Origin of the sequence: Kitasatospora sp. NPDC058190 (assembly GCF_042883685.1) — a bacterium.
Classification (GTDB): Bacteria; Actinomycetota; Actinomycetes; order Streptomycetales; family Streptomycetaceae; genus Kitasatospora.
The window spans coordinates 1-56,379 of record NZ_JBHVVI010000014.1 but is presented as its reverse complement, the minus strand read 5'-3'; the positions used below and the strand labels follow the sequence as shown (position 1 = coordinate 56,379).

Annotated in this window: 50 protein-coding genes, 1 pseudogene and 1 riboswitch; of the genes and pseudogenes, 23 read left to right on the top strand and 28 right to left on the bottom strand. The window is 73.5% G+C overall.

Annotated features, from left to right (window positions below):
• The first annotated feature begins 258 nt into the window (after positions 1 to 258).
• Positions 259 to 633 carry an RNA polymerase-binding protein RbpA gene (locus ACFVWU_RS09175; RefSeq protein WP_355365562.1) on the top strand — a complete coding sequence of 125 codons (375 nt, stop codon included), beginning with the start codon at positions 259 to 261 and terminating at the stop codon, positions 631 to 633.
• A 204-nt stretch (positions 634 to 837) separates the two neighbouring features.
• On the opposite strand, the gene fxsA is transcribed toward ACFVWU_RS09175, so the two are convergent.
• The 5 genes from fxsA to ACFVWU_RS09150 form a co-directional block, all read right to left on the bottom strand.
• The gene (gene fxsA, locus ACFVWU_RS09170) at positions 838 to 1,416 is read right to left on the bottom strand and encodes an FxsA family membrane protein (RefSeq protein WP_387617355.1); all 579 of its coding nucleotides are present in this window, start codon (positions 1,414 to 1,416) and stop codon (positions 838 to 840) included.
• A 55-nt stretch (positions 1,417 to 1,471) separates the two neighbouring features.
• Entirely contained in the window at positions 1,472 to 3,121 is a 1,650-nt protein-coding gene (lnt, locus tag ACFVWU_RS09165) for an apolipoprotein N-acyltransferase (protein WP_387617353.1), read from the bottom strand.
• 166 nt (positions 3,122 to 3,287) lie between these two features.
• Complete coding sequence (locus ACFVWU_RS09160) at positions 3,288 to 3,746, bottom strand: N-acetyltransferase (protein WP_387617351.1); 459 nt, start codon at positions 3,744 to 3,746, stop codon at positions 3,288 to 3,290.
• Positions 3,747 to 3,788: 42 nt separating this feature from the next.
• Entirely contained in the window at positions 3,789 to 5,396 is a 1,608-nt protein-coding gene (locus tag ACFVWU_RS09155; protein ID WP_387617349.1) for an amidohydrolase, read from the bottom strand.
• A gap of 31 nt (positions 5,397 to 5,427) precedes the next feature.
• Positions 5,428 to 5,868 (bottom strand): Lrp/AsnC family transcriptional regulator, encoded by a 441-nt coding sequence (locus ACFVWU_RS09150; protein ID WP_045694655.1) that lies wholly within the window; start codon positions 5,866 to 5,868, stop codon positions 5,428 to 5,430.
• A gap of 396 nt (positions 5,869 to 6,264) precedes the next feature.
• Here ACFVWU_RS09150 and ACFVWU_RS09145 point away from each other — a divergent pair, with 396 nt between their 5' ends.
• The gene (locus ACFVWU_RS09145) at positions 6,265 to 6,738 is read left to right on the top strand and encodes a hypothetical protein (protein ID WP_387617347.1); all 474 of its coding nucleotides are present in this window, start codon (positions 6,265 to 6,267) and stop codon (positions 6,736 to 6,738) included.
• A gap of 101 nt (positions 6,739 to 6,839) precedes the next feature.
• Here the strand turns inward: ACFVWU_RS09145 and ACFVWU_RS09140 are convergent, their stop codons facing one another.
• A complete protein-coding gene (locus ACFVWU_RS09140) occupies positions 6,840 to 8,003 on the bottom strand; it encodes an acyl-CoA dehydrogenase family protein (protein WP_387617345.1) in 1,164 nt (387 codons plus the stop codon).
• A 212-nt stretch (positions 8,004 to 8,215) separates the two neighbouring features.
• Here ACFVWU_RS09140 and ACFVWU_RS09135 point away from each other — a divergent pair, with 212 nt between their 5' ends.
• Positions 8,216 to 8,848: a uridine kinase gene (locus ACFVWU_RS09135; RefSeq protein WP_387617343.1), complete on the top strand. Its 633-nt coding sequence runs from the start codon at positions 8,216 to 8,218 to the stop codon at positions 8,846 to 8,848.
• A gap of 421 nt (positions 8,849 to 9,269) precedes the next feature.
• Positions 9,270 to 11,198: an AAA family ATPase gene (locus ACFVWU_RS09130; RefSeq protein WP_387617490.1), complete on the top strand. Its 1,929-nt coding sequence runs from the start codon at positions 9,270 to 9,272 to the stop codon at positions 11,196 to 11,198.
• A 36-nt stretch (positions 11,199 to 11,234) separates the two neighbouring features.
• On the opposite strand, the gene ACFVWU_RS09125 is transcribed toward ACFVWU_RS09130, so the two are convergent.
• From ACFVWU_RS09125 to ACFVWU_RS09075, 11 genes are all read right to left on the bottom strand, one after another.
• Positions 11,235 to 12,221, bottom strand: coding sequence for an NAD-dependent epimerase/dehydratase family protein (locus tag ACFVWU_RS09125; protein ID WP_387617341.1), 987 nt, complete (start codon positions 12,219 to 12,221; stop codon positions 11,235 to 11,237).
• 98 nt (positions 12,222 to 12,319) lie between these two features.
• The gene (locus ACFVWU_RS09120) at positions 12,320 to 13,366 is read right to left on the bottom strand and encodes a hemolysin family protein (protein ID WP_387617339.1); all 1,047 of its coding nucleotides are present in this window, start codon (positions 13,364 to 13,366) and stop codon (positions 12,320 to 12,322) included.
• Positions 13,363 to 14,706, bottom strand: a complete 1,344-nt coding sequence (locus ACFVWU_RS09115) for a hemolysin family protein (protein ID WP_387617337.1) — start codon at positions 14,704 to 14,706, stop codon at positions 13,363 to 13,365. Before ACFVWU_RS09115 ends, ACFVWU_RS09120 begins: the two co-directional genes overlap by 4 nt.
• Positions 14,707 to 14,913: 207 nt before the next feature.
• Positions 14,914 to 15,354 (bottom strand): PH domain-containing protein, encoded by a 441-nt coding sequence (locus ACFVWU_RS09110; protein WP_387617335.1) that lies wholly within the window; start codon positions 15,352 to 15,354, stop codon positions 14,914 to 14,916.
• Positions 15,355 to 15,570: 216 nt separating this feature from the next.
• The gene (gene hisG / locus ACFVWU_RS09105; RefSeq protein WP_380611313.1) at positions 15,571 to 16,419 is read right to left on the bottom strand and encodes an ATP phosphoribosyltransferase; all 849 of its coding nucleotides are present in this window, start codon (positions 16,417 to 16,419) and stop codon (positions 15,571 to 15,573) included.
• Between the two features lie 60 nt (positions 16,420 to 16,479).
• Complete coding sequence (locus ACFVWU_RS09100; protein WP_030306151.1) at positions 16,480 to 16,752, bottom strand: phosphoribosyl-ATP diphosphatase; 273 nt, start codon at positions 16,750 to 16,752, stop codon at positions 16,480 to 16,482.
• Between the two features lie 102 nt (positions 16,753 to 16,854).
• Positions 16,855 to 17,328: a 6,7-dimethyl-8-ribityllumazine synthase gene (gene ribH / locus ACFVWU_RS09095; RefSeq protein ID WP_380611312.1), complete on the bottom strand. Its 474-nt coding sequence runs from the start codon at positions 17,326 to 17,328 to the stop codon at positions 16,855 to 16,857.
• Between the two features lie 85 nt (positions 17,329 to 17,413).
• The gene (locus tag ACFVWU_RS09090; RefSeq protein ID WP_387617332.1) at positions 17,414 to 18,685 is read right to left on the bottom strand and encodes a bifunctional 3,4-dihydroxy-2-butanone-4-phosphate synthase/GTP cyclohydrolase II; all 1,272 of its coding nucleotides are present in this window, start codon (positions 18,683 to 18,685) and stop codon (positions 17,414 to 17,416) included.
• Entirely contained in the window at positions 18,682 to 19,329 is a 648-nt protein-coding gene (locus tag ACFVWU_RS09085) for a nicotinamide riboside transporter PnuC (RefSeq protein WP_387617330.1), read from the bottom strand. The genes ACFVWU_RS09090 and ACFVWU_RS09085 overlap by 4 nt, the downstream gene beginning before the upstream one ends.
• The gene (locus ACFVWU_RS09080) at positions 19,326 to 20,003 is read right to left on the bottom strand and encodes a riboflavin synthase (RefSeq protein WP_380611309.1); all 678 of its coding nucleotides are present in this window, start codon (positions 20,001 to 20,003) and stop codon (positions 19,326 to 19,328) included. Before ACFVWU_RS09080 ends, ACFVWU_RS09085 begins: the two co-directional genes overlap by 4 nt.
• Before the next feature lie 225 nt (positions 20,004 to 20,228).
• Positions 20,229 to 20,356, bottom strand: a riboswitch (FMN riboswitch).
• 293 nt (positions 20,357 to 20,649) lie between these two features.
• Positions 20,650 to 20,964 (bottom strand): antibiotic biosynthesis monooxygenase family protein, encoded by a 315-nt coding sequence (locus ACFVWU_RS09075; RefSeq protein WP_387617328.1) that lies wholly within the window; start codon positions 20,962 to 20,964, stop codon positions 20,650 to 20,652.
• Between the two features lie 212 nt (positions 20,965 to 21,176).
• Between ACFVWU_RS09075 and ACFVWU_RS09070 the strand changes: the two genes are divergently transcribed.
• The 6 genes from ACFVWU_RS09070 (at position 21,177) to ACFVWU_RS09045 (ending at position 27,246) form a co-directional block, all read left to right on the top strand.
• A complete protein-coding gene (locus tag ACFVWU_RS09070; RefSeq protein ID WP_387617326.1) occupies positions 21,177 to 21,872 on the top strand; it encodes an MSMEG_1061 family FMN-dependent PPOX-type flavoprotein in 696 nt (231 codons plus the stop codon).
• A gap of 171 nt (positions 21,873 to 22,043) precedes the next feature.
• Positions 22,044 to 22,460 carry an HIT family protein gene (locus ACFVWU_RS09065; RefSeq protein ID WP_387617324.1) on the top strand — a complete coding sequence of 139 codons (417 nt, stop codon included), beginning with the start codon at positions 22,044 to 22,046 and terminating at the stop codon, positions 22,458 to 22,460.
• Positions 22,461 to 22,602: 142 nt separating this feature from the next.
• Entirely contained in the window at positions 22,603 to 23,646 is a 1,044-nt protein-coding gene (locus ACFVWU_RS09060; RefSeq protein ID WP_387617322.1) for a serine hydrolase domain-containing protein, read from the top strand.
• A gap of 215 nt (positions 23,647 to 23,861) precedes the next feature.
• The gene (locus ACFVWU_RS09055) at positions 23,862 to 24,662 is read left to right on the top strand and encodes a hypothetical protein (protein ID WP_387617320.1); all 801 of its coding nucleotides are present in this window, start codon (positions 23,862 to 23,864) and stop codon (positions 24,660 to 24,662) included.
• A gap of 101 nt (positions 24,663 to 24,763) precedes the next feature.
• A complete protein-coding gene (locus tag ACFVWU_RS09050; RefSeq protein ID WP_387617318.1) occupies positions 24,764 to 25,948 on the top strand; it encodes a thiolase family protein in 1,185 nt (394 codons plus the stop codon).
• 101 nt (positions 25,949 to 26,049) lie between these two features.
• Positions 26,050 to 27,246, top strand: coding sequence for an alpha/beta hydrolase family protein (locus ACFVWU_RS09045; protein WP_387617316.1), 1,197 nt, complete (start codon positions 26,050 to 26,052; stop codon positions 27,244 to 27,246).
• 110 nt (positions 27,247 to 27,356) lie between these two features.
• Here ACFVWU_RS09045 and ACFVWU_RS09040 read toward each other — a convergent pair whose 3' ends face one another.
• Positions 27,357 to 27,899: a winged helix-turn-helix transcriptional regulator gene (locus tag ACFVWU_RS09040; RefSeq protein ID WP_387617314.1), complete on the bottom strand. Its 543-nt coding sequence runs from the start codon at positions 27,897 to 27,899 to the stop codon at positions 27,357 to 27,359.
• Positions 27,900 to 28,019: 120 nt separating this feature from the next.
• Between ACFVWU_RS09040 and ACFVWU_RS09035 the strand changes: the two genes are divergently transcribed.
• From ACFVWU_RS09035 to ACFVWU_RS09025, 3 genes are all read left to right on the top strand, one after another.
• Positions 28,020 to 29,501 (top strand): MFS transporter, encoded by a 1,482-nt coding sequence (locus ACFVWU_RS09035; RefSeq protein ID WP_387617312.1) that lies wholly within the window; start codon positions 28,020 to 28,022, stop codon positions 29,499 to 29,501.
• A 319-nt stretch (positions 29,502 to 29,820) separates the two neighbouring features.
• Positions 29,821 to 33,444: a SpoIIE family protein phosphatase gene (locus ACFVWU_RS09030; protein ID WP_387617310.1), complete on the top strand. Its 3,624-nt coding sequence runs from the start codon at positions 29,821 to 29,823 to the stop codon at positions 33,442 to 33,444.
• 123 nt (positions 33,445 to 33,567) lie between these two features.
• Positions 33,568 to 33,972, top strand: a complete 405-nt coding sequence (locus ACFVWU_RS09025) for a nuclear transport factor 2 family protein (protein WP_387617308.1) — start codon at positions 33,568 to 33,570, stop codon at positions 33,970 to 33,972.
• A 155-nt stretch (positions 33,973 to 34,127) separates the two neighbouring features.
• Here the strand turns inward: ACFVWU_RS09025 and ACFVWU_RS09020 are convergent, their stop codons facing one another.
• Positions 34,128 to 35,195 (bottom strand): S-adenosylmethionine:tRNA ribosyltransferase-isomerase, encoded by a 1,068-nt coding sequence (locus tag ACFVWU_RS09020; protein ID WP_387617306.1) that lies wholly within the window; start codon positions 35,193 to 35,195, stop codon positions 34,128 to 34,130.
• Complete coding sequence (locus ACFVWU_RS09015; RefSeq protein ID WP_387617304.1) at positions 35,192 to 35,947, bottom strand: SDR family oxidoreductase; 756 nt, start codon at positions 35,945 to 35,947, stop codon at positions 35,192 to 35,194. The genes ACFVWU_RS09020 and ACFVWU_RS09015 overlap by 4 nt, the downstream gene beginning before the upstream one ends.
• A gap of 389 nt (positions 35,948 to 36,336) precedes the next feature.
• On the opposite strand from ACFVWU_RS09015, the gene ACFVWU_RS09010 reads away from it, so the two are divergent.
• From ACFVWU_RS09010 to ACFVWU_RS08995, 4 genes are all read left to right on the top strand, one after another.
• Positions 36,337 to 37,542, top strand: a complete 1,206-nt coding sequence (locus ACFVWU_RS09010) for a cytochrome P450 (protein WP_387617302.1) — start codon at positions 36,337 to 36,339, stop codon at positions 37,540 to 37,542.
• A gap of 349 nt (positions 37,543 to 37,891) precedes the next feature.
• Positions 37,892 to 38,947, top strand: a complete 1,056-nt coding sequence (locus ACFVWU_RS09005) for a type III polyketide synthase (protein ID WP_387617300.1) — start codon at positions 37,892 to 37,894, stop codon at positions 38,945 to 38,947.
• Between the two features lie 334 nt (positions 38,948 to 39,281).
• Positions 39,282 to 40,139, top strand: a complete 858-nt coding sequence (locus ACFVWU_RS09000; RefSeq protein ID WP_387617298.1) for a DUF1259 domain-containing protein — start codon at positions 39,282 to 39,284, stop codon at positions 40,137 to 40,139.
• 617 nt (positions 40,140 to 40,756) lie between these two features.
• The gene (locus ACFVWU_RS08995) at positions 40,757 to 42,172 is read left to right on the top strand and encodes a multicopper oxidase family protein (protein ID WP_387617296.1); all 1,416 of its coding nucleotides are present in this window, start codon (positions 40,757 to 40,759) and stop codon (positions 42,170 to 42,172) included.
• Between the two features lie 192 nt (positions 42,173 to 42,364).
• Here the strand turns inward: ACFVWU_RS08995 and ACFVWU_RS08990 are convergent, their stop codons facing one another.
• On the bottom strand, positions 42,365 to 43,327 hold the full coding sequence (locus ACFVWU_RS08990) for a pseudouridine synthase (RefSeq protein WP_387617294.1): 963 nt from the start codon (positions 43,325 to 43,327) through the stop codon (positions 42,365 to 42,367).
• 116 nt (positions 43,328 to 43,443) lie between these two features.
• Between ACFVWU_RS08990 and ACFVWU_RS08985 the strand changes: the two genes are divergently transcribed.
• From ACFVWU_RS08985 to ACFVWU_RS08975, 3 genes are all read left to right on the top strand, one after another.
• Entirely contained in the window at positions 43,444 to 44,535 is a 1,092-nt protein-coding gene (locus tag ACFVWU_RS08985) for a PP2C family protein-serine/threonine phosphatase (RefSeq protein ID WP_387617292.1), read from the top strand.
• A gap of 118 nt (positions 44,536 to 44,653) precedes the next feature.
• Entirely contained in the window at positions 44,654 to 45,043 is a 390-nt protein-coding gene (locus tag ACFVWU_RS08980) for a DUF3224 domain-containing protein (RefSeq protein WP_387617290.1), read from the top strand.
• A gap of 247 nt (positions 45,044 to 45,290) precedes the next feature.
• Positions 45,291 to 46,244: a DUF5995 family protein gene (locus ACFVWU_RS08975; protein WP_387617288.1), complete on the top strand. Its 954-nt coding sequence runs from the start codon at positions 45,291 to 45,293 to the stop codon at positions 46,242 to 46,244.
• On the opposite strand, the gene ACFVWU_RS08970 is transcribed toward ACFVWU_RS08975, so the two are convergent.
• A complete protein-coding gene (locus tag ACFVWU_RS08970) occupies positions 46,205 to 47,644 on the bottom strand; it encodes a GuaB1 family IMP dehydrogenase-related protein (protein WP_387617286.1) in 1,440 nt (479 codons plus the stop codon). The genes ACFVWU_RS08975 and ACFVWU_RS08970 overlap by 40 nt on opposite strands.
• Before the next feature lie 362 nt (positions 47,645 to 48,006).
• Between ACFVWU_RS08970 and ACFVWU_RS08965 the strand changes: the two genes are divergently transcribed.
• Positions 48,007 to 49,458, top strand: coding sequence for an SDR family NAD(P)-dependent oxidoreductase (locus tag ACFVWU_RS08965; protein WP_387617488.1), 1,452 nt, complete (start codon positions 48,007 to 48,009; stop codon positions 49,456 to 49,458).
• Positions 49,459 to 49,479: 21 nt separating this feature from the next.
• Complete coding sequence (locus ACFVWU_RS08960; protein WP_387617284.1) at positions 49,480 to 49,944, top strand: NUDIX hydrolase; 465 nt, start codon at positions 49,480 to 49,482, stop codon at positions 49,942 to 49,944.
• Between the two features lie 63 nt (positions 49,945 to 50,007).
• Here the strand turns inward: ACFVWU_RS08960 and ACFVWU_RS08955 are convergent, their stop codons facing one another.
• The 3 genes from ACFVWU_RS08955 to ACFVWU_RS08945 are packed head-to-tail and all read right to left on the bottom strand — an operon-like array spanning position 50,008 to position 53,446.
• Entirely contained in the window at positions 50,008 to 52,242 is a 2,235-nt protein-coding gene (locus tag ACFVWU_RS08955; protein ID WP_387617282.1) for an FtsX-like permease family protein, read from the bottom strand.
• Positions 52,239 to 52,925 carry an ABC transporter ATP-binding protein gene (locus ACFVWU_RS08950; RefSeq protein ID WP_387617280.1) on the bottom strand — a complete coding sequence of 229 codons (687 nt, stop codon included), beginning with the start codon at positions 52,923 to 52,925 and terminating at the stop codon, positions 52,239 to 52,241. The genes ACFVWU_RS08955 and ACFVWU_RS08950 overlap by 4 nt, the downstream gene beginning before the upstream one ends.
• Complete coding sequence (locus tag ACFVWU_RS08945) at positions 52,922 to 53,446, bottom strand: PadR family transcriptional regulator (protein ID WP_380611276.1); 525 nt, start codon at positions 53,444 to 53,446, stop codon at positions 52,922 to 52,924. Before ACFVWU_RS08945 ends, ACFVWU_RS08950 begins: the two co-directional genes overlap by 4 nt.
• Before the next feature lie 362 nt (positions 53,447 to 53,808).
• Between ACFVWU_RS08945 and ACFVWU_RS08940 the strand changes: the two genes are divergently transcribed.
• A complete protein-coding gene (locus tag ACFVWU_RS08940; protein WP_387617278.1) occupies positions 53,809 to 54,465 on the top strand; it encodes a hypothetical protein in 657 nt (218 codons plus the stop codon).
• A 70-nt stretch (positions 54,466 to 54,535) separates the two neighbouring features.
• Here the strand turns inward: ACFVWU_RS08940 and ACFVWU_RS08935 are convergent, their stop codons facing one another.
• The 3 genes and pseudogenes from ACFVWU_RS08935 to ACFVWU_RS08925 form a co-directional block, all read right to left on the bottom strand.
• The gene (locus tag ACFVWU_RS08935; protein ID WP_387617276.1) at positions 54,536 to 55,213 is read right to left on the bottom strand and encodes a YoaK family protein; all 678 of its coding nucleotides are present in this window, start codon (positions 55,211 to 55,213) and stop codon (positions 54,536 to 54,538) included.
• Between the two features lie 46 nt (positions 55,214 to 55,259).
• Positions 55,260 to 55,994 (bottom strand): MgtC/SapB family protein, encoded by a 735-nt coding sequence (locus tag ACFVWU_RS08930; RefSeq protein WP_387617274.1) that lies wholly within the window; start codon positions 55,992 to 55,994, stop codon positions 55,260 to 55,262.
• Between the two features lie 103 nt (positions 55,995 to 56,097).
• Positions 56,098 to 56,379: pseudogene (locus ACFVWU_RS08925) on the bottom strand (manganese transporter); the annotation flags it as partial.

The window sequence follows — 56,379 nt, the reverse complement described above, 5'->3', positions numbered from 1 at the left end:
GGCGACGGCCGTCGAATCCCGTCCCGGTACGCTCGACACGGAAAGGCCGACCGATCACCAGATGTGAAATAGGTGACACCTGGGGTGATATCACCGGCCAGATGTGACAAATCGGGCGCTGGTGGGTACAAACAGGGGCGGCACGACAGACGACGCATGTCCCGGGACGGGAATCTTCGTCGGAAGCCGAGCGTTGACCGAACGACGAAGAACAGCGACCACTAGTCCTGTGGGCCATAAGCCCGGGAGGCACGATTCATGAGCGAGCGAGCTCTCCGCGGCACGCGACTCGGGGCCACTAGCTACGAGACCGACCGTGGTATCGATCTGGCTCCCCGCCAGACCGTCGAGTACGCATGTCAGAACGGACACCGTTTCGAGGTTCCTTTCTCGGTCGAGGCGGAGATCCCCGCGACCTGGGAATGCCGCTTCTGTGGGCAGGAGGCGGCACTTCTCGACGGTGACGAGCCGGAGGAGAAGAAGGTCAAGCCCACGCGCACCCATTGGGACATGCTGATGGAGCGCCGGACGCGCGAGGAGCTGGAGGAGGTGCTGGCCGAGCGGCTGGCCGTGCTCCGCTCCGGCGGGATGAACCTCGCGGTGCACCCGCGGGACACCCGTAAGAGCGCCTGACACACCTCTCTCCCGCCGCTGGGCGGGAGGACGCGAAAAGGGACCCTGGTCACCAGGGTCCCTTTCGCGTTGTCCCGCGTTGTCCGGAGCGGTACTGCCCTGGAACCGGTACTGCCCTGGAACGGTACGGGCCCGGAACGGCAACGGGCCGCCCGGTCGGGCGGCCCGTGTCGATCCCGTGCGGCTCGGCCGGCTCGGGCCGGCTCAGCCGGTGATCGGCGGGCGGTAGGTGGTGTCCGGGCCCTGCGGGCCGCGCGGGCCGGCGTCCGGCTCGACCACCTCGCCCTGGATCACCTTGCCGTCCGGGCGGTGGATGCGCATCTGCTCCTGCAGCCGCATCGCGTCCGCGAACGGGTCGGCGCCGACGGTGGAGGTGCTGCGCAGCGCCTTGTCCGCGATCCGGCGCCCGGCGGCCCGCCACAGCGCCCGGGTGGGCGGGAACAGCAGGGTCAGGGCGATCAGGTCCGACAGGAAGCCGGGGATGATCAGCAGCAGCCCGGCCAGCACGGTCATGCTGGTCCCGGTCTGCGGCTGCTGGGACTGCGGGTTCTTGCTCTGTTCGATGGCCGCCGACAGCGCCTTCACCCCGGCCCGCTTGATCAGCGAGCCGCCGATCACCCCGCCGGCGATGAGCAGCAGCAGGACGGCGAAGCCGCCCAGCCACGAGCCCACCAGGACCAGCAGCCAGATCTCCAGCACCAGCCAGGCGGTGATCAGCAGCGGCAGCACCCGTCGGAGCCTGCTCCGCGGGGCCGGACGCGTGGGGGTAGCTTGCTGGGTCACGGTACGAATCCACTCCAAGCGGTGCGCTGCGCGCCGCACGGGGGGTCCGGACCGGCTACGGCACCACCCGGTCCAACGATTCCCCGGCGGCGGGTGTTCCGGCGCCGGCCTTCTTGCGGCGGCCGACCAGCACGGCGGCGCCGCAGGCCAGCAGGCCGCCGATCGCCAGCGTCCACTCCGGGGCGGCGCCGACCTCGTCGGCCACCGTGGTGCCGTCGCGCAGCGGGACGGTCGCGGACAGCTCGGCCGGGGTCAGCTCCTGGGTGCGCTGCTCGACCGTGCCGTCCGGGGCGATCACCGCGCTGATGCCGCTGGTGGCGGCGATCAGGACGGCCCGGCCGTGCTCGACCGCGCGCAGCCGGCTCATCGCGAGCTGCTGCTCGGGCTGGCCGGTCTCGGCGTAGGTCGCGTTGTTGGTCTGCACCACCAGGACGCGGGCGCCGCTGTCCACGGTGTCCCGGACGATCTCGTCGTAGGCCACCTCGAAGCAGATCACGTCGCCGATCTTCGCCGGGCCGAGCTGCATCACGCCGTTGTGGTCGCCCGGGTAGAAGTCGCGGGCGACCCGCTGGAGGCGGGTGATCACCTTCATCAACTGGGCGCGGAACGGCACGTACTCGCCGAAGGGGACGGGGTGCTGCTTGGTGTAGGAGGCGCCGGGGCCGGTGACCGGGTCCCAGACGATGCCCTCGTTCTGGACGTGCTGGGCGTCCGGGCCGTCCACCAGGGTGCCGACCAGGGTGGGCACTCCGACGGCCTGGACCGCCTCGTCGATGCGCTGGCGGGCCAGCGGGTCGCTGAACGGGTCCAGGTCGGAGGAGTTCTCCGGCCAGATCACGACGTCGGGGCGCGGGAGCTTGCCGGCCTGGATGTCGGCGGCCAGGCGCTCGGTGGCCGAGGCGTGGTTGTTGAGGACCATCATCGGGCGCCCGAGGAAGTCCATGCCCGGGTTGGGCACGTTGCCCTGGACGATGGCGACCTTGACGGTGTCGTTCGCGGCGGTCGGCACCGGCACGAGGTAGCCGGCCAGCAGCGCGGCCACCGCGCCGAGCGCCGCCAGCGCGGCCGCCCTGGGGGCCTTGCGCGGCCCGCGCAGGCGCAGCGCGGCCCAGGCCAGCAGGGCGCCGGAGAGGGCGACGGCGAAGGTCACCAGCGGCGCGCCGCCGAGCGCCGCCAGCGGGGTGTACGGGGTGGCGGTGTTGGCGAAGGCGAGCCGGCCCCAGGGGAAGCCGCCGAGCGGCAGCCGGTCGCGCGCCCACTCCTGGGTGATCCACAGGCAGGCCGCCCAGAGGGGCCAGCCGGGCAGCCGGGAGGTGAGTGCCAGCGCGCCGCCGAGCAGGGCCAGGAACAGCGCCTCGACGACGGACAGGCCGACCGTGGCGTCCCAGCCGACCACCCGCAGCCAGCTGAGCAGCATCAGGAAGAACGGCAGGCCGAAGGCGAAGCCCGTCCACAGGCCCTGGCGGAAGGTGCGGCCGCGGGTGAGCAGCGAGAGCGCGGCGACGCCGAGCAGCGACAGCGGCCAGAGGTCGTAGGGCGGGAAGGCCAGCGCGAGCAGCAGGCCGGCCAGTGCGGCGAGGCCGGTCCGGGGCAGCCCGGCGCGGACCTTGGCGAGCGCGCGGGCGGCGCGGCCGGGCTTGCCGGGTGTGGCGGCCTGGTCCTGCGGCTCCGGAGCGGTCCCGGACCGCTCCTGGGTGACGGGCATGGCCACCGGCGCACCATCTTCCTGGGGCTTGCTGTTCGGACGCTGTCCGAAGAAGGTACCCCGGAAGGTCTGTGTCGCGTGAGGTCAGGGTGGTACGGCCCGCCCCCGGCCCGACCCCTCTCCGGCCCCTTTCCGGCCCCCTCCACCCGACCCGCCCGCGCCCGGGTCAGCGCTCGGCGTAGCGGACGTCGCGCAGCGGCCAGTGCTCGGCGAGCCAGCCGGAGACGGCCCGGTACAGCGGGGCGTCCAGCTCGGCGCGGTCGGCCCGGACCCAGGAGCTGACCGAGACCACGGACGGGTCCTCGCGGTCCGGGTAGATGTAGACGCAGCCGATCACCTCGTCCCGCTCCGGTTCCACGACGGTGTAGGTGAAGCCGGTGCGGGCCTCGAAGTCGGCGGCGTGGCGGCGCAGGTCCTCGCGGTTGCGGTCGAGCGGCATCCCGCCCGCGGGCGGCCAGCCGCGGCCCGCCCAGCCGGGGGTGGCGCGGATGTGGTCGATGCTGCCGGTCCACGCGGCGTGGTCGGAGTCGTTGTGCTGCTCGCCCAGGGGCTCCAGGCGGAACTCCGGGGCGAGCAGCTCGCGCGGGACGGTGAAGTCGGCGGGCACCAGGGGGTCGGTCGTCATGGTGAGCAACCTAAGCGCGCCGGGCCCGCCGGCTCATCCGATTTAGCGCTGGTGCACGGTGCGGCCGCGGACCACGGTGCGCAGGCAGGTGGGCAGCTCGCGGCCCGGGGTGAGGTCGGGCAGGCCGGGGGTGCCGGAGCGCGGATCGGTGGACCAGCCGGCCACCCGGGCGTCGGGGGCCTGGACGACCAGTTCCTCGGCGGCCCAGATCGCGTAGCTGGCGACCGCGCCGGGGACCAGCACGCCGTCCTGGTCGCGGCCGATCGCGCGCCAGCCGCCGCGGGTGTGGGCGGTGAAGGCGGCGCGGACCGAGATCCGGTGTTCCAGGGTCTGGTGGAAGGCCGCCGCGCGGACGGTGCCCCAGGGGTCGAGCGGGGTGACCGGGGCATCCGAGCCGAAGGCCAGCGGGACGCCGGCCCGCAGCAGGGCGGCGAAGGGATTGAGCGCGGCGGCCCGCTCGGCGCCCAGGCGCTGCACGTACATGCCGTCCGGGCCGCCCCAGGCGGCGTCGAAGGCGGGCTGGACGGAGGCGGTGAGGCCGAGCTCGGCGAAGGCGGCGATGGCCTTGTCGTCCAGGGCCTCGGCGTGCTCGACGCGGTGGCGCAGGGCCTTGACCCGGGCGGCGCCGACCCGTTCGCCGGCCGCGCGGACGCCCTCGACGACCGCCGCCACGGCGGCGTCGCCGATGGCGTGGAAGCCGGCCTGCAGCCCGGCCTCGGTGCAGGCGGCGACGTGGTCGGCGACCTGCTCGGCGCTCAGGTAGGCGGTACCGGTGTGCTCGGCGTCGGCGTACGGGGTGTGCAGGCAGGCGGTGCGCGAGCCGAGCGCGCCGTCCACGAAGAGGTCGCCGCCGGCACCCACCGCGCCGAGTCGGCGGGCGGTCTCGATGCCACCCAACTCGCCCCAGTAGCCGAAGACTTCGGGGCCCTCGCGGTCGGCGGCCAGCTCCAGCAGGGCGGCCAGGTCGGCCTCGGAGGAGATCTCCGGGCCCGCGCACTCGTGCAGGGCGCCGATGCCGAGTTCGGCGGCGCGGGCGAGGGTGGCGCGCTGGGCGCGGCGGCGCTGCTCGGGGGTGAGGTGGGCGAGCGCGGTCTGCCGGACGGCGTGGTGGGCGTCCTTGGTCAGCGGACCCTCGGCGTCGAAGCCGGGCCGCTCGGTGAGGCCCTCGGTGAGGGTGCGCAGCGCGGTGGTGGCGAGCGCGGAGTGCACGTCGGTGCGGGAGAGGTAGAGCGCGGCGCCGCGGGCGGCGGCGTCGAGCTCGGCGAGCGTGGGCGGGCGGCCCTCGGGCCAGCCGCTCTCGTCCCAGCCGTGACCGATCAGCACCCCGCCGGACTCGGGCCGGGCTTCGACGTAGGCGGTGACGGCCGCCAGGGTGGCGGCCAGCGAGGGGCTGCCGGTGAGGTCGAGGCCGGTGAGCGCCAGGCCGGTGGAGGTGGCGTGGACGTGGGCGTCCACGAAGGCGGGGGTGACCAGGGCGCCGTCCAGTTCGACGATCTCGTCCGCGGTGGCGGCGTACGCCTCGGCGGCGCCGTCGCTGCCGACCCAGGCGATGTGCTCGCCCTCCACGAGCATCGCGGTGGCGAAGGGGTCGGCGGGGCTGTAGACGGCGCCGCCGCGCAGCAGGACGGTCCGTGGAGTGCGTTCGGTCATGCCGCTAAGTCTGCACCCCACCGGTTCGACCTCAGAGCTTCGGGGGTCGGGCCTCGTAGGGGGTGGAGAGCACGACGGTGGTGCGGGTGGAGACGCCGGCGGCGCTGCGGATGCGGGCGAGCAGGTCCTCCAGGTCGCCGGGGGCGCCGACGCGCACCTTGAGGATGTAGTTCTCGTCGCCGGCGACGCTGTGGCAGGCCTCGATCTCGGGCAGGCCGGCCAGTCTCTCCGGGGTGTCGTCCGGGGCACTGGGGTCGAAGGGTTTGACCGAGATGAACGCGGTCAGCGCCAGGTCGACGGCGTCGGGGTCGATGATCGCGGTGTAGCCGCGGATCACCCCGCGCTGTTCGAGGCGGCGCACCCGCTGGTGCACCGCCGAGGTGGACAGGCCGGTGGCCTTGCCCAGGTCCGTGTAGCTCATCCGGCCGTCTTCTAGGAGCAGCTGGACGATGCGTTGGTCGAGATCCTCCACAGTGCGCAAACCTACCCGCTGGGGAGTACGGGGGCGCACGCGGTGTCGCACCGCCCCGAGCCGAAAGGCGTGCCGGTGCCGGAAGCGACGAGCGACAAGCGACAAGCGACAAGCGAGGAACGAGCGCCGGAGGGTGGGCCCCTCCTGCCCGAGGGCGGGCAAGGAGGGCGAACGTCGGCGCCGGGTCAAGAGCGCACGGAGGCGAGCGGGCGGATCACTGGAAGGCTTGCAGGTGTCAGACAGGCAAGTGCCGGATGAATGTGGCGCGCGGTGTGGCCAAGGACACACCCGGTGCATCACGGTGCACATCACCGCAGGGTTATGAGCCCGAATCACAGGGAAGTGCTGGTTGTGGCCCTGAGCGACCACGCCGGGCCCGATCCTAGGGGGATCCTCATGCCTGCTACTGACCAGCGCGTACTGGGCGCCGACGAGACCGACGATATGACCGGCCGCGACGACCTCGCGGTCGACCACGCGCCGGGCAGCGACCCCGTCGAGGTCGAGACCTGGGACGTCTTCCGGGTCCACTGCCCCGAGTGCCGCCGTCCGATCGCCCTGGTGGCGGACGAGGAACGGCTGCCGCAGCACGCCCTGCTCCCCACCGCCTGGAACCCCTTCGCCCCCGCGATCTGCCCGGGTTCGGGCGCGCCGACCGACGACCTGACGGAGGTCGAGGCCGCGGAGGACGCCGAGTCGGCCGGCTTCGACGCGCTGTTCAAGCTCCCGAGCGGGCTCGACTGGCGCACCCAGCCGTTCTCGCACGCGCTGGTGCACCGTCCGGCGCGGGGCGCGGCCGGCCCGGCTCAGGCCGCGCGGCCGGTCACGACGGTCATCCCGGAGCAGCGCCGGCGGCTGGTGCGGCGCTGATCGCCGCCCGCCGTACGTGAATTGACGCTCCGTCGAGAACGCCTGCGGCCGTCACTCCGCACCCTGGAGTGACGGCCGCAGGCCGTATCGGGGAAGGTTCGTCAGGCCTTCGTGAGGTGGCGGCCGATCACCAGCCGCTGGATCTGGTTGGTGCCCTCGACGATCTGCAGCACCTTGGCCTCGCGCATGAAGCGCTCGGCCGGGAAGTCCTGGGTGTAGCCGTAGCCGCCGAGCACCTGGACGGCGTCGGTGGTCACCCGCATCACCGTGTCGGTGCAGAACAGCTTGGCCATCGCCGCCTCCTTGGAGAACGGCCGGCCCGCGTCCCGCAGCCGCGCGGCGGACAGGTAGAGCGCGCGCCCGGCCTCGATCTGGGTGGCCATGTCGGCGAGCATGAAGGACAGGCCCTGGAACTCGGCGATCGTCCGGCCGAACTGGCGCCGGGTGCGGGCGTAGTCCACCGCGAGGTCGAGCGCGGCCTGGGCGACGCCGATCGCGCAGGCGGCGATGCCGAGGCGGCCGGAGTCCAGCGCGGCGAGCGCGATCTGGAAGCCCTGGCCCTCCTCGCCGATCAGCCGGTCGCGGGAGACCCGGGCGCCGTCGAAGTGCAGCTGGGCGGTCGGCGAGGAGCGCATGCCCATCTTGTGCTCCGGCGGCGCGGCCGACAGGCCCTGCTGGGCGCCGGGGACGAGCAGGCAGCTGATGCCCTTGGGGCCCTCGGCGCCGGTGCGCACCAGGGCGCTGTAGAAGTCGGCCTGCCCGCCGTGGGTGATCCACGCCTTGGTGCCGTTGACGACGTACTCCTCGCCGTCCAGGTCGGCGCGGGTGCGCAGGGCGGCCGCGTCCGAGCCGGACTGCGGCTCGGAGAGGCAGTAGGCGCCGAGCTGCTCGCCGGAGAGCATGCCGGGCAGCCACTGCTCGCGCTGCTCGTCGCTGCCGAAGGTGGCCAGCGCGTGGCAGGACAGGGTGTGCACGCTGACACCGAGGCCGACGGCCAGCCAGCCGGCCGCGAGCTCCTCCAGCACCTGCAGGTACACCTCGTACGGCTGCTCGCCGCCGCCGTACTTCTCGTCGTACGGGAGGGACAGCAGGCCGGCCTCGCCGAGGGTGCGGAAGACCTCCCGGGGGAAGCGGCCGGCGGCCTCGTCCTCCGCCGCGCGCGGCTGCAGCTCGCGCTGGACCAGGTCCCGGGTGAGGCTCAGCAGCTCGCGGGCCTCCTCGCTCGGCAGCTGGCGCTCCACGGCTTTCACGGGGGAGGGGGTCATGGCGGCGGTCGCCTCCTCGATCGGGCACCGGACCGAGGTGTCGGCTGGTCCGGCGCGGGGTGTGGCAGGTCTGCCCGACCGGCACCGGGTTGCGGTGAACGGCCGTTCACAGGCGTGGCGAAGGCGAGTATGCCCGAAACCCAGGCCGCCGTCACGACCAGCACAGATGAACTGTCCGCAGTGGTGGGCTACGGCACCGTAGGGTTGACGTTGTGGCTGTTTCCGGAACCCTCCGCTCCCCCCGTACGCCCGCGACCTGCGATCCGCTGACCTCGCTCGCCGCCGAGCTGCGCGCGCTGCCGCCCTCCTGCGGACCGGTGCGGCTGGTCGCGGTGGACGGGCACGCGGGCTCCGGCAAGACCACCTTCGCCGGGCGGCTGGCGGCGGCGCTCGACGGGGCGCCGGTGGTCCACCTCGACGACCTGGCCACCCACACCGAGTTCTTCGAGTGGACCGGGCGGCTGCGCGAGCAGGTGCTGGAGCCGCTGGCGGCCGGCCGGGACGCCTCGTACCGGGTGTACGACTGGACGCTGCGCCGCTTCGCGACCACCGCCGCGGTGCCGGCCGCCCCGGTGGTGCTGGTGGAGGGGGTCGGCGCGGGGCGCCGGGAGGTGCGTCCCCGGCTGGCCCGGGTGATCTGGATGGAGCTGGACGCCGTCGCGGCCCGGCGGCGCGGCGAGGAGCGGGACGGTCCGGAACTGGCCGAGTTCTGGGCCGGCTGGGCGCGGGCGGAGGCGGCGCACTTCGCCGCCGACCCGAGCCGCCCGTACGCCGCCACGCGCGTGGACGGGGTGACCGGACGGATCCTGCCGAGCACCGTCGGTGAATCTTCAACAAGCCCTTGACCTGCGACATCACCAGGATCTAGGTTCTCCTCAGCCGCCGAAACGCACTGTTCCGGCCGCCTCGGACCCGACGTCCCCGGCTTGTTCCCCCGTGAGCCGGGGGCGTCGTCCGGTCCCCTCCCACGTTGCGTCCCGCCGTCGGCGTTGCCCGGCTTTTCAGCCATCCGACCGCTCAACGACCGCGTGCGCGATCCCATTTGACCCCGTGCGACACCCTTCCGGATCAGCCCCGCGCCGGTACGATTCCTGGCAGGCGCATATGCGCCCCGGGGGCTTCCGACCACCGGCCCGGCAACGCTGAGGCGAACCGCCGGCCGAGCCCCGGGCCACACCGCGGGGGGCGTGAGTGACGACGGTGGACAGTTCCGACAGCACGGCGGGCGGCCCGGACCGGCTCGCCGACCGCGCCTGGCTGCGCGCCATGGACGCCTACACGGCCGGCGCCTACGCCCGTGCCGAGGAGGAGTTCCGGGCCGCCGTCCGGCTGGACCCGGGCATGGCCGACGCCTGGCTCGGCCTGCACGCCCTGCGCAGCGACACCTCGGCGGCACTGCTGGCCATGTACCGCCACCAGAAGCGCTTCGGCGAGCAGCGGCGGCTGCACCGGCGCCCGCTCAGCTCCTGGTACTGGCTGGGCTGGTGGGTGCAACCCGTCCTGGAGGACGCCCGCGACCTCGCGCTGGCGCACGCCTCGCACTGGCTGGACGGCCGCCACCTGGCCGAGCTGGACCGGGCGCTGGAGCAGTGCCCGGCGCCCAGTGAGGACCCCTCCGCCCAGTTCCTGTACGCCTGCCGCTCCTATCTGCTCAAGGACTGGGAGCAGCTGATCCGGGACACCGACCACCTGCTGGACGACCCGCTGCTGGGCATAGAGGCCGGGCTGTTCGCCGGGATGGCGCGGGTCCGCCTCGACATGTGCGCCCAGGCGCAGGCGCCGCTGGCCGCCTCGCTGGCGCGCTGCCGCTCCGAGCAGCCGCAGCGCAAGGAGCTGCGGTACTGGCTGGCCCGGGCGTACGAGGGGGCCGGACGCAGTGCGGCGGCACTGCCGCTGTACCGGGCGGTGCACCGGGCGGATCCGGCGTTCATGGACACCGCGACCCGGCTGGCGGCCATCGCGGCGGAGGACGCGCTCGCGGACGGGCTGCTGGCGGGCGAGCGCTCGGGCGGGGCGGAGACGACCGGGCCGGGGTACCGGGACGACACCGGGTATACCGAAGGGCCGTTCTACGGTGAGGAGTTCGGGACCGGGACGGCCGCACCGGGAGGCGGGCCCTCGGTCGACGCGAGCCTGGTGGACGGCGTCACCGACGGCGTCGCGGACGGCGCTCCGGCCGGGCCGACGGGCGGCAGCGCGCCACAGGCGGCCGGGGAGCGGTCCGGCTCGGGCCTCCCGGGCGGCCCCACCGGCCCCGCCGCACCCGTTCCGCTGCCGGTCCGCGGCGCGACGCAGCCCCGGGTCGCGCCCGGGCCCGCGCCCGCCCAGCAGGAGGGCGACGAGCGGGAGTTGGACGCGGCACTGGCCGAACTCTCGCTGATGGTGGGCCTGGAGCCGGTGAAGCGCCAAGTGCGCGCGCTCTCGGCCCAGTTGAGAATGAGCCGACTGCGCGCCGAACAGGGCCTGCCGGTCCAGCCGCCGAAGCGGCACTTCGTCTTCTCCGGCCCCTCCGGCACCGGCAAGACCACCGTGGCGCGGATCCTCGGCCGGGTCTTCCACGCCCTCGGCCTGCTCTCCGGCGACCACCTGGTGGAGGCCCAAAGAGCCGACCTGGTCGGGGAGTTCCTCGGCCAGACCGCCGTCAAGGCGAACGACCTGATCGACTCCGCGCTGGACGGCGTGCTGTTCATCGACGAGGCGTACAGCCTCTCCAACTCCGGCTACACCAAGGGCGACGCGTACGGCGACGAGGCGTTGCAGGTGCTGCTGAAGCGGGCCGAGGACAACCGGGACCGGCTGGTGGTGATCCTGGCCGGCTACCCCGAGGGGATGAACCGGCTGCTCGCCACCAACCCCGGCCTCAACTCCCGGTTCACCACCCGGGTCGACTTCCCCAGCTACCGCCCGAACGAACTGACCGCGATCGGCGCGGCACTGGCCGGCCGGGACGGCGACGGCTGGGACGACGACGCGGCCGAGGAGCTGGCCAGCATCTGCACCCACGTGGTGCGCGAGGGCTGGATCGACGAGCTGGGCAACGGCCGGTTCATCCGCACCCTGTACGAGAAGTCCTGCGCCTACCGGGACCTGCGGCTGTCGCTGCTGCGCGAGCCGCCGGGCCGGGAGGACCTGGCGACGCTGCGGCTGCCGGACCTGGTGCAGGCCTACGGGGAGCTGATCGACGGCCGGGGCTGACGACCGGCTCCCCCTCCCGCCCTCTCCCCTACGACCTCACCCCTGGAGCAGCCTCGCCTCGCGCTCCGGGTCGAGCCCGACGTTCGGCCGGTCGGCGCGCCGGGGGGCGTCGCCGCCGATGGAGCGCAGCCAGGCCCAGGTGTCCTCGACCGTCTCGGCGACCGGGCGGCAGCGCAGCCCGGCGTCGACCGCGCGGGCGACCGAGGCACCGTGGAGGAAGTCGTACAGCTCGCCGGGCGCGAGCCAGATCGGCAGCTCGGTCCACGGCTCGACGCCCGCCGCGAGGATCCGCTCCGGGTCGGTCCAGCGCAGCTCGGCGTCCGAGCCGGTGGCCCGGACGCAGGCCGCCAGCAGTTCGCCCATGGTGGTGTGGCCGGCGGGGCTGACCACGTTGTACGGGCCGCCCAGGCGGGCCGCCGCCGCGTCCAGGGTCCAGATCGCGAGGTCGCGGGCGTCGATGTACTGCAGCGCCGTGTCGCGCGGGCCGGGGGCGAGCACCGGGCCGCCGCGGGCGATCCGGTTCAGCCACCACGGCAGTCGGCCGATGTTCTCGTAGGGGCCGAGGATCAGCCCGGCGCGGACCAGCAGGGCGCGCCCGCCGTACTCCGCCTCCAGCGCCAGTTCGGCGCCGCGCTTGGCCTCGGCGTAGGCCACCGCGCCGGTCAGGTCCGGGGAGGAGGGGACCACCGGCGCCGTCTCGTCCGCCCCGGCCCGCAGCGGGTGGTCGTACACCGACCGGCTGGAGATGTACGCGTAGTGGCCGACCCGGCCGGCCAGCTGCCGGGCGCTGTCGCGCACCGCCGTCGGGGCCCAGGACCAGGTGTCGACCACCGCGTCCCACTCCCCCGTGGCGAGCCCCGCGAGGCCGTCCCCGGTCGTGCGGTCACCCACCAGCACCCGCACGCCCTCGGGCGCGGGCCGGGTGCCGCGGTTGAGGGCGGTCACCTCCCAGCCCCTGGCCACGGCCTCCTCGGCGACGGCGCGTCCGACGAACTCGGTTCCACCCAGCAGCAGAAGTCTCATGCCGACCACCCTGCTCCGAGGGTGGCCGGCATGGGAACCGCTGAACGCTCTGGGCGGAATCGCCGCGGGCGGACACGCCGTCAGCGGAAGCGGGAACCTCAGGCGGTGGTGCGGTGGTCGGGGTCGTGCATCTCGCCGACCAGCTCCTCCAGCACGTCCTCCAGCATCACCACGCCCGCCGTGCGGCCGTCCTGGTCCAGCACGGCGGCCAGGTGGCAGGTGGCCCGGCGCATCGCGCCGAGGGCGTCGTCCAGCGGGAGGCCGCCGCGCAGCACCGTGATCGGCCGCCACAGGCGGGCCGGGACGGGCGCCGACGGGTCCTCCACGTCGAGGATGTCCTTGAGGTGGAGGTACCCGAGGTAGCCGTGGCCGGCCGGGTCGCCGTCGGTGACCGGAAAGCGCGAGAAGCCGGTGCGCAGGGCGAGCGCCTCGACCTCGGCTGCGGTCACCTTGGGGTCCACGGTGACCAGTTCCTCGGGCCGCAGCAGCACATCGGTGACCGGTCGCCGGCCCAGCTCCAGGGCGTCCTCCAGGCGCTCCTGCCGATCCTCGTCGAGCAGGCCGGCGTCCCGGGAGTCGACCAGCAGGTACATCAGCTGCTCGGTGGTGAAGACCGACTCGACCTCGTCCTTGGGCTCGACCCGGAACAGCTTCAGCACGCCGTTGGCGGAGGCGTTGAGCAGCCGGATCACCGGGGCGAGCCAGCGGGCCAGCCGGTCCAGCGGCGGGCCGAGCCAGAGCGCGGCCTTCTCCGGTCCGGCCATGGCCATGTTCTTCGGCACCATCTCGCCCATCACCATGTGGAGGAAGACCACGACGGCGAGCGAGATCCCGTAGGAGAGCGGGTGCATCAGGCCGGACGGGACGCCGATCGCGTGGAACGGACCCTCCAGCACGGCGGCGATGGTCGGCTCGGCGAGCGCACCGAGGCCCAGCGAGCAGACGGTGATGCCGAGCTGGGCGGCGGCCAGCATCGCGGAGACGTTGGACAGCGCGTGCAGCACGACGCGGGCGCGCTTGTGCCCGGCCTCGGCGAGCGGCTCGATCTGGCTGCGACGTACCGAGACGACGGCGAACTCGGCGCCGACGAAGAAGGCGTTGCCGAGCAGCAGCAGGAGGGCGAGGCCCAGTTGCAGCACGGTCATCGGGTCCCTTCCTCGTCCTCGCCGAACATCGCGGGCACGGAGGTGCGCTCCACCCGGACCTGGCTGGTGCGGTGCCGGTCGACGCCGGTCACGGTGAACCGCCAACCGGGGAGCTCGGCCTGCTCGCCCACCTCGGGGAGCTTGCCGAGCAGGTCGGCGACGAGGCCGGCCAGGGTCTCGTACGGGCCGTCGGGGGCGTTCAGGCCGATGGTCTCCAGCTGGTCGAGCCGGGCGCGGCCGTCGGCCTCCCAGGTGGGCTGGCCGTCGACGGCCGGCAGCGGAAGCAGCTCGGGCCGGTCGGCCGGGTCGTGCTCGTCCTGCACCTCGCCGACAATCTCCTCGACGATGTCCTCGACGGTGACGACGCCGGCGGTGCCGCCGTACTCGTCGACCACGATGGCCATCGGCTGGAGGCGGCGCAGCTGGTCGAGCAGCCGTTCGGCGGGCAGGGTCTCGGGCACCAGCAGCGGCGGCGAGGTCAGCTCGGCCACCCGCACCAGGCCGCGCCGGGCGGCCGGGACGGCCAGGGCGTCCTTGAGCGTCACGATGCCGGTGACCTCGTCCAGGCTGTCGCTGTAGACCGGGAAGCGGGACAGGCCGGTGGCCCGGGTCAGGTTGATGACGTCGGAGGCGGTGGCGTCGCGCTGGAGGGCGGAGACGTCGACCCGCGGGGTCATCACGGACTCCGCGGTCAGCTCGCCGAGACCCAGGGTGCGGACGAACAGGGCCGCCGACTCCTCGTCTATCGCGCCGGCCTTGGCCGAGTGACGGGCCAGCGAGACCAGCTCGGCCGGGGTCCGGGCGTGCTCCAACTCCTCGTGCGGCTCGATGCCGAAGGCCCGGACGGTCTTGTCGGCGGCGCCGTTCAGGAAGCTGATCAGCGGGCGGCAGACGAAGGAGAAGGCCATGTGCGGGGCGGCGACCGCGCGGCCCACCTGGAGCGGGCGGGAGATCGCCCAGTTCTTCGGGACCAGCTCGCCGATCACCATCTGGACGACGGTCGCCAGCACCATGCCGATCACCACCGCGGCGCCGCGGGCGGCCGCGTCGGGCACGCCGATGCCCGCCATCACGGGCCGGAGCAGGGTCGACAGGGCCGGCTGGGCGAGCATGCCGACCACCAGCGAGGTGATGGTGATGCCCAGCTGGGCGCCGGAGAGTTCGAAGGAGAGGTGCCGCAGGGCCCTGGCGACCCGGCCGGACTTGGCGTCGCCGGCAGCGGCGGAGCGTTCCACCGCGCCGCGGTCGGCCGTCACGAAGGCGAACTCGGCGGCCACGAAGAGGCCGTTGGCGAGGATCAGGAGAACGGCTGCGAACAACAGCAGCCAGGCGGTGATCACAGTGCCGCCTGCCTTCCGGGGTTCGGAAGCGAGGCGGCGCAGGTACTACCGGACGGATCGTCCATCGAGGGGGAGAGTCACTCCTCAGGTCGGTTCGACTCGGGTCGCTTTTGGGCAGGACTGAGTTTTTGCCCTGCTTTTACCAGCGTAGACCATACCGGCGCGAAGGCAGAAAGCGTGTTCGGGACCCGCCGGGCCGCGGCCCGCTCAGCCCTGGGCGTGGCTCTCGACCAGGTCGCGCAGCGCGCGGGCGTCCGCGATCGCCTGGGACTTGCCGACGCCGGACTGGATGCCGACCACCGCGAGCGAGGTGCCGTCGGAGAGGTCGAGGGTGGCCCACGGGTCGCCCTGGCGGAAGTTGACCCGGACGATCTCGGCCCAGGCGAGCCGGCGGCTGCGGACGAAGTTGACCACCGTCACGCCCTCCGCGTCCGCACGCACCCGGGGGCGGGCCAGCATGAGGCCCACGCAGGCGAACAGCACACCGCTGCCGATCATCATGATCCGGTCGTTGAGCTGCCAGTTCTCCGGCAGCAGGAAGGCCAGCACGGCGAACAGCACCACCAGCAGGGCGCAGACCGGCAGCAGCACCGCGCGGGTGCGGCGGGGCGCCCAGGTGACGGGGAACTGGACGGGCGGCGTGGACACGTGGGGTCTCCGGTGGTTCTGGTGGCGGCGTGCGGCGCGCCGGGTGCTGACGGTCAGGATGCCGACAGCGGGGTGCTGACGGCGAAGGGCGGGGACGCCGGTCGGCGTCCCCGCCCTATTGAACCGTTCTTTACTCGCGGCCTGCCGGGCGGGTCGTTGCCCGCGGTCCGGCGATCGGGCCGCGGACATGCCGTTGGAGCAGGCCGTTCGAGCAGGTCAGAGGCGGCAGGCGTGGATGTTGGTGACCAGGATGGCCCGGGCGCCGATGCTCCAGAGGTCGTCCATGATCTGCTGGGCCTCCTTGCGGAGCACCATCGATCGGACGGCCACCCAGCCCTCGGTGTGCAGCGGGGAGACGGTCGGCGACTCCAGGCCGGGGGTGAGCGCCACGGCGGCGCTGACCTTCTCGGCGCGGATGTCGTAGTCCATCAGCACGTAGCGGCGGGCCACCAGCACGCCCTGCAGGCGGCGCAGGAACTGCTCCACCCGCGGGTCCTCGCCTGCGCCCTTGGGGCGGATCACCACGGCGTCCGAGATCAGGATCGGCTCGCCGAAGACCTCCAGGCCGGCGTTGCGCAGGCTGGTGCCGGTCTCCACCACGTCGGCGATGACGTCGGCGACACCCAGCTGCACCGCGGTCTCGACCGCACCGTCCAGCTTGGTGACCGTCGCCTTCACGCCGTGGTCGGCCAGGTGCTGCTCGACCAGGCCGGTGTAGGAGGTGGCGATCCGCAGGCCCTCCAGGCCCGTCACGTCCTTGACGTCCACACCCTCGGGGCGGGCGAAGCGGAAGGTCGACCCGGCGAAGCCGAGGGCGAGCACCTCCTCCGCGTTGGAGTGCGAGTCCAGCAGCAGGTCACGGCCGGTGATGCCGACGTCGAGGCGGCCGGAGCCGACGTAGACGGCGATGTCGCGCGGGCGCAGAAAGAAGAACTCGACCTCGTTGTTCGGGTCGACGAGGACGAGCTCCTTGGGGTCCTTCCGCTGGCGGTAGCCGGCCTCATGGAGCATCTCCGCCGCGGGACCCGAGAGCGAACCCTTGTTGGGGACGGCGATGCGCAGCATGGGAGGTTGCTTCCTTACCTGTTGGGAGGTGGGTGTGCTCAAGGAGCTCGGGGGTCGGGTTCAGAGGTACTTGTAGACGTCGTCGAGCGTCAACCCGCGGGCGACCATCATCACCTGAAGGTGGTAAAGGAGCTGGGAGATCTCCTCCGCCGTCTGCTCGTCCGACTGGAACTCGGCGGCCATCCAGACCTCGGCGGCCTCCTCGACGACCTTCTTGCCGATCGCATGGACGCCCTGCTGGACGAGCTGCGCGGTACGGGAGGACGAGGGGTCGCCGGTGGCGGCCTTCTGCTGGAGCTCGGTGAAGAGCTCCTCGAATGTCTTCGAAGCCATGATGGGAATCACCATACGGCGTGCGAGCAGACCGGCGGTAAACGGTCCCGGACCGTGGACGGTCGAGTGGACGTCCACGGTCCGGGAACGGTCGCGTGCGGGTCAGGCGGTGGCGCGCAGCACCGCGGCGGTGGCGACGGCGGCGGTGACGGCCTCGTGGCCCTTGTCCTCGGCGGAGCCGGGCAGGCCGGCCCGGTCGAGCGCCTGCTCGTCGTTGTCGCAGGTCAGCACGCCGAAGCCGACCGGGACGCCGGTGTCGACGCTGACCTGGGTGAGGCCGACGGTGGCCGCCTGGCAGACGTAGTCGAAGTGCGGGGTGCCGCCGCGGATGACCACGCCCAGGGCGATCACCGCGTCGTAGCCGCGCTCGGCGAGGCGCTTGGCGGCGACCGGCAGCTCGAAGGTGCCGGGCACCCGCAGCACGGTCGGCTCGGCGATGCCCAGCTCCTTGAGCGCGCGGTGGGCGCCGTCCAGCAGGCCGTTCATCACCTTGTCGTGCCACTGGGCCGCGACGACGGCGACCTTGAGGTCGGCGGCGCCGTCGATGGTCAGCTCGGGGGCTCCGTGGCCGCTCATGTCGTTACTTCCGTTCCTTGGTGTGGGTCGTTGCGGGTCTCGGCTGCCGGGGCCCGCGGGTGTCAGGAGCCCGGGCGCGCGTCTGTCAGGAGCCCAGGCCGGGCAGGTCGTGGCCCATCCGGTCGCGCTTGGTGCGCAGGTAGTGCAGGTTGTGCTCGCCCGGCGCGATCTCGACCGCCTCGCGCCCCTTGACCTTGAGGCCGTGCTCGGTGAGCGCGGTCAGCTTCTGCGGGTTGTTGGTGAGCAGGGTGAGCGAGCGGACGCCGAGGTCCACCAGCATCTGCGCCGCGATGCTGTAGTCGCGGGCGTCGGCGGGCAGGCCGAGGTCCAGGTTGGCGTCCACGGTGTCGCGGCCCTGCTCCTGGAGTTCGTACGCGCGGAGCTTGTGGGCCAGGCCGATCCCCCGGCCCTCGTGGCCGCGCAGGTAGAGCACCACGCCGCGGCCGGCCTCGGCGACCCGCTGCAGCGAGGCCTCCAGCTGAGGGCCGCAGTCGCAGCGCAGCGAGCCGAAGACGTCGCCGGTCAGGCACTCCGAGTGGACCCGGACCAGGACGTCCTCGCCGTCCGGCAGCTGTCCGTCCGCGTCGAGGCCGCCGGCCACCAGGGCGATGTGCTCGACGCCGTCGATGGTGCCCCGGTAGCCGACCGCGGTGAACTCGCCGTGGGCGGTGGGCAGGGCGGTGACGGCGGCCCGGTCGACGTGCAGCTCGGTGCGGCGGCGGTAGGCGATCAGGTCCTCGATGGAGATGATCGCGAGGCCGTGCTCACGGGCGAAGGCGACCAGCTCGGGCAGCCGGGCCATGGTGCCGTCGTCGTTGACCACCTCGGCGATCGCGCCGGCCGGTGCCAGCCCGGCGAGCCGGGCCAGGTCGACGGCGGCCTCGGTGTGGCCGGGGCGGACCAGCACGCCGCCCTCGACGGCGCGCAGCGGGAAGACGTGGCCGGGGCGGGTCAGGTCCCCGGGCTCGGTGCCGGGCGAGGAGAGCAGCCGTACGGTGCGGGCGCGGTCGGCGGCGGAGATGCCGGTGTCGACCCCCTCGCGGGCGTCCACCGAGACGGTGTACGCGGTGCCCTTGCGGTCCTCGTTGACCTGGGTCATCGGCGGGAGCTTGAGGCGGTCCAGCTCCTCGCCGGTCATCGGGGCGCAGATCACGCCGGAGCTGTAGCGAATGGTGAAGGCCATCAGCTCGGGGGTGGCGGCGGAGGCCGCGAAGACGATGTCGCCCTCGTTCTCGCGGTCCTCGTCGTCGACCACGATCACCGCGCGACCGAGCGCGATGTCGGCGATCGCCCGCTCGACGGGGTCGAGGACGAGCTCTTCACCGATGCCGCTCTCGAAGGTCTGGTTCTCGGTCATGCCGTGACTCCCTGCGGGACGTTGGTGGACGTGACTCGCGGCTCACGGGTGCTCAGCCACCAGGAGCGCAGGCCGAGCAGCACCAGGACGAAGTAGATCGAGTAGGTGAGGCCGGAGAAGGTGTAGCCGCTGTTGAAGGCGAACGGGACGCCGACCGCGTCGACGGCGATCCAGGCGAACCAGAACTCCAGCCAGCCGCGCGCCTGGGCGACCATCGCGGCGAGCGTGCCGACGAAGATGTAGGCGTCCGACCAGGGGCTCCAGGACAGACTGGGGTAGGCGGTGAACAGCATCCCCAGCGCGACGGTGCCGACCGCGGTGCCGGCCACCAGGGCGGCCCGCTCGGGCCAGCTGGCGAACCGTACGGCGATGGTGCCGGTGTCGCGGCGGCCACGGTTCCACTGCGTCCAGCCCCAGGCGGCGGTGACGATGACGATCAGCTGCTTGCCGATCAGGCCGGGGACGTGGCCCCCGAGGTAGGCGGTGATCAGCACGACGCCGGACAGGAGTTGGACCGGCCAGCTCCACACCGAGCGGCGCCAGCCGAGCGCGAGGCCGCCGAGGCCGAGCAGGTTGCCGATCATGTCGGCCCACTTCACGTGCTCACCGAGGACGGTGAACGCTTCTCCGCTGAGCCAGCTCACTTGGGCTCCCCCGTGATGTGCTCCAGGTCCGGCAGGGTCGGCAGCGCGCGCGACTCGAGCAGCCGCTCCACGTACTTGGCGAGCACGTCCACCTCGAGGTTGACGCTCTCGCCGGTCGTCTTGGCGCCGAGCGTGGTCAGCGCGAGGGTGGCCGGGATGAGGCTGACGGTGAAGCTGTCGCGGGCCGCCTCCACCACGGTGAGGCTGACGCCGTCGACCGTGATCGAGCCCTTCTCCACCAGGTAGCGGGAGATCGACTCCGGCAGCGAGAAGCGCAGCACCTCCCAGCGCAGGTTGCCGTCCGCGTCGCGCTCGCCGGGCTCGCGGCTCAACAGCCGCCCGGTGGCGTCGACATGGCCCTGCACCAGGTGGCCGCCGAGGCGGGCGCCGAGCGCCATGGCGCGCTCCAGGTTGACCCGGGAGCCGGGCTTCAACTCGCCCAGGCTGGAACGGTGCAGTGTCTCGGCCATCACGTCGGCGCTGAACTCTCCGGTCTCGGCGGCCAGTTGCTCGGGGCTGTCGACGACGGTCAGGCAGACGCCGTTGACCGCGATGGAGTCGCCGTGCCGCGCACCGGAACAGACCACCGGGCCGCGCAGGCGGATTCGCGAGGAGTCGCCGATCTCCTCGATCGACACGACCTCGCCGAGCTCTTCGATGATGCCGGTGAACACCCGGGTCTCCTCGCGCTTGGGGCGCGGACTCCGGGGCGGCAGAGGGAGATGACACGGACGGGCAACGGTGCGCGAACCTGCGGACACGACCCGTCGCCGGGGTGCCGGAGCCGCCGGGAGATCGCTCGCCCGGCCCGGGAGACACCTCTCCCGCCGTTCACCTGACCGCGGTCCGGTCCGGTTTCTCCGGTTCCGATGGACCACGGGTACTGCTCTTCGTCCGCCCGCGCACGCCTCCCATCCGGACTTTAACCGTCGGTCCAGGAATTTCACCTGGTCAACCGGCCGCTGGCTGCGGACGGGTCGCGGACTGTAACCGCCGGTTCGGATTTTCACCGACCCCGGAGTGCGCTGAACGTCACTGCTGTTGACGTCATTGTGCCACGCGCGGTGCGAGCCCAGGGAGGGTCTTCGACTGTGGCCTGTTTCACGGTTGGCGCGGGGAATGCGCGGCGGGGTGGCGGGCGCTGGTTCCGGGCCCGCTGGTGTGGGGGCCTGGTGGCGCGATCGGGCGGCACCCGGCGGACGGGATCCACCCGGTGCCGTTGTCCGCGTAGGACCCCGGTGGTGCGAGGGCCCCTCGGCTTCCGAGGGCTTCCCGGTGTTCGAGGAGCGGTGCAAGGCCCTGGTGCTCGGGGTCGGCGGTTCAGAGGGTGGCGGGTGCGGCGATCGACAGGAAGTGGGTGACCTCCGGGGGGTGCGAGAGAAAGCACAGTTCGCCCTCCGACCAGACCGGCCGGATCCGCCACATCGGCCCGGCGTAGCCGCGCAGGGCCTCCTCGTCGCGCCAGCGACTCACCACGAGCACCCGGTGCCCACCCTCGGTCACCGAGCGCAGCAACTCGCCGCCGAGGCAGCCGTCCGTACGCCCCAGCTGCGGGATCACCTGGGTGGTCAGGTGCGCGCAGAACTCCTCGATGCGATCGGACACGACCTGTCCGGCCCAGATTCTGACGATCACGACCACCACCTCCGGCTGGCTGGAGTCCCTGGCCCCATTATCAGCGGAAAACCGCTGGTGGGGAGGGGTACGACGGCACTTTCACGGACAGTTGGGGACGCGATGGCGGGCGGCCGGGGCGGCGGTGCGGGACGGAGCCGGTGGCGGATCGCGGCCCGGGGTGTGGCGAAGGACTCCGGCTCGGCCTCCCCGGAGTCCCGTACATTCCCGGTATGACCACCACACCGGATGCTGCCGTACCGTCAACCACCGCTCCGGACGCGCCGAACCGCCTGTTCGCCGCCTTCAGCGCGGGCGCCCTCACCGATCCGGCCCAGCTGCGCGAGATCTACGAGCAGCCGGGCGATCACGCACGCCGCAAGCAGGTCGACCGTCTGCACGAGGTCGCGCAGCGGCTGATCGCGTGCTCGTCGCTGGTCTTCGTCGCCAGCTCCGACGCCGCCGGGCGCTGTGACGTCTCCCCGCGTGGCGGGCCGGCCGGGCTGGTCTCGGTGCTCGACGAGTACACCCTGGCCATACCGGACGCCACCGGCAACAAGCGCCTGGACACCCTGCACAACATCCTGGAGAACGGCCGCGTCGGGCTGCTCTTCGTCGTGCCGGGCCGGGACACCACGCTGCGGGTCAACGGGCGGGCCTGCGTCTCGACCGACCCGGAGCTGTTGAGCCGGCTGACGGCGGTCGGCAAGCCGCCGCGCAGCGCGATCGTGGTGGCGGTGGAAGAGGTGTACGCGCACTGTCCGAAGGCGTTCCTGCGCGGGTCGGCGTGGAAGCCGGAGAACTGGCCGGCCAAGGACGCTCAGCCGAGTTCGGCGGAGGTCACGCTGTCGCACCTGCGGGACGAGTCGCTGACCATCGGGATGATCGAGCAGACGGAGCGGGAGGCGCTGCTGTACCGGTACGAGTAGGGGCACGGGCCGCGCCGCACCGATCACTTCCCCGCTGCACCGCGCCCGGGGCGGGGGCGGGGGCGGGGCGCGGGCGGGCGGGCGCACCCGCTCGGCGGCCGGACGGGTGACGTCCGGCGAGCCGGCGTTTGCGGGGGTGCCGGGGCCGCCGCCGGTCGTTTGAATGGACGGATGGACTGCGTGTTCTGTGCGGTGGTGGCGGGTGAGGAGCCCGCGCACCGGGTGCTGGACGACGAGGCGGCGGTGGCCTTCCTGGACCGCCGGCCGCTGTTCCCGGGCCATGTGCTGGTCGTGCCGCGCGCCCACCACCGGACCCTGGCGGACCTGCCGCCGGCCGAGGTCGGGCCGTTCTTCCTGCGGGTGCAGCGGGTGGCGGCGGCCGTCGAGCGGGGGCTGGGCGCGGCCGGCAGTCTCGTGGCGGCGAACAACCGGATCAGCCAGTCGGTGCCACACCTGCACGTCCACGTGGTGCCGCGCAATCCGAAGGACGGGCTGCGCGGGTTCTTCTGGCCGCGGGGGAAGTACCCCGACGAGGCGGGGGCGGCGGAGGTCGCGGCCCGGCTGCGGGCGGCGCTCGGGGAGCCGTAGCCGGCCGCGAGGGTGGCCACGTCGTGGTGTCCGTACCGTGCGGAGAGCAGCGGGGCGTACCTCCGGAGGAGCAGCGAGAGGGGGGCGAAATCGGCTTCCAGGCGGACGAATTCGCAGGTCGGGGCGGCCTAGGCTGATGACCATGGAAGAACTCGTCAGCCTCGTGCGGCAGACCGCCGACCGGCTCGCGGGCCAGCACGTCGGCGCGGTGGTCGCCGGGCTGGCCGACGGCGCCGTGGAGATCCACGGCGCCGGGCGGACCGGCCCCGGCGGCGGTGTGCCCGGACCGCACACCCTGTTTGACATCGGTTCCGTCACCAAGGTGTTCACCTCGCTCGTGCTCGCGCGACTGGCCCTGGACGAGGCGGTGCGGCTCGACGAGCCGCTCGCGGAGGTGCTCGCGGACACGCCGACCGTCCCGGTCCGGGGCGGGCAGCCGGTCACCCTGCGGCACCTCGCCACCCACACCTCGGGGCTCCCCCGGCTGCCGAGGGGCATGGCCGCGCAGGCGCTGCTCATGCCCAACAGGCCGGATCCGTACGCCGGTTGCACGGCCGAGGCGGTACTGCGCGGGCTCGCCAGGACGCGGTTGCGGGCCACGCCGGGGCGCAGCTTCCGCTACTCCAACCTCGGGGTCGGGCTGCTCGGGCTGGCCCTCGCCCAGCGGGCCGGCACCGGGTACGGGGAGCTGGTGGCGCGCGAGGTCTGCGAGCCGCTGGGGCTCAAGGACACCTGCCTGCGGCCGGGCGAGGAGCAGTCCGGGCGGCTGGCGCGCGGGCACGCGCCGGGCGGGCGGCCGGTGCCGTACTGGGACTTGGCGGCAATACCGGGCATGGGCGGGCTCCGCTCCACGGCCGCGGACCTCGCGGCACTCCTGCGGGCCCAGCTGTCCGCCGGCCGCGAGCCGGACGGGCCACTGGCGGCCGCGATCACGCTCACCCGGGACACCCGGCACCGGGTCAACCCGTTCGCCTGGGCGCACCTCGGCTGGCTCGGGCACCGGCTGCACAGCCAGCAGGGCGGCCATCTGCAGCTGTGGCACAACGGGGGCACGGGCGGGTTCAGTTCCTTCGTCGCGTTCGATCCGGAGAAGCAGGTGGGGGTGGTGGTCCTGGCGAACACCCGGCGGTCGGTGGACCCGGCGGGGACGGCGCTGCTGCGGAGGCTGCAGCTCGGGCGTGTCTGACGATTCCCGCCGGGCGCGCGGATCGTCGGACAGGCCCGGGACCGGCGCGACGGGGCGCTGATCGGCGCCTCTCGGGGTGGAACGGGACACGGTCCGACCGTTTCGGGCCAAAAGGAGTCGATTGGCACTGTTCCCGGGGGCGGTCGGGCCTTGATGCTGATGATCCAACAGTCGCGGTTCCGCTTGGAGGGATCACCGAGGACAAGGAGGCCGAAGTGGCGATGGTGTGGTCGCCGGTGTGGGCGCGGTCGCTCATGCCGGAGGGCGGCCAGGCTCGGCGCGGGTCGGCCGGACCGCTCGGGCCGGTGGTGCGGGTGTACCGGGGCTTCCGGCCGCTGCCCTGGCGGGCTCGGACCTGGATGGACGCCGGGGCGGCGGTCCTCGCGGTGCTGCTCTGCCTGGCACTCGGCGAGTGGTGGCCCTCGCCCGTGGTGGCCGCCGCGGCGGTGCTGGCCACCAGCGGCTACGGGCGGCCGCGCCCCGGGCTCGGATTGCGGTCCGTACGGCTCCACGAAGGCGGGCTGGCGCTGGTCGGGGCCGGCGGCGGCGAGCGGCTGCTGCCGCGGAGCGAGGTGGAGGCCACCGAATACTTCCCCGGCGGGCGGCACGGGGAGCCCGAGCAGGGGCGAATATGGCCCGCCGGCGCCGACGACCCGCTCGCGCTGACACGGTTGCGCGGGCTGGAGGGGCTGTGCCGGGAGGTGGACGAGCGACTCTCCCCCGACCTTCGGGCCGCGCTGCAGGATGTGCTGCGCACCGAGGGGAGCGTCCGGTTCGCCCGGGGGCGGCTGACGGTGACGACCGGCGGGCTGGTGCACCGGCCGCCGCATCCGCCGGCCACGACGGAGGCCTACCGATGGTCGGAGGTGCGCGAGGCCCGGGCGTCCGGCCTCGGGGAGCTGGAGATCCGGACAGGCTCGGCCGGACTGCCGCTCACCCTGCCGGTGCCCAATGCCCGTGCGGCGGCCGAGTTCCTGGAGGAGGTGCGGGCTCGGAGCGTCGAGCGGAGCGCCTAGCGGGTTGGATTCCCGAATCGTTAGAGGGTTGGATTTCCAAACCCATAGACCTATAGTGAGTTTGCTTTTCCAACGACCCCGCACAGGAGAGGCGGCCCGCCATGCGCGATGCCGTGATCGTCGAAGCCGTCCGCACCCCCGTCGGGAAGGGCAAGCCGGGCGGCTCCCTCTCCGACGTCCACCCGGTGGAGCTGCTCGCCCACACCCTCCAGTCCCTGATCGGGCGCAGCGGCATCGACCCGGCCCTGGTCGACGACGTGATCGGCGGCTGCGTCGACCAGGTCGCCGAGCAGGCGATGAACACCACCCGCTACGCCTGGCTGGCGGCCGGGTTCCCGGACTCCGTACCGGCGACCACCATCGACCGGCAGTGCGGCTCCTCCCAGCAGGCCGTGCACTTCGCCGCGCAGGGGGTGATCGCCGGAGCGTACGACGTGGTGGTGGCCTGCGGGATCGAGTCGATGAGCCGGGTGCCGATGTGGTCCAACGTGCCGCCCGGGGCGGACCCGTTCGGCGCCTCGGTCGCGGCCCGCCACCCGGGCGGGCTGGTCCCGCAGGGCGTCAGCGCCGAACTGATCGCCGCCAAGTGGTCGATCACGCGGGAGGCGATGGACGAGTTCGCGGCCGGTTCGCACGCCAAGGCGGCCCGGGCCCACGCCGAGGGCCGCTTCGCGGACGAGCTGGTCCCGGTGGAGACACCCGGCGGGCTGGTGACCATGGACGAGTCGGTGCGCCCGGGCACCACGCCCGAGGTGCTGGCAGGCCTGCGCCCGGCCTTCGCCGACCCGTCCTACGCCGAGCGCTTCCCGCAGATCGCCTGGTCGGTGACGGCGGGCAACAGCAGCCCGATCAACGACGGCGCCTCCGCCGTGCTGATCACCAGCAGCGAGACCGCCGCCCGGCTCGGCCTGCGTCCGCTGGCCCGGCTGCACTCCTTCGCGGTCACCGGCTCGGACCCGCTGCTGATGCTCACCGGCGTGCTGCCCGCGACCGAGAAGGTGCTGCGCCGCTCGGGCCTCTCGCTCGCCGACATCGACCTGTTCGAGGTGAACGAGGCCTTCGCCAGCGTGGTCCTGGCCTGGCTGCAGGAGACCGGCGCCGATCCGGCCCGGCTCAACGTCAACGGCGGCGCGATCGCCCTCGGCCACCCGCTGGGCGCCAGCGGCACCCGGCTGATGACCACCCTGGTGCACGAACTGCGCCGCAGCGGCGGGCGGTTCGCCCTGCAGACCATGTGCGAGGCGGGCGGCCTGGCCAACGCCACGATCCTGGAGGCGATCGGCTGATCCCGCCCGCCCCCTAGGGGCGAAAGGGGGGCCTCCCGGAAGGGATCAGTACGTCGCTGAGTGGACGTCAGTTCCGGTGCCCGCGACCTACCTTCGGTCGCATGAGCCGACTTCGCACAACCGCCGCCGCGGCAGCCCTGTTGCTCGCGCTGCCGCTGTCCGTCGCCGCCGCCGCACCGGCCCTGGCCGCGCCCGCGCCGGCCGCCTCGGCCGGTGCCAACGTCACCGCCACCGCCACCGCCCCGACCGCCGTCCACGTCCAGCTTCCGCGCCCGACCGGGCCGTACGCGGTCGGGCGGGAGGACCTGCACCTGGTCGACCAGGGCCGTCCGGACCCGTGGGTCCCCTCCGCCGGTCCGCGTCAGCTGATGGTCTCGATGTACTACCCCGCGCACGCCGGGACGGGTAGCCCGGCCCCGTACATGACCGCCGCGGCCGCCCGGCTACTGCTGGACGGGAAGCTCCCGGGCCACTCCATCCCGACCGAGTCGGTGACCGACACCCGGACCTGGGCCGAGTCCGGCGCACGCCCGCAGGGCGGCCACTACCCGATGGTGGTGCTCTCGCCCGGCTTCACCATGCCTCGCGCCTCGCTCACCAGCCTCGCCGAGGACCTGACCAGCCGCGGGTACGTCGTGGCCCTGGTCGACCACACCTACGAGAACACCGGGACCACCTTCCCCGACGGGCAGACGCTGCCCTGCGTCATGTGCGGCAAGTTCCACACCTGGGAGGCCTGGAAGGGCCTGGAGGAGAGCCGGGCGAAGGACGTCTCCTTCGTGATCGACCAGCTGACCGACCGCCCCCACCCGGCCTGGCAGTACGCCCGCATGATCGACCGTGACCGGATCGGCATGGCCGGGCACTCGATCGGCGGCGCGTCCAGCGTCCCGGCGCTGGTGACCGACGACCGGATCCAGGCCGGGGTCGACCTGGACGGCACCATGGAGTACCCGGTGCCGGAGTCCGGGATCGGCGGTAAGCCGTACCTGATGATCGGCCACCCGCTGCCCGGCGGCGAGGACTCCAGCTGGACCGAGAACTGGCCCCGGCTCGACGGCTGGAAGCAGTGGCTGACCGTCGACGGTACCAACCACAGCAGCTTCACCGACTACCCGCTGTTCTCCGAGGCGTTCGGCATCCCTCAGGACCCGGGCACCACCGTCTCGGGCCGGCGAGCCATCGACCTCACCCGCCAGTACGTCGGCGCCTTCTTCGACCTCCAGCTGAAGGGCGTCGAGCAGCCGCTCCTCGACGGGCCGACCGCCGCCAACCCGGAGGTCCGGTTCCACAGCTGACCCCTGCGCCCCGCGAGGCCGTCGGCGACCCGCCGACGGCCTCGTCGGCGTGCGGGCCCGGGCTCCGTCCGGGTCCGGGCCCAGGCCAGGGCCCGGGCCTGGACGTCGATCTAGGCCGCCGCTGCCGCCGAGGCGATCGGTTCGAGCAGCAGGTGGGGGCGGACCAGGGCTCGGGAGACGGCGTCCTCGCGTCGGCCGACCGCGCGGGCGGGGTTGGGGCGCATGGCGACCTCGACCGGCGGGACGGGCCCGCCGCCGCACTTCGGGCAGGCGCCGACGGGATCCAGGTCGGTGCCGCAGGCGGCGTGCGCGAACAGGTGGTGCGGGCCGCCCTCGGTGGCGTGCCGACCGCCCCAGCGGCTCAACTGGTAGAGCGGGCCCCAGAGTTCGAGGCCGACCTCGGTGAGCAGGTAGCCGTGGCGCAGCGGCGCCTGCTGGTACGGCTCCTTGCGCAGCACCCCGGCGGCGACCAGGGCGTTCAGGCGCGCGGTGAGGACGGCGCGGGGGATGCCGAGGTGGGCGAGGAAGTCGTTGAACCGCTGCACGCCGTAGAACGCGTCGCGCACGATCAGCAGGCTCCAGCGCTCGCCGACCACCTCCAGCGCGCGGGCCAGTGCGCAGTCCTGCAGTTCGTAGTCGGTTCCCAGCGCCATGCGGGTCAGCGTAGTCCACCCGACCTGTGGGTTCAATGAACAGACCACAGGTGGTAGCGTGCCGCCGAGACGAAGGTTCATTCACCAGACCCATCGGTCCGCGCTCCGGAGGGAACACCCATGTCCCCCGCACCAACCGGCTCCTCCCCCGCCCCATCGGCCGTGTCCGTCCGGCCCGGCGCCACACTGGCCGTGACAGCGGCGGCGACCGCCCTGGTCACCGTCGCCTACACCGCCCCCACCGCCTCGCTCGCCGCCACCGCCCGGGCCGCCCACCTCGGCGCCTCCGGCCGCACCTGGATCCTCACCGGCACCCTGGTCGGCATCTCGGCACTGCTGCTCACCGCCGGCAGCGCCGCCGACGACCACGGCCGCAAGCGGGTCTTCACCTTCGGCGTGGCTCTGTTCGCCGCCGCCGAGGCCCTGGCCGCACTCGCCCCCGGCGGCGCCGTCTACCTGGCCGCCCGGGTGCTGCTCGGCATCGCCTCGGCCGCCGTCCTGGCACCCGCGCTCGGCCTGATCAGCCACGCCCACCCGCCGGGGCCCGCCCGGATCCGGGCACTCGGGATCTGGGGCGCGGCCGTCGGCCTCGGCATCGCGGTCGGACCGGTCTACGGCGCGCTGGTCCAGCAATGGGCCGGCTGGCGCACGGTCGGCGGCGGACTCGCGGTGGTCTCGGCCGCCGTGGCCGCCTGCGCCGCCGTGTACCTCACCGAGTCACGGGCCGAGCGGCCCCGCGCGCTCGACCCGTACGGCGTGCTGACCCTCGCCGTCGGGACGTCCGTGCTGATCGCCGGACTGGCCGAGGGCCGCGGCGGCTGGGGGCGGCCGGTGGTGGCGGCGCTGCTCGCGGGCGGAGCGCTGCTGCTGGCGGCCTTCGCCGTGGTCGAGGCGAAGGTCCGCGAGCCGATGCTCGACCTCGCGCTGTTCCGCAGCCCCGGCTTCATCGCCGCCACCGGCGGGGCGCTGTTCACCGGGCTCTCGCTGGTCGGCTTCATGAGCTACCTGCCCACCCTGCTCCAGGGCGTGCTCGGCCTGTCCGGCCTGGCGGCGGGCGGCGTGCTCGCCCTGTGGTCGGGCCTGTCGGTGGTCTCCGCCCTCCAGGCCCGTCGGCTCGCCGCGCACCTGCCGGCCACCGCACAGGTCGCCCTCGGCCTGCTGGTCTGCGGCCTGGGCGAAGCCGGGCTGTACGGGCTCACCCCCGGCTCCTCCTGGCTCCGGCTGGCACCCGGCCTCGCGGTCGCGGGGATCGGCAGCGGCGTCCTCAACGCGGCCCTCGCCCGCCTGGCGGTCAGCAGCGTCCCGGCCCACCGCGCCGCGATGGGCTCGGGCGCCAACAACACCTCCCGCTACCTGGGTTCGGCCCTCGGCGTGGCCGTGACGGTCGCCGTCGCCGGCTCCGCCCGCGCCGCTGCCCCGGGCCCCGAGGCGGCAGCCCGTGCCCTCGCCACGGGCACCGACCGCGCCGTCCTGGTCGCCGCCGCCCTCTGCCTCATCGGCGCCGTGCTCGCGGTCGCGGCCCGCCGCGCCGAGGCCCGCGACAAGACCCTCGCCGAAGCCGAGCCGACGGCGCCGGCCCGGGAACACGCCGCCACCCGGTGACCCGCGACCGAGAACGCCGACGGCCCGCACCACCGGCGCCCTCCAGCGGCGCCGTCCCCTACCTCATCGGCCCGGCACCGGCACTCACCACGCGGAGGCCCGCACCGGGCCGGCGGTCGCCGCGAACGCGTCGACGGCGGGCCCCGGCACGGGCGCGCGCGGGCAGCGGCCCGGGTGGCCGGGGCGGCCACGAGGGGCGCGGGCCGGGGGCCGCGTGCGACGATGGCAGGGCTGGTGGGAACGATCTCCGGGCGGGTCTCTGGCCATGGTGAACGACGAAGGGCGGCGCCAGGGGGAGCCGCGGCGGGATGCTCTGCTGGTGCCCATCGCCACGGCGCTGATCGAGGCCGACGGGCGGATCCTGCACTGGAGCTCCGACGCGGAGGCACTGCTCGGTTACCGTGCGGACGAGGCGGTGGGGCAGAAGGCGGCGAAGCTGCTGACCTCGGACGAGACGCGGCCCGAGGTGCTGGAGCTGTTCGGGCAGATCCTGGAGGGCCTGGAGTGGTCCGGGGTGTTCCCGGTGCGGCACCGCGACGGGCACCTGGTGAACCTGGAGTTCCGCACGCACCCGATCCGGGGGCCCGGTGGGGCGCCGCTGGTGCTGGCCGTTGCGTCCGAGGTGACGACGCTGCACCGGATCCAGGCGGATCTGGCCGTGCTGGACGGGTTCTTCTCCCAGTCCCCGGTCGGCATGGCGGTGTACGACACCGAGCTGCGCTTCGTGCGGCTGAACGAGGCGCTGGCCCGGGCGAACGGGCTGCCCGCCGACGACCACCTGGGCCACCGGCTCACCGAGCTGATGCCGGGGATCAACAGCGCCGAGGCCGAGGCGGTGATGCGGCGGGTGCTGGCGGGCGGTGAGCCGGTGGTGGACCTCCGCACGCACGGGCGCACCCCGGAGGATCCGCAGCACGAGCACGCCTGGTCCGCGAACTACTTCCGGCTGGCGGACCGGGCCGGGCGGGTGCTCGGGGTCAGCGCGACCGTCATCGACAGGACCGAGCGTTACCGCGCCGAGGCCCGGGCGGCCCGCGCGCAGGAGCGGCTCGCCCTGCTGGTCGACGCGACCGCCACGATCGGCACCACCCTCGACCTGCGGCAGACCGCCCGGGAGCTGGCCGACGCGATGGTTCCCAGGCTCGCCGACGTCAGCGGGGTGTTCGCGCTGGAGGCGCTGGTGGCGGGCGGCAACGTCGAGCCGCCTGCCCCGGAGGCCCCGCAGCTGGTGCGCCGCCTGGCGCTGACCACCACCGACCCGCTGTATCCGGCCGAGGCGCTACCGGTGGACGCGGTGTACGAGCTGCCGGCTGACTCCCCGTACCGCCGGGCGCTGACCACCGGGCGCACGGTGGTGGTGCCGTCCTGGGAGCTGACGCCGCTCAGCGAGGACCTCAACGAGAGCCACCGCCAGGCGTACCTGGGCGACCGGCCGCGTCCGGTGCGGATCACGCCGCTGGTGGCGCGCGGCACGACGCTCGGCATGGTGGTGTACTCGCGGCGCAGCGACCGGGAGTCCTTCGCGGCGGCCGACATCACCCTGGGCGACGAGCTGGCCTCGCGGGCCGCCGTCGCGATCGACAATGCCCGGCTGTACCTGCGCCAGCACCAGACGGTGCTGGCCCGGCAGCAGGCGCTGCGCGAGGCGAAGGCCGCGCAGGAGCGGCTCGCGCTGGTCAACGAGGCCTCCACCCGGATCGGCACCACGCTCGAAATCGGCCGGACCGCACAGGAGTTGGCCGAGGTGGCGACGCCCCGACTGGCCGACACGGTGGTGGTGGAGGTCTTGGAGGAACTGGTCCGGGGCGAGCGGGAGGCCCGTGCCGCGCCGGACGGTTCGGCGCTGCTGCGGCGGATCGCCTTCCACTCGGTGCGCGGCTCCACCCTGGCGCCGATCGACCGGCTGGGCGGGGCGCACCGCTTCCTGCCCAGTTCGCCGTACGCGTGGAGCCTGGCGCACCGCAAGCCGGTGCTGGTGCCGCGGATGGACGAGGAGGGCATGGCCTGGTTCGCCGACGACCCGGTGCGCACCGCCGCCGTACGGGAGCAGAACGTGCTCTCGTTCATGGTGGTCCCGCTGATCGCGCGGGGCAGCGCGGTCGGTGTGGCGGGTTTCTACCGGACCATGGTGGAGCGCCCGTACGAGGACGAGGACCTCGCGCTGGCCGGGGAGTTGGCGGTGCGGGCGGCGGTGTCGATCGACAACGCGCTGCTGTTCACCCGGGAGCGCGACGCGGCCGCCGCCCGGCAGCGGGCGCTGGACGAGGCCTGGGCCGCCCAGCAGCGGCTGGGCCTGCTGAACGAGGCCAGCAACCGGATCGGCACCACGCTCGATCTGCACCGCACCGCCCAGGAGTTGGTGGAGGTGGTGATCCCGCGCTTCGCCGACTTCGTCACCGTGGACCTGCGCGAGGCGGTGCTCAGCGGCGAGGAGGCCGGGCCGATGCCCCGGGACGGCTCGGTGCTGATGCGGGCGGTGGCGGTCGGCGAGGTGGCCCAGGACGGCACCGTGACGGAGGCCGCCGACCAGGTCGGCGAGACCTCGCAGTCCGCCGAGGTGTACGCGCAGAGCCTGCGCACCCGGCGCTCGACCCTGATCTCCGAGGTGACCGAGGAGGAGCTGCGCCGGATCGTCGCCTCGCCCGACCGGGTACAACCGGGACTGGACGCCGGGATCCACTCGTACCTGATGGTGCCGTTGGTGGCGCGCGGACTCGTGCTGGGCGGCGCGGAGTTCGTCCGCACCCGCAACCCGGTGCCGTTCGGCCCGGCGGACCGTTCACTGGCGGAGGAGTTGGCCGCCCGGACGGCGCTGGCGATCGACAACGGGCGGCTCTACCGCCGGGAGCGGGACACCGCGCTCACGCTCCAACGCAGCCTGCTGCCACAGGAGATCCACCGTACGCTCGGCTTGGAGCTGGCCTACCGCTACCTGCCCAGCAGCGTGGTGAGCGAGGTCGGCGGCGACTGGTTCGACGTGGTACCGCTCTCCGCCGGCCGGGTCGCGCTGATCGTCGGCGACGTGATGGGCCACGGCATCCGGGCCGCCGCCACCATGGGCCAACTCCGGACCGTGGCCCGGACGTTGATCACCCTCGAACTGGACCCGGCGCGGGTGCTGTACCGGTTGGACGAAGCCACCACCGCGCTCGGCGAGGGGCAGTTCGCCACCTGCGTGTGCGTGGTGTTCGACCCGGTGGACCGCCGCTGCACTGCGGCCTGCGCCGGGCACCTGCCGCCCGTGGTCGCCGACGCCGAGGGCAACGCCGACCTGGTCGACCTGCCGCCCGGCGCGCCGCTCGGGGTCGGCGGAGTCCCGTTCGAGAGCGTGGAGTTCACCGTCCCCGATGAGGGCATCCTGACCCTCTACACCGACGGCCTGGTCGAGCGCCGGGGCCGTGACCTGGACGAGGGCCTGACCCTGCTGCGCCGTACCGTCGCGGACCGGCGCCGCACGCTGGAGCAGACCTGCGACGCCGTCCTGACCCGGCTCACCGGCCGCACCTCCGAGGACGACATCGCGGTCATCATGGCGCAGGTCCGCCCGCGGGGCGCGGACCGGATCGCCATCCTGCCGCTCACCGGCGACCGCGCGATGGTCGCCCACTCGCGCCGCTTCACCCGCGAGACGCTGGCCGACTGGGGGCTCACCGCGCTCGCGTACTGGGCCGAGCTGCTCGCCAGCGAGCTGATCACCAATGCCCTGGTGCACGCCGGATCCCCCACCCAACTGAGGCTGTTCTGCAACCGGGTGCTCACCGTGGAGGTCGCCGACCGGGGGAGCGAGGCGCCCCGGATCCGCCGCGCCGACATCGAGGACGAGGGCGGGCGCGGCATCCACCTGGTCAACGAGCTGGCGCACCGCTGGGGCACCCGCCGGACCAGGGACGGCAAGGTGGTCTGGTTCGAGCTGGAGCTGCCGCCGGGCTTCTCGACCGATTAGACCTGCATGGACAACGGATGGTTGTCAGGCTGCCTGTGGGGTTGTTGGCCGCCACCGCCACCGCCGGGCTTTGCTGGTGCCACGGCGGGAGAGCCCCGACCGAACGCGCCAGAGGAGCCCGCCATGCAGCAGCCCGACGCCCGCACCGTCGTCACCGACTACGTCACCCTCCTCGCGGCGGGCGAACTCGACGCCGCCATCGCCCTGTTCGCCGAGGACGCGACCTGGACCTACCCGGGCGGCCTCGCCCTGTCCCGCACCTGGCACGGCAAGCAGGAGATCTTCGGTGAGTTCCTCGGCCAGGTCGGCGCCCTGTTCGCCGCCGACGGCCTGCCGACCATCACCCTCACCCACGTCCTCGCCGACGGGCCGCAGGCGGTGGCCGAGTGGACCACCGTCGGGAAGGCCGCCAACGGCGCCGCGTACGAGAACCACTGCCTGGGCGTGTTCACCGTGGAGAACGGGCTGATCACCGCCGTCCGCGAGTACCTGGACACCCACCACGTGGCGCAGACCCTGCTGGCCTGAGCGGCGCCCCCGGATCGGCACCGGGATCGCCTCGCCCGCCCGCGCGGGCCCGGACTGGCGGGGAATCATCGCTCCCCCGCCCTGGCCGACCGCCGTGCGGGGCCGCCGGACACCAACGGGGGATCGCGGCCTACGCCCCCGCCGGCTGACCTCGGTCAGTCCGGCAGCAGCAGGTTCACGTCCCCGAACTCGTGCCACAGGTAGCGATGCCGGACGGCCTCGCGGTAGCAGGCCGCCAGCAGCGGACGGCCGGCGACGGCGGCCAGCATCAGCAGGTGCGAGGCGCGGGGCTCGTGCCAGCCGGTGAGCAGGCCGTCGACGGCGCGCACGCCACGCTCCGGGGTGATCACCAACTCCGTCCAGCCGTCGGCCTCCTGGAGCGTGCCGTCGGGCTCGGCGGCCGACTCCAGGGCGCGGACCACGGTGGTGCCGACGGCGATCACCCGGCCGCCCTCGGCCCGGACGTGACCGGCCAGCCGGGCGGTGGCCGCCGGGACGTGGAAGCGCTCGGCGTACGGGGCCTCGTGCGCCTCCGGCGAGGCCACCCCGGTGTGCAGGGTGACCGGGGCGACCAGCACGCCCCGGCCGGCCAGCCGGGCCACCACCTCGGGGCCGAACGGGCGGGCCGCGCTGGGCATTTCGCTGCTGCCGGGGACGGCCGCGAAGACCGTCTGGTAGGCCTCGATCGGCCAGTCGCGGTCCGTGTAGCCGTACCGGATCGCCCGACCGTGCAGCTCCAGGTAGCGCAACAGCCCTTCGGGCAGGTCGAGTTCGGCGTACCAGAGGCGGGTGGTGAACGGCTCGGCCAGCTCGGCCGTGCCGCCGTCCGGCAGGCCGATCCGCAGGCCCGGGCGGGCCGGGGACCGTCCCGGCGGGTAGTGCGCCGCCGCCTGCCCGGGCACCACCTCCCGCAACTCCACCAGGTAGCCGCCGCGTTGGTCCGGCTGGGCGGAGGAGAGGTGCAGCGCGACCGGCGCGCCGTCGGGCAGCCGGCCCGGCAGGGCTGCCGGGAGGGTGGCCGAGTTGTTGACCACCAGCAGGTCGCCGGGCCGCAGCACCTCGGGCAGCTCGGTGAAGCGGCGGTGCTCGATGCCGCCGGAGGCGCGCCGGCCGACCAGCATCCGTACGCCGTCCCGGGCCCCGCCGCGGGCCTCCGCCGGTGCGCGGGCGGAGAGTTCGGGCGGAACGGTGAGGCCGAGGCCGAGATCGGTCAGGGCCGTCATCGCCCACCCCGGTCGGCGGCGGCCGCCACCAGGTCCTCGGCGCGGTAGCGGCCGGAGGGGGTGCGGTCGCGCAGCAGGCCGAGCAGAACGGGTGCGACCCGCTCGGGCAGGGGCTCGCCGGAGATGTCCTCGCCGGGGCTCGCCTCCTGCAGCATCCGGGTGCGCATGCTGCCCGGGTCGACCGCCCAGACGCTCAACTCCGCCTCCTCCCGGGCGAGTACGGCGGTGGCCAGGTCGAGCGCGGCCTTGCTGGCGCCGTAGCCTCCCCAGCCGAGGTAGGGCACCACCGCGGCGTCCGAGCTGATGTTGAGGACGGCGCCGGAGCGGGCGCGCAGTTGGGGCAGGACGAGTTGGGTGAGCGCGATCGGGGCGAGCGCGTTGACCTCGAAGGTCTCCAGCAGGTCCGGCAGCGGGAAGTCGGCCAGCCGGGGCAGCGGCTCGGCGCCGGGGGCGGGGGCGCCGTTGAGCGTGCCGGCGTTGTTGACCAGGAGGCTCGCACCGCCGAGTCCCTCGGCAGCCTCGGCCAGGCGGGCGCGGTGGTCGTCGTCGACGATCGAGCCGGGCAGGGCCACCACCTCGGTGACGGCGGCCAGGGCCGCTTCGGCCTCGGCGAGTTCGGCAGCGCCCCGGGCGGTGATCACCAGCTGCCAGCCCTCGGCGGCGAGGGCGTGCGCGAGCGCCAGACCGAGTCCTCGGGAGGCGCCGGTGACCAGGGCGACGGGGGCGGGGGCGGGGTGCGGTGCTGCGTTCATGGGGCAACGATCCCGCCGCCGGGGCGAGCGGTGGATCGGTCGCCCGGCTCGGGAGCGGTCATGCGTTCGTCCTCGACCGACGGGCCGTCCTAGGACCCGGCCTCCCAGCCCTGGGGGCCGGTCCGGGCGGCGAGGGTACGGCGCCGGTGTCGGCTCGCCCAGCGTGGCCTCGCGGTGGCCGTGAGCAGCCGGGCGGCGGACCGGCGCGCGGCGGCCGGGGCGACCGCGTGCCAGGGGAACCGGACGCTGCTGCCGCTGATCAGCCCGGATGAATTACCGGCGGTCCCGCGCCTCCACCGGTGTGTGCGGCCGACCGATCGGGTACGGGTGGTCAGTCCATTCCATCCGCCCTCCCATCCGGCCCGCACGGCCCAGACCTGGAGGTCCGCATGTCCACCGACTCCAGCGCACGGAACTGCCCGTTCGACTTCGCCGAAGCCCTCGAGTTCGACCCGACGCTCCGGCAGCTCATGAACGACGCACCGGCCAGCCGCATCCGCCTCCCCTACGGCGAGGGGGAAGCCTGGCTCGTCACGGGGTACGACGACGTGCGCACAGTGACCACCGACCGGCGTTTCAGCCGCCACGCCATCGTCGGCCGGGACTTCCCGCGCATGACTCCCGAGCCGATCGTCCAGGCCGAGGCGATCAACGTCATGGACCCGCCCGCCAGCGCCCGCCTGCGCAGCCTGGTGTCCAAGGGCTTCACACCCGACCACATCGAGCGGATGAGGGACCGCACCCAGCACGTGGTCAACGAGCTGCTGGACCGCATGCGGGACCAGGGTCCCCCTGCCGACCTCATGGAGCACCTGGCCCACCCGCTCCCGCTGATCACGATCTGCGAGGTCCTGGAGATCCCCGAGGCCGACAGCGCACAGCTGCGCGCCAACGCCCGGACGATGATGAACATGGACCTGGACAACAAGCCGGACGCGGTGCGGGCCAAGGCGGACCTGCGGGCGTACTTCGCCGAACTGACGGCCGAACGACGCAGGAACCCCGGTGACGACCTGATCAGCGCGCTGGCCACGGCCCGCGACGGGGACGAGGTCCTCGACGAGCGGGAACTCACCGTGATGGCCATGGTCCTGCTGATCACCGGCCAGGACACCACGACGTACGAGCTCGGCAACCTCTCGTACACCATCCTCACCCGGCCGGACGTGCGCGCCACCCTGAGCGAGCGGCCCGAGATGCTCCCCCAGGTGATCCAGGAGATGCTGCGCTTCATCCCCTTCCGCAAGGGCGTCGGCATCCCCCGGGTGGCCCTTGAGGACGTGGAGCTGAGCGGGGTGACGATCCCGGCGGGGGACATCGTGCACGTCTCCTACCTGACCGCCAACCGGGACGGCCGCAGGTTCGAGCGGCCCGACGAGCTGGACCTGGAGCGGACCACCCCCTCCCACATGACCTTCGGCTGGGGCGCGCACCACTGCCTCGGCGCGCCGCTGGCCATCACCGAACTCGAAGTCGCCTTCGGGACCCTGCTGGAGCGCTTCCCCCGGATCGCGCTGGCGAAGCCGGCCGCGGAGCTGGCGTGGAACACCTCGTCGATCTGGCGCTATCCGCTCGGGCTGCCGGTCACCTGGTGACGGTGCTCCCCCACGTTCCGGCGCCCTCCTGCCGCCGGCTCGCTCCCGGCATCGCCGCGCACGTCGGCCCGCGCACCTTGGAGTGTGCGGGCCGACGTGCGTGCTGGACCCACCTTCCGTAGATTGGGCTGACGTGGCCCGAACCAACTCGCGGCCGGCGCAACCGCCCGCACAGCGAGCAACCGAACCTCGCTCTGCCGGCTCGTCTGCCGCGCCGTTGGGCCCCGCCCGGTGAGTCCCGCCGCCGCGCCGGCTCCACGCGTCCGGCTCGCAGCGGCTGCCGTCGAGTACTGAATTCCCCGCCTCGCCAAGGTCGCACCGGGAACTCCGCCCGTCAGGAGGAAGTCCCATGGCCGTTCTGTGTAAGCCGGCGATAGCCGTGCCGGAGCACGTCATCACCAACGAGGAAACCCTCGAACTGGCGCGCAGGCTCCACCGCGACCATCCCCAGCTCGATCTGGCGTTGCGCCTCATCAAGAACACCGGGGTGCAGAAGCGGCATCTGATCCAACCCATCGACGTGGTGCTGAAGCACCCGGGGTTGGACGAGCGGAGCGCCGTCTTCGAGACGGAGTCCAAGGCCCGCGTCCCGGCGGTGGTGGTCGAGGCCCTCGCAACGGCCCAAGTGGAGCCGTCAGAGATCGACCTGATCGTCTATGTGTCGTGCACCGGCTTCATGATGCCGTCGCTCACGGCGTGGCTGATCAACAAGCTGGGCTTCCGGCCGGAGACCCGGCAGCTGCCGATCGCCCAACTGGGCTGTGCGGCCGGTGGCGCGGCGGTGAACCGGGCCCATGACTTCTGCTCGGCCTACCCGGGCGCCAACGTGCTGATCGTGGCCTGCGAGTTCTGCTCGCTGTGCTACCAGCCCACCGACCTGGGTGTGGGATCGCTGCTGTCCAACGGCCTGTTCGGCGACGGGATCGCCGCCGCCGTGGTCCGGGGCGAGGGCGGCACCGGGATCCGGTTGGAGCGCAACGGCTCGTACCTCATCCCGAACACCGAGGAGTGGATCTCCTACGCGGTCCGCCCCACCGGGTTCCACTTCCAGCTGGACAGGCGGGTGCCGGGGACGATGGAGCCGCTCAGCCCTGCCCTGCGTGCGGTCGCGGAGCAGCACCAGTGGGACGTGGGCATGCTGGACTTCTACATCGTCCACGCCGGCGGTCCGCGGATCCTGGACGACCTGAGCCGCTTCCTGGGCGTGCCGCCCGAGGCGTTCCGCTTCAGCCGCGCCACCCTCACCCAGTACGGCAACATCGCCAGTGCGGTCGTGCTCGACGCCCTGGCCCGGATGTTCGACGAGAAGTCGGCTCTCAACGGCCACCACGGGCTGCTGGCCGGGTTCGGCCCGGGCATCACCGCCGAGATGTCCCTGGGCACCTGGGCGGCGTCCGGTTCCTGACCGAGAAGTCGAGCCGCTCCCCCATCCAATCCTTCGTCCGGCCGCCGGCACACCCCGGCGGCCGGTCCAGACGGGAGCCGTCACCCGGGCGCCGCCGTGGCCACCACGCGGGGACCGGCTCCCGTACTCGCCCCGGGCCCTGGAGGTACCTGTGAAAACCGAAGACGCAACCCCCGGGAACCCTGTTCCCCCCGCTGTAGCGCGACGACCACTGCTGACGGCGGCCGGGCTGATGCCAGTACTCGTCGGCCTGGCGGGGGATGCGACGACGGGGACGGCCGCGGCCCGTGATCCCGGCGGCACGAGACCGGTCGCGGCCCATGATCACGGCGGCATGGGGCCCGCCCCCATCCCGGTGAGCACCCGCGAGGCGGACTGGGGCGACGTCGCGCACACCCTCGGCCGCCCGGGCAACCTCATCCGCAGGACCTACCACCACACGCCCTTCCCGCGGCACGACCTGCGCGTGGTCAGCCGCGGCATCGACATCACCCCCGGGCTCGCGCTGGGCTCGCACGCCTCCTTCGCCCGGTACGACGACGGCAGCATCCTGATGATGGGCGATCTGGTGGTGACCGCGGACGAGCTGCCGGCGTTCACCGACGCCCTCCGGGCTCAGGGGATCGCCCTGACCGCCATCCACAAACACCTCCCGGCGCAGTCGCCGGACGTCTGGTGGACCCACGTCTGCGCCCACGGGAAGGACGGCAGGGCGCTGGCCCGCGGGCTGCGGGCCGCGCTCGACCGCACCGGCACTCCGGCACCGCGCCCGGCCAGACCGCTGCGGCCCCTCGATCTGGACACTGCCGGCATCGACGCCGCGCTGGGGGCCCAGGGCAACAGCGGCGAGGACGTCCACGCGTGCGTCTTCGTCCGCCGCGAGACCCTCGTCGACGAAGGGCACGTCCTGCCACCCGGCCTGGGCGCGACCTCGGCCTTCAACTTCCAGCCGCTCGGCGGGGGGCGGGCCGCGCTCAGCGGCGACCTCGCCATGGTCGCCGGCGAGGTCCAGGAAGTGATCGGGATATTGCGGCAGGGCGGCATCGAACTCGTCGAACTCCACAACCACGGCCTGACGGACGAACCGCGCCTCTTCTTCACCCACATCTGGGCCCAGGGCAATGCCGTGGACCTGGCCAGAACGGTCCACCGCGCGGTCGCCGCCACCAATGTCGTGCCGGCCACCACCTGAATGACCGGCGCAGCCACCCGGCCTTCCCCCGTCGTGCCCGGCGAGTGTCGGGCACGACGGGCGCGGCCGCACGCCACCGGCGCGCACCAGGCGCTCGCGCCCGCACGACGTGGCCGCCGGACGTCTCGGAATACCGGCCACCCCGGGATGCCGGGGCCACGCGCGGATGCGGTCGCGATGCAGAGCGCGCGAACCCCGCTGATACTGAGCCAGCGGGGCGGTTACCAAGCGCGGCGCGAGCCGCACGGTCAGCCACCGCCAGGCCCGCGCACCGTCTTGTGCGCGGCAGCCTCTGGGCGGGGCGGCCGGCGACCACGGCCGGCAACCATCTGCCCGGCGGCACACCGACCGCCGGGTCCCGGACAGAGAGACCGAGGATGCTGAACCGACGAGACCTCCTCAGGGCCGCCACCATAGGCGGCCCAGTGGCCCTCTTCCCATGGGGCCTCACACCAAGCCTGGCCCAGAGCGCGCCAGCCGCACTGCCGGTCGCTCATACCGGCTCGGAGACCAGGCGGCGGGCCGCCCGGATCGTCCCCTTCGCACACGCCATGCCGGTGCCCCCGGTGCTGAGTCCGGCGTCGCGGACGGATTCCTCGGACCTGTACAAGCTCCGGATGGCCGAGACCGAGGTGGAGATCGTCAAAGGGCTGAAGACCACCGTCCGGACCTACGGCGGCTGCTTCCCGGGTCCGACCATCCGGGCGGTCAAGGGTCGTGAGGTGGTGGTCCAGCAGACCAACGACCTGAGCGTGCACACCTCCGTCCACCTGCACGGCGGCCATGTCCAGTCGAAGTACGACGGCCTGCCGATGGACCTCGTCGAGCCCGGCGAGACCCGCGAGTACCGCTACCCCAACCAACAGGTGGCCGCCTCACTCTGGTACCACGACCACGCGCACCAGCTGGAGGCCGAGAACGTCTACCGCGGCCTGGCCGGCGCCTACCTGCTCAGCGACCCGCACGAGAGCGGCCTGCCGCTGCCGAGCGGCGAGTTCGACATCCCGCTGCTGATCCGGGACGCCCGGATCGAGACGGACGGCAGGCTGGTCTACACCGACCCGTACGAGTGCCCGCACATGCTGGTCAACGGCAAGGAGCGGCCCTACTTCGAGGTGGCGGCGCGCAAGTACCGACTGCGGGTCTTCAACGTCTCGCCCAACCGCCACATATCGCTGCGCTTCGCCGACGGCGAGCCGTTCACCCAGATAGCCTCCGACGGCGGACTGCTCGCCAAGCCGGTGAAGCTGGACGAACTGACCCTGGCCGGCGCGGAACGCGCCGAGATCGTGGTCGACTTCGCCCGCTTCCCGGTCGGCGAATCGGTGGTGCTGGAGAACACGGCCGCGCTGGAGACCGAGCGGTCCGAGGTGCTGCGCTTCGACATCACCCGGACGGCCGAGGACCGTAGCCGGATACCGGACGTCCTGGCCACCCTGCCGCCGATCCCGGAGGCAACGGTGCACCGGGAGTTCTGGCTGACGACCTTCCCGGACACCAGGATCAACGGGCGCAAGTACGACCCGGACCGGACCGACGTGCGGACCACCCTCGGCACCAGCGAGATCTGGACGATCCACAACCACCTCACCCGGCGGCCGGCCGGGGTCTTCCACGCCCCCCACTCCTTCCACACCCATCTGGTGCGGTTCCGCGTGCTGGACCGTGACGGGGAGCCGGTCGGCCCGGCCGAGGCCGGGCTGAAGGACACCGTCCCGATCTACCCGGGCCAGAGCGTCCGGATCGCCATGACCTGGGGCGACTATCCGGGCCAGTACGTCTACCACTGCCACCACGGGGTGCACTCCTCGCACGGCCAGATGGGCCGGATCGACGTGCTGCCCGCGGGATCGGAAGGCAGCGGCAAGGAGTCGAACGAGGCCTTCGCCGGCTCGTCCGACTCCTCGGAAGACTCGATGTCCGGAGCCCACCGGTCCGGATCGTCGGCGTCCGGAACCGGTCGGCGGCCACGGCGGCGGCACCATCGGCACCATCGGCACCACCACAGGCACCACGTCGCCGCCCGGGACTGACCCTGTCGGGAATCCTGGCGTTCAACCGTCCGTGATCACGGTGGTGAGCCAGTCTCGCGGGTACCGGGGGCCCGCGAGACCCCGAGGAGTGCGGGGCGGTGGGCAGCGCTGCGTTCACGCCCCCGCGATCGCGCCGCGAGGGCGGCCGTGCGGCGGATCGGCCACCGGGCCGGGCCCCGTCGTCCGCCGGACCTAGGACCTGTCCGAGGGGGCGCCGAGGGCCCAGCCCTCGGGGTCGGTCCAGGCGGCCAGGGTGCGGCGGCTCTCGAAGCGGCGCGCGCGGCCGGTCAGCGGGTCGGTGAACTCGACGACGGAGGAGAGGAGTTGGAGCGGCCGGCGGAAGTCGTCCGGGGCCGGTTCGGGCAGCACCACCGGGTAGACCGGGTCGCCGAGGATCGGCACGCCGAGCCCGCACATGTGCAGTCGCAGCTGGTGGGTGCGTCCGCTGAGCGGGCGGAGGCGGTAGCGGGCGAGGCCGTCACGGCGGTCGAGCAGGTCGATCTCGCTCTCGCTGTTCGGCGGGGCGTCGACCTCGCGGGCGGCGATCACGCCCCGTTCCTTGACGATGTGGCTGCGGACGGTGCGCGGCAGGCTCAGCGCCGGGTCGTACGGGGCGACGGCCTGGTACTCCTTGCGGACCAGCCGGTCGCGGAAGAGCGTCTGGTAGGCGCCCCGGTCCTCCGGCCGGACCACGAACATGGCCAGGCCGGCGGTGAGCCGGTCGAGCCGGTGGGCGGGGCTGAGCGCGGGCAGGTCGAGGGTGTGCCGCAGCCGGGAGAGCGCCGTCTCGACGACGTGCCGGCCGCGCGGGGTGGTGGCCAGGAAGTGCGGCTTGTCGACGACGACCAGGTGCTCGTCCCGGTGCAGCACCTCCAGCTCGAACGGGACGCGGACCTCGTCCGGCAGGTCCCGGTAGAACCACAGGTGCGCGCCGGGCCGGAACGGCGCGTCGGGCGCGACCGGCCCGTCCTCGCCGACGATCTCCCGCCCGTGCAACGCCGCGTCGATCCGCTCGGCAGCCACGGTGGGCAGTCGCTCGACCAGGTGGGCGCGAACGGTCGGCCAGGGACCCTCGGCCGGGAGCCGCAGGTGCACCGGATCCACGCCGTTGCGCTGCGGGAGGGGGGAGGCCGGGCGGCGGCTCTTGCGTCTCATCTCGCGGCCCAGCCTAGTCGGGTACGCCCGGCCGTCCTCGTCCGAGGTGCCGTCCGCGGGGGGCGCGGAGCAGAGTGGACCGTAGACCCGCTCTGCCGCTCAGCCCTGGAGGACGTGTGACCGCCGACGACGGCCCGGCCGGTGTGCCGCCGCTGCACCTGCCGCGACGCACCCGGTTGCTGCTGTACGGCTCCTTCGCGCTGCTGGTCGGCGCCATCGTCGCCGACCTGGCGACCGGCCCCGGCACGACGCTCTCCCCCGTCCTCGCGGTGGCGCCGGTGCTGGCCGGAGCGACCACCCGGGCGGCCCGGGTGCCGCTGATCGCCGGGGCGATCGCCATCCTCGCGGTCGGGCTGCTGGAGGCCACCAACACCGATCTGCCGACCGAGGTGCACGTCACCGCGCTGATCACGGTGCTCGCCGCGACGTTGGCCAGCGCCGCCAACGTCGTCCTGGTGGCGGCCCGGGAACGGGAGCTGTCCCGGGTCCGGACGGTGGCCGAGGCGGCGCAGCGGGCCCTGCTGCGCCCGCCGCCGGAGCGGATCGGGCGGCTGCGGGTGGCCGTGCGGTACGTCGCGGCGGCGGCCGAGGCGCGGATCGGCGGGGACGTGTACGCCGTCGTCGAGACCCGCTCCGGCGTGCGGATCCTGCTCGGCGACGTGCAGGGGCACGGGCTGCCGGCGGTGGAGACGGCGGCGGACGTGCTGGGCGTGTTCCGGGAGGCGGCGCGGACCGATCCCGACCTCGCCCGACTGGCGGAGCGGCTGGACGCGGCGCTCGCCGCGCGGTCGGAGGACGGGCGGTTCGCCACCGCGCTGCTGCTGGACGTGGCGCCGGACCGGGGGCCGGTGACGATCGTGAACTGCGGCCATCCGCACCCGCTGCTGCGCCGCGCGGGCAGGGTGAGCGAGCTGGAGCCGCCGTTCCCCGCGCCGCCGCTGGGCCTGCTCGGGCTGACCGGCGGCGGCTACCCGGCGGGCCGCTTCGAGCCGCGGCCCGGCGACCTGCTGCTCCTGCACACTGACGGCGTGTCCGAGGCCCGGGACGCCGAGGGCCGGTTCTACCCGCTGGCGGAACGTCTGCCCGACCTGCCCGCGGGGAACCCCGCGGACCTGCTGGACGACCTGCTCGCGGACGTCGACGGCTGGGTCGGGGACGCCGGGCTGGAAGACGACGCGGCGGTGCTGGCGCTGCGCTGGGAGTACTGACGGCGACGCAGGGCCGAGTGTCAGTGGTGTGTGCGAGGCTTCACGCACGGTCGGGGCGTGCCCGGCCGCTCGGTCGGCGGGTGCCGGCCGGGGAGACGACCGACGAGGGGAGCGTGCCGTGGGTACCAAGGCGAGCGGGTCGTTCGAGCTGACCGCTTTCGAGCCGGTGGAGACGGAGGAGCGCGAGGGCGCCTCCTTCGGGCGGGTCAGCATCGCCAAGACCTTCACGGGCGGCCTGAGCGGGCGGAGCGAGGTGCGGATGCTGTCCGTCGGCGACGCCTCGGGCGGCCCGGCCTCGTACGTCGCGGTGGAGCACGTGACGGGTGAACTGGACGGGCGCAAGGGCTCGTTCGTGCTCCAGCACGCGGCCTGGGACACCACCGGGGTGACGATACGCGTGGTGCCGGGCACCGGGACGGGCGAGCTGGCCGGGATCACCGGGGAGTTCCAGCTGGCCGTCGACGAGTCCGGCGCCCACACCTACGTGCTGGCGTACGAGCTGGGCTGACGCCGGTTGCGGGGCGCGCGGCCGGCGGGCCGTCCGTCACAGGATGGGCTGGGTCGCCTCCAGCCGCTGGATCGCGGTCCGGACCGCGGTCGTGAAGCTCCGTAACAGCCGCATGCCTCGACGTCATTCCAGGGCGGGGCGGCCTGATCGTGTGACGCCACGTCGACGGACGCGTGTTCGCGCCCACCGGACACCCTCCACACTGCCACGATGCGATCAGTGCACGACCGGCCTCGGAGGGTGGCACATGACCCGCACAGCGACGGCCCGTACGGCGACGGCCCGCAGGCCGGTCACGGTCGAGGAGGTGGTCGGCCGACTGCGGGAGATCGCGGCAGAGCTGCCCCCGGCGGACGGGGTGGCGGTCTTCAACACAGTGACGGAGGCGGTGCGCGGCCGGCTCGTCGGCGGGTACTTCGCCGACCCTGCGGCGATGGCCGAGCTGGACGTGGTGTTCGCCGGGCGGTACCTGCTGGCTGTGGCCGCCGACGCGGCCGGGCAGGAGCCGCCCGCCTGCTGGCGGCCGCTGTTCGCGCTGCGCGCCCACCCGGGCGTGCACCCGCTGCAGTTCGCGCTGGCGGGGATGAACGCCCACATCCAGCACGACCTGCCGCTGGCCGTGGTCGACCTCTGCCTGCGCCGTGGCTGCGATCCGGCCGGAGTCGAGGCGGACTACCACCGGATCAACGGGGTGCTGGCCGAGGTGGAGACGGCCGTGCGCGAACGGCTGATGCCCGGGCCCGACCTGCTGGAGCAGGCCGAGCCACTCACCCACCTGCTCGGCACCTGGTCGGTCGACGCCGCCCGCGAGGGGGCCTGGGCGGCCGTGCAGGCACTGTGGGAGCTGCGCCGGCTGCCGGGCGCCGCCCGGGCCTTCGCCGCCGAGCTGGACGGCTCGGTCGGGCTGCTCGGCCGCGCCCTACTGATCCCGCTCGGACCGCACCACGGCCGGGACGGACAAGGCGGCCGGGGCCAAGAACACGTCGGGCCCGCCGGACACGACGGACACGACGGACACGACGGGCCCGGCCAGCGGCAGGACGCGCCCGAAACGGCCGCGGCCGCCCGGCTCCCCGAGGCGAGGAACCGGACGGCCGACGGTACGGACGCGGGCGGGCAGGACCGGGCCGGGCACGCCCGGCCCGACCAGCCCCGGCCCGATCAGGCCCAGCTGGAGTGCAGCGGCTTGCCCTCGGCGTAGCCGGCCGCGCTCTGGATGCCCACGATCGCCTTCTCGTGGAACTCCTCCAGGGTGTTGGCGCCCGCGTAGGTGCAGGAGCTGCGCACACCGGCGACGATCGAGTCGATCAGGTCCTCGACGCCCGGGCGGGCCGGGTCGAGGAACATCCGGGAGTGCGAGATGCCCTCCTCGAACAGCGCCTTGCGGGCCCGGTCGTAGGTGGAGTCCTGGGCGGTGCGGTTGCTGACCGCACGGGCCGAGGCCATGCCGAAGCTCTCCTTGTACTGGCGGCCGTCGGCGGCGGTCTGCAGGTCCCCCGGGGACTCGTAGGTGCCGGCGAACCAGGAGCCGATCATCACGTTGGAGGCACCGGCGGCCAGCGCCATGGCGACGTCGCGCGGGTGGCGCACGCCGCCGTCGGCCCAGACGTGCTTGCCGAGCCGGCGGGCCTCGGCGGCGCACTCCAGGACGGCGGAGAACTGCGGGCGGCCGACACCGGTCATCATCCGGGTGGTGCACATGGCGCCCGGGCCGACGCCGACCTTGAGGATGTCGGCGCCCGCCTCGACCAGGTCGCGGACACCGGCGGCGGAGACCACGTTGCCGGCCACGATCGGGATCTGCGGGTCCAGGCCGCGCACCGCGCGCAGCGCGCTGATCATGCTCTCCTGGTGGCCGTGCGCGGTGTCGACCACCAGCACGTCGGCCCCGGCCTCGATCAGGGCCTTGGCCTTGCCCGCGACGTCGCCGTTGATGCCGACGGTCGCGGCGATCCGCAGCTTGCCGTTCGCGTCCACGGCCGGGGTGTACAGGGTGGCGCGCAGCGCGCCCTTGCGGGTGAGGATGCCGACCAGGTGGCCCTCGGCGTCGACCACCGGGGCGAGCTTGCGGTGCGCCTCGGAGAGCTTGTCGAAGGCGGCGCGCGGGTCGATGTCCTCGTCCAGCAGCAGCAGCTCGCGGGACATGATGTCGGCGAGGCTGGTGAAGCGGTCCACGCCCTGGCAGTCGGACTCGGTGACGACGCCGACCGGCTTGCCGTCCTCGACCACCACGAGGGCGCCGTGCGCGCGCTTGGGCAGCAGGGAGAGCGCCTCGGCGACGGTGGCGCCGGGGGCGAGGGTGATCGGGGTGTCGACCACCAGGTGGCGCTGCTTGACCCAGGAGATGACCTCGGCGATGACCTCGGTCGGGATGTCCTGCGGGATGGCGACCAGGCCGCCGCGGCGCGCGACGGTCTCGGCCATCCGGCGGCCGGCGATGGCGGTCATGTTGGCGACGACCAGCGGGATGGTGGTGCCGGTGCCGTCGTTCGAGGAGAGGTCGACGCCCTGCCGGGAGCCCACGGCGGAACGGCTGGGGACCATGAAGACGTCGTCGTACGTCAAGTCGTACGAGGGCTTGAGGTCGTTCAGGAAACGCATGAATGGGCTCTCTGGCTGGGAGAAATTACACCTCGGGTGCGGTTGCGGCGATGCCGCCGGGGCGCACTCGGGCGCCCGGCACCCAGCATTCGATTCTCCGGCAGTGCAGGGGCAAAAGCCAGTTCGAGGAACATTGCTGGTGCTGTGCACAAACCGTGATCAATGCTCCGCGCGTAGACATGGACGATCCTCCAAGCCCCGGCCCCCACGTCGGCTTTTCGCCCCGGCGAGGACCGCTCCCGTAGCATTCACGCGGTAACGGCGAGGCGAGTGGGAAAGCGGCAGCGGGCGTGAGCATCGAGCAGAAGGACGTCGAACGACAGGACGTCGGACATGGCCAGGTCGAGGGCACCGAGGAGGAGATCGACTTCGGTCCCGGCCTCGACCCCGAGCGACTGAGGCTCTGCCTGGAGGTGCTCGCGGAGCTGGACGAGCTGCACGTCGACCACCCGGACGCGATCACCGTCCGCAAGGCCGTCGGCGGCATATTCCGGACCCTCAAGCAGCGCCGCCGCCAGGAGACCCGGGCCCGCAAGACCGCCAACGACCGCGAGGTCACCGCCCGGACGGCCACCGGCGCGCCCACCCGGATCGACGACGAGACGGCCGGTGCCTTCGGCCTGACCACCGTCACCACCACCGAGATCGCCGGCATCCTGGAGCGGCCGCGCTCCTGCTACACCTGCAAGGGCCGGTACGTCGAGGTCGACGCCTTCTACCATAACCTGTGCCAGCCCTGCGCGGCCCTCAACCGGTCCCGCCGGGACGCCCGGGCCGACCTCACCGGCAAGCGCGCGCTGCTGACCGGCGGCCGGGCCAAGATCGGGATGTACATCGCGCTGATGCTGCTGCGCGACGGCGCCCACACCACCATCACCACCCGCTTCCCCAACGACGCGATCCGCCGCTTCAAGGCGATGCCGGACAGCGCCGAGTGGATCCACCGCCTCAAGATCATCGGCATCGACCTGCGTGACCCGGCCCAGGTCATGGCGCTGGCCGACGAGGTCGCCGCCGACGGCCCGCTGGACATCCTGATCAACAACGCCGCGCAGACCGTCCGCCGCCCGCCGGAGTCCTACCGCGAGCTGGTCAACGCCGAGTCCGCCCCGCTGCCGGCCGGTGAGCTGCCGCAGGCCACCACCATCGGCCGCTTCAACAGCGGCGGCGTCGACCTGCCCGCCCTCCCCCACCAGGCGAGCGGCGGCGAGCAGCGGCTGGCCGCCGAGGACGTCACCTCGCTCGCCCTGGTCACCGGCTCCGCCACCCCGGCCCGGATCGAGGCCGGCACCGCGATCGACGCCGGCGGCCTGGTGCCCGACCTCGCGGACACCAACAGCTGGGTGCAGACCGTCGAGGAGGTGGGCCCGGTCGAGCTGCTGGAGGTCCAGCTCTGCAACTCCACCGCGCCGTTCATCCTGATCAGCCGGCTGCGCCCGGCGATGGCCGCGTCCGCGTCCCGTCGCAAGTACGTGGTCAACGTCTCCGCGATGGAGGGCGTCTTCTCGCGCGGCTACAAGGGCGCCGGCCACCCGCACACCAACATGGCCAAGGCCGCGCTCAACATGCTCACCCGCACCAGCGCGCAGGAGATGTTCCAGAGCGACGGCATCCTGATGACCGCCGTCGACACCGGCTGGATCACCGACGAGCGGCCGCACCCGGACAAGATGCGCCTCGCCGACGAGGGCTTCCACGCCCCGCTCGACCTGGTCGACGGCGCGGCCCGGGTGTACGACCCGATCGTGCGCGGCGAGGCGGGCGAGGACCTGTACGGCTGCTTCCTCAAGGACTACGAGCGCGGAAACTGGTAACCAGCTGAAGGAGATGGCGAGTTGAGCACCGTACCGACCGCACCGCTGCTCGGCGCCGGGGTCATCGTGCCCACCGGGGACGGCCGGGTGCTGATCGGCCGCCGCACCACGGCCGGCGAACCGCCCACCTGGAGCCTGCCCGGCGGCAAGGTCGACCTCGGCGAGTCCTTCGAGCAGACCGCGGCCCGCGAACTCGCCGAGGAGACCGGCATCGTGCTGCCCGCGGCGCAGATGCGGGTGCTCGCCGTGCACCTGGACCACGAGCTCGGCCGGCCCCGGCTGACCGCCGCCGTGCTGGCGCCGCCGAGCCTGGCCGAGGCGGTGGTCACCGAGCCGCACGCGTGCGCCGGTTGGGAGCGCTTCGCGGTGGACGAGCTGCCGGAGCCGATGTTCTACCCGTCCGCGCTGGTGCTCGGCAGCTGGCTGCCCGGGCTGGACGACATCCGGCGGGACCGGACACACGGCTACACCGTCGCCCGCCGATGACGTACGGCCGCCCCGACGCCTGCCGATGGGCAGGCGTCGGGGCGGGTGGCTCCCGTACCGTGATCAGCCGTTGCGGGCCGCCTCCGGCCCGGTGATCCGCTTCAGCAGCGGCAGCGTCGAGGCGATGATCGCGAGCGAGGCGAGCAGGCCGAAGCCCGTCAGCCCGTAGTACGCCAGGCCCGGGGACACCAGGTCGTAGCTCATCTGGGCCTTGAGGAACATCGCCGCCGCGGCGAAGCCCGTCCCGATCGCGAGCGCCGACACCACCAGCAGCGGCAGCGCGCTCTCCAGTCCGACCACCCGGCGCAGCAGCCGCAGCGGTGCGCCGGTCAGCCGCAGCATCGCGAACGGCCTTCTGCGGTCGGACAGTCCGGCGACCACGCTCACCGCGAGGCTGCACCCGGCGATCGGCAGGGTGGTCAGCAGCACCACGTTCGCCAGCTGCCGCCAGGCCTGGAGCTTCTTCTGCCCACCGGAGGCCCAGTCCTCGGCCAACCGCGGCTCGTAGGTCGGGAACTCCTTCATGAACAGCGTCCGCAGCTGCTCCTTGGCCTCCTCGGAGCCGTCGGTGGTCGCGTAGAGCATCCGCACCGGGAGCTTGGCCACCTCCTCCGCGGGAATCTGCGCGGCCGGCCACTCGTGCTGGGAGGCGTCCAGCAGGTCGACGAACTGGAACTGGTCGACCGCCGCGACGGCGGCTCCGGGTGCGCAGTGGCCGACCACGGGGATCTGCGCGAGTTCCGAGCAGCTCACCAGGCTGGGCACCATCCGTCGCTCACCCTGCTGGTACGCGCCGATCCCGGCCGGGTTGTCGTGCACCAGGGCGATCCCCCGGAACCCGGGAACGGCCCGGGCCTGCGCCAGCACGCGATCGGGCACCGAAGGCAGCGGGGCCGCGTCCTCCCTGTTGCCGAACGGGGTGGCCACGATCGCCTTGCGCACCTCGGGGGCGCCGTTCAGCATGCCCTGGTTGGCGTTGATGGTGCTCATGATGGCCAGGGTTCCGGTGGTCACGAACAGCGCCAGCACCAGGCCGGCGACCGAGCGGAAGCCTGCCCTCGGGTCGTCCGACAGACGGCGCATCGCGATCAGCGAGGCCGGCCGGCTGGTCCGCCGGGCCACCGCCTGGGCGGTCGCCATGGTGAGCCACGGACCGGCGATCACCAGGCCGAGCATCACCAGCACGAAGCCGGTCAGGTACGCCAACGACTGCCCGTTGGTGGTCTTCGGGTGGTTGCCGACGAAGTAACCGAGCTCGGCGAGACCGGCCACCAGCGGTGCCAGCCGCCAGGCGCTCGGCGGCTTCGGGGTGACCCGGCGGGAGACCCCGAGCGGCGAGATGGTGACCCGGCGCAGCGCGAACCGGGCGGCGAGCGCGGCCGCCACCGGCACGCCCAGCACCACCCCGGCCACCTGCGGCAGGGTCAGGCTCAGGTCGGAGGCGAAGAAGCGGTCGCCGGTGAACGGCACGTCGGCCACCACGGGCTTCAGCGCGAAGTACAGGCCGAAGCCGACGGCCGTGCCGATCACCGCCGCCACCGTGGACTCCACCGCCGAGATCACCGACACCTGGCCGGGCGTCGCGCCCACCAGGCGCATCGCGGCGTAGCGCTGCTCGCGGGTAGCGGCGGACAGCCGGGTCGCGGTGCCGATGAAGATCAGCACCGGGAAGATCAGCGCGGCGGCCACCACGGTGAGCACCAACAGGAGTGCGTCGCCGTGCACGCCCGCGCCGTAGCAGTCGAAGGAGCAGTCGGCGGGCATCGCGGTGGCGATGCTCGTGACGGTGGTGGGCCTCGGCCGCGCCTTGACCTCGTCCACCGTGCGGCCGACGACCATCACGAGGCTGTCCGGGGAGGGCAACCCGGCGTCGGCGATGGTGCCGACCAGCCGCCCCGGGAAGCGGTCGGCCAGTTCGACGGCCGGGGTGTCCCGCAGCAGCTTCTCCAGTGCGGGCGAGGCGTAGTACTCGCCGGGCGCGGGCAGCCGGCTCAGGCCGGGCGGCAGTGGCGAGGTGGGACCGGTCGGGGCGACATCGGCCCGGAAGACGGTCTTCCCGCGGTAGTAGTCCGCCCGGGCGCCCCACCAGAGCGGGTCCGCCGAGGTGGCCGCGGTCGCGCCCTTGACGCCCGTGTTCATCCAGAGCTGCCGCTCGTTGGCACGGTCGATCGCGTTGACGCTGGAGAAGGTCGACAGCAGCAGCCCGACACCGACCGCGACCGCCGCCGCGATCATCAGCAGCCGGGCCACCGCCTCCCGGCCGCCGCTGACGGCGAGCCGGAGCGAGAAGGGGATCACGGGGCCACCGACCCGGCGGAGAGCGTACGGGCCCGGCCGTCGCGGACGATCGCCTCGCGGTCGGCGTAGGCGGCGACCCGCGGCTCGTGGGTGACCAGGATGACGGTGGTGCCCTGCTCCTTCGCCGAGGTGACCATCAGCTCCATCACCTGCTCGCCGGTCAGCGAGTCCAGGGCACCGGTCGGCTCGTCGGCGAACAGCACCTGCGGACGGGCCACCAGGCCGCGGGCCAGGGCGACCCGTTGCGCCTGACCGCCGGACAGTTCCCCGGAGCGGCGCGTCTCCATGCCGTCCAGGCCGAGCCGGGGGAACCAGGGCCGGGCCTGGGCCAGCGCCGCGGGCCGGCGTACGCCGTTCAGCAGCAGCGGCAGGGCGACGTTCTCCTCGGCCGTCAACTCCGGGACCAGCTGGCCGAACTGGAAGACGAAGCCGAACGTGTCCCGACGCAGGGCGCTGCGCCGGGCCTCCGACATGCGGTCCAGGCGCTGCCCGTTGAACAGCACCTCGCCCGCGTCGGGCACCAGGATGCCGGCCAGGCAGTGCAGTAACGTCGACTTGCCCGAGCCGCTGGGGCCCATGATGGCGAGCACCTCGCCGGCCTGGACGGCCAGGCTCGCCCCGCGCAGCGCGGGCGTCTCGCCGAAGGCGAGGGCGATGTCACGGGCTTCGATGACCGTGGTCATGCGCGCACCTCCGCGGCGAGGGCGTCGAGGCGGGCGACGGTGAGGTCGATCCAGCGCAGGTCGGCCTCCAGGTGGAACAGGCCGTGGTCGGCGAGCAGGGCGTCCACCAGGGCGCCGGTGCGGCGCAGTTCGGTGAGCTCGCGCATCCGGCGCAGGTGGGCGGCACGCTGGGTGTCCAGGTACTGCTCGGCGTCGCGGCCCAGCATCAGGGCCAGCACCACCTTGGTGAACAGCACGGACTGCAGGTTGGGTTCGGGCGCGACCGGCTCCTGGAGCCAGGTCTCGAACTCGGTCGCCCCGGCGTCGGTGATGACGTAGCGCTTGCGCTCGGGCCCGTCGCCGGGCTCGGCCTCACCGGCCATCACCTTGCCGTCGCGGGCGAGTCGGCCGAGGGTCGCGTAGACCTGTCCGTACGGGAGGGGCTTGCCGCGGCCGAAGAGGGCGTCGTAGTCGCGCTTGAGGTCGTAGCCGTGGCTCGGCTCCCGCTCCAGCAGCCCGAGGAGGGTCAAAGGAACACTCATGGGCGAGACCATACACCAGGGATATACACCGAGTGTATAGCTGCGAAGAATACGGCGCTGAGCTGGCGAAACGTCAACTGACGGACAGGCGGGGACAGGAGGCGGCCCCCACGACCGCCCCCTGCTCCGCACCACGGCCCGGAACCCCCACGGTCCGGCCGGGCCGGCCTCGCGCTCAGGCACGGAGAGCGCGGCCGGACTCCAGCCTGCCCGGGCGGACGGCGCCTGCCGAGGGCCGAACGTCCCGGGTGGTGAGGTCGGTGGCACGACGAACGGGCACCACTCTTGTGCGCGGTGGGCCGTCGGGTGGAGATTGGGTGATGAAACCCTGTACGTCCCCGCGTCCTTGAGGAGTCCTCACCGTGCCCAGCACACCCCGCTCCGCCCGGCCCGCGTCGCTCCCGCGGCGAACCGGCCGTCAGCTGCGGCGGGCCTTCGGCACTCGGCACGAACCGCTGGTCCGCCCGCTCGACCGCGCCCGGGCCCGGGCCTGGCTGCTCGCGATCGTCGGCGGGCTGGCGGCGGTCGCCGTCTCCGTACTGGGTGCCCTGCTCCTCTACCGCTCGACGGCGCCGCAGGCCGCCGCCGACCGGGTGCGGCTGCACCGGGTGGACGCCGTGGTCGCCGTCCTCCCCGACCACGGCGCCGCCACCGGCAGCCGCTTCGCGGACGGCTACAACAGCCGGATCGAGGTCCAGGCCGCCTGGAACTACCCTGCGGGCACCGCGCACACCGGTACCGTCGAGGCCCCTCGCACGGCCGCCGTCGGCACCGTCGTCCCGATCTGGGTCGACCCCGCGGGCACCCCCACCACTCCCCCGGCCAACCGCGCCTCCCTCGCCGTCTCCGCCGCCTGCACCGGCGCCGGCGCCCTCCTGGCTCTCCTCGCGATGCTGACCCTGGCGCTGCGGCTGCGCCTCCATGCCCTCGACCGCCGCGCCGAGACCGCCTGGACCACCAGCTGGGCCCGCCTCGAGCCGCTCTGGACCGGCCGCGCCGGACACCGCCGCGAGGATTGAGGAACCGCCCGCTCCCGAAGCCTTCGTGCCCCCTCGACCGTTCGGCGAGGGGGCACGAGGGCGTTCGGCCTCAGCGGCGTTCGGTCCAGGCGGGCGCCGGGGTGGGCTTGCCGGCGTGGTGGGTGAGGACGGCCACCGCGACCAGCAGGGCGAGGGCCAGGGCCAGCGCGGTGGGGACGTTGGCGTGGAGGACGAGCAGCGTGCCGAGCAGGGCGCCGGCGAACATCCAGACGACGGAGGCGATGCGGCGCAGGCCGGTGAGGTCGGCGGCGAGGGCGGTGATGGTCATGGTGAGCACGGTGGTGGTGAGGTCGGGGATCTTGAGCGAGCGGACCACCGCGTTCTGGCCGCCCATGGCGAGGGCGAGCAGGCCGATCAGGGTGTAGCGGGCGGGTTCGGAGCCGTGGCCGATGACGGCTGCCAGGACGGTGCTCGCGGCGACCAGCACCGCCTGGGCGGCGACCGCGGCGGTCAGCAGCCGGCCGCGGTGGCCGGGCAGGTGCCGGGAGAGGTGGCCGCCGGCCAGGGCGCCGAGCAGGAACACGGCGAGGGCGGCGAGTGAGGCGGGGGCGGAGAGGTTCGCGGCGCCGGCCAGGGCGAAGCCGAGGAAGACCACGTTGCCGGTCATGTTGGCGACGAAGACGTGTCCGAGTTCGAGGTAGCTGATCGCGTCCACCACCCCGGTGACCACGGTCAGCACCAGCAGCATCGGCACCAGCGGCCCGTGCTCGGGGTCGTGTTTCAACATCGGGCCTCCCAGGCGGTTCGCGTGACGGTCCTTCCGTTCTACTCGCTCAGGCGAGCGCCGGGCTGCCGGACTCGTCCGACTCCTCGTCCAGGTGCCAGTGCAGGTCCCGCACTCCGGGCTCCAGCGACAGCCGGGTGACGACCTGCTCCAGGGCCGGGGCCACCTGCCCGGTGATCGCCACGGTGGCGCGCAGGCTGGTGGCGTCGCCCTGTTCCGTGCGGCGGGCGCGCAGGCCGGTGGGGGCGAGGCCGGAGGCGGCCAGGGCCTGGAGCAGCAGCGCGCGGATGTGGGTCTCGGACTTGCGGTCGCACTCCAGGTGGACGGTGGCCCGGCAGGTGGAGTCCGGGTCGCTGCCGGACTGCGGGGCCCGGTCGAGCATCCGGCCGGCCGGGCGCAGCACCAGGTGGACGGCGAGCACGGCGAGCGTGCCGAGGCCGGCGAGCTCCAGCTTGCCGGAGGCGGCCAGCACCCCGACGGCGGCCGAACACCAGAGCGTGGCGGCGGTGTTGAGACCGCGCACGCCGGCGCCGTCGCGCAGGATGACGCCACCGCCGAGGAAGCCGATGCCGGAGACGACGTACGAGGCGACCCGGGTGGGGCTGCCGGTGTCGCCGACCGCCTCGCTGTAGAGCACGAACAGGGTGGCGCCGGCGGCGACCAGGGCGTTGGTGCGCAGGCCGGCCATCCGGGCCCGCCACTGGCGCTCGACGCCGATCAGTGCGCCGCAGGCGACGCCGGTGGTGAGCCGGACCAGGAACTCGACGGTGGTCAGGGTGTGCACGACGGCACCTCCTCCAGAGGAATCACGGGGAACGCGGGGAAAGGGCACGGACGGGGGGCGAGCCGCTGCCCACCACCCGTCCGCACGGGCTTCGATCGGTGGCTCAGTGGTTCATGGCGGTCTGGACGATCTTGATGATGACCATGATCATCGCGATCAGCAGGTACGCGCGCAGGGCGCCCATGCCGATCTTGCGGGCGGTGGACATCACCGGCTTCTCCAGGGTCTCCAGCGGGGGCATCCGCCAGTTCTCGCGGCCGGTGCGGTCGATGGGGTCCTCCTTGGTGCCGCGGCGGCCGAAGGTGAAGAAGTACCCGGCGACCAGCACGCCCGCCACGCCGCAGCCGGCCATGATCCACAGGATCGCGTCCGAGCTGATGTCCGG

Bases quoted from the DNA above. Each gene is read 5' to 3' on its own strand.
- ACFVWU_RS09100 (WP_030306151.1), bottom strand. From the start codon at position 16,752: ATGGCTTCGAAGACATTCGAGGAGCTCTTCACCGAGCTCCAGCAGAAG.
- ACFVWU_RS08990 (WP_387617294.1), bottom strand. From the start codon at position 43,327: ATGAGACGCAAGAGCCGCCGCCCGGCCTCCCCCCTCCCGCAGCGCAAC.
- ACFVWU_RS09175 (WP_355365562.1), top strand. From the start codon at position 259: ATGAGCGAGCGAGCTCTCCGCGGCACGCGACTCGGGGCCACTAGCTAC.
- lnt (WP_387617353.1), bottom strand. From the start codon at position 3,121: ATGCCCGTCACCCAGGAGCGGTCCGGGACCGCTCCGGAGCCGCAGGAC.
- ACFVWU_RS09005 (WP_387617300.1), top strand. From the start codon at position 37,892: ATGGCCGTTCTGTGTAAGCCGGCGATAGCCGTGCCGGAGCACGTCATC.
- ribH (WP_380611312.1), bottom strand. From the start codon at position 17,328: ATGAGCGGCCACGGAGCCCCCGAGCTGACCATCGACGGCGCCGCCGAC.
- ACFVWU_RS08950 (WP_387617280.1), bottom strand. From the start codon at position 52,925: ATGACCACGGTCATCGAAGCCCGTGACATCGCCCTCGCCTTCGGCGAG.
- ACFVWU_RS09155 (WP_387617349.1), bottom strand. From the start codon at position 5,396: ATGACCGAACGCACTCCACGGACCGTCCTGCTGCGCGGCGGCGCCGTC.
- ACFVWU_RS08935 (WP_387617276.1), bottom strand. From the start codon at position 55,213: ATGTTGAAACACGACCCCGAGCACGGGCCGCTGGTGCCGATGCTGCTG.
- ACFVWU_RS09000 (WP_387617298.1), top strand. From the start codon at position 39,282: ATGGGGCCCGCCCCCATCCCGGTGAGCACCCGCGAGGCGGACTGGGGC.
- ACFVWU_RS09140 (WP_387617345.1), bottom strand. From the start codon at position 8,003: ATGACCCCCTCCCCCGTGAAAGCCGTGGAGCGCCAGCTGCCGAGCGAG.
- ACFVWU_RS09035 (WP_387617312.1), top strand. From the start codon at position 28,020: ATGTCCCCCGCACCAACCGGCTCCTCCCCCGCCCCATCGGCCGTGTCC.
- ACFVWU_RS09065 (WP_387617324.1), top strand. From the start codon at position 22,044: ATGGACTGCGTGTTCTGTGCGGTGGTGGCGGGTGAGGAGCCCGCGCAC.
- ACFVWU_RS09120 (WP_387617339.1), bottom strand. From the start codon at position 13,366: ATGACCGTGCTGCAACTGGGCCTCGCCCTCCTGCTGCTGCTCGGCAAC.
- ACFVWU_RS09160 (WP_387617351.1), bottom strand. From the start codon at position 3,746: ATGACGACCGACCCCCTGGTGCCCGCCGACTTCACCGTCCCGCGCGAG.
- ACFVWU_RS09090 (WP_387617332.1), bottom strand. From the start codon at position 18,685: ATGACCGAGAACCAGACCTTCGAGAGCGGCATCGGTGAAGAGCTCGTC.
- ACFVWU_RS08995 (WP_387617296.1), top strand. From the start codon at position 40,757: ATGGCCGAGACCGAGGTGGAGATCGTCAAAGGGCTGAAGACCACCGTC.
- ACFVWU_RS09040 (WP_387617314.1), bottom strand. From the start codon at position 27,899: ATGGCGCTGGGAACCGACTACGAACTGCAGGACTGCGCACTGGCCCGC.
- ACFVWU_RS09125 (WP_387617341.1), bottom strand. From the start codon at position 12,221: ATGAGACTTCTGCTGCTGGGTGGAACCGAGTTCGTCGGACGCGCCGTC.
- ACFVWU_RS09070 (WP_387617326.1), top strand. From the start codon at position 21,177: ATGACCACCACACCGGATGCTGCCGTACCGTCAACCACCGCTCCGGAC.
- ACFVWU_RS09060 (WP_387617322.1), top strand. From the start codon at position 22,603: ATGGAAGAACTCGTCAGCCTCGTGCGGCAGACCGCCGACCGGCTCGCG.
- hisG (WP_380611313.1), bottom strand. From the start codon at position 16,419: ATGCTGCGCATCGCCGTCCCCAACAAGGGTTCGCTCTCGGGTCCCGCG.
- ACFVWU_RS09020 (WP_387617306.1), bottom strand. From the start codon at position 35,195: ATGACGGCCCTGACCGATCTCGGCCTCGGCCTCACCGTTCCGCCCGAA.
- ACFVWU_RS08945 (WP_380611276.1), bottom strand. From the start codon at position 53,446: ATGAGTGTTCCTTTGACCCTCCTCGGGCTGCTGGAGCGGGAGCCGAGC.
- ACFVWU_RS09010 (WP_387617302.1), top strand. From the start codon at position 36,337: ATGTCCACCGACTCCAGCGCACGGAACTGCCCGTTCGACTTCGCCGAA.
- ACFVWU_RS09045 (WP_387617316.1), top strand. From the start codon at position 26,050: ATGAGCCGACTTCGCACAACCGCCGCCGCGGCAGCCCTGTTGCTCGCG.
- ACFVWU_RS09015 (WP_387617304.1), bottom strand. From the start codon at position 35,947: ATGAACGCAGCACCGCACCCCGCCCCCGCCCCCGTCGCCCTGGTCACC.
- ACFVWU_RS09025 (WP_387617308.1), top strand. From the start codon at position 33,568: ATGCAGCAGCCCGACGCCCGCACCGTCGTCACCGACTACGTCACCCTC.
- ACFVWU_RS08970 (WP_387617286.1), bottom strand. From the start codon at position 47,644: ATGCGTTTCCTGAACGACCTCAAGCCCTCGTACGACTTGACGTACGAC.
- ACFVWU_RS09050 (WP_387617318.1), top strand. From the start codon at position 24,764: ATGCGCGATGCCGTGATCGTCGAAGCCGTCCGCACCCCCGTCGGGAAG.
- ACFVWU_RS09130 (WP_387617490.1), top strand. From the start codon at position 9,270: ATGGACGCCTACACGGCCGGCGCCTACGCCCGTGCCGAGGAGGAGTTC.
- ACFVWU_RS09145 (WP_387617347.1), top strand. From the start codon at position 6,265: ATGCCTGCTACTGACCAGCGCGTACTGGGCGCCGACGAGACCGACGAT.
- ACFVWU_RS08975 (WP_387617288.1), top strand. From the start codon at position 45,291: ATGACCCGCACAGCGACGGCCCGTACGGCGACGGCCCGCAGGCCGGTC.